The organism is Aquitalea sp. ASV11, assembly GCF_016429185.1.
In the GTDB taxonomy this organism is placed as follows: Bacteria; Pseudomonadota; Gammaproteobacteria; order Burkholderiales; family Chromobacteriaceae; genus Aquitalea; species Aquitalea pelogenes.
Genome location: NZ_JAELUD010000015.1, coordinates 1 through 53,777 on the forward strand (window position 1 = coordinate 1; position 53,777 = coordinate 53,777).

Consider the following 53,777-nt stretch of genomic DNA (forward strand, 5'->3'; position numbering starts at 1 on the left):
CCCCCCCCCCCCCCCCCCCCCCCCCCCCCCCCCCCCCCCCCCCCCCCCCCCCCCCCCCCCCCCCCCACCCCACTCTTTTACTGATACGGCCCCCACCGACAACTACACATCTTACTGTTCGTCGGCAGCGTCAGATGTGTATAAGAGACAGATACTAACGAGTCATGGCCTTCATCCAGAATAGATGTTGACGGATTTGTGTACGAAACTCTTGACGGAGAAGCAAAGGCAGTTGCCTCGGAGCGTATTTTGTGGTTAAAGAAGCAGAGAGATGTTGATGATATTACTAAATTTAAACCGGGGCCATGGGTCGTGCTAATTAATGCACTAAAGGAAATGGGTCATTATGAGTCAGCCAAAGAGGTTGGAGTTGCATTTCAGGAGCAGAAGAGAATATGTGGTCAATTTGGAAAAATTACAAGTGCAAACTGGTGGGTGCATTTCATCTATGGAGCATTCTCTGGTTATGGCTATTTTCCACTTCGTGTAATAAAATATGTTGCCGCAATGTGGGTTTTGTCTGCTCTAATCTATGCTAAGGCTGCAAGTGATGGCATTTTTGCCCCATCAAATCCGCTGATATTTAACAACCCAAAATATGAGCACTGTAGCCCTGGTTATAAAATAAAGAATGCAGATGTAGGTAAATATTCAAGTTTTAATAATTGGTATCTGTGCAAGGAATTGCCAGGTGAATTTACAACATTTAGTCCAACAATGTATTCGCTAAATTTAATTTTACCCGTCGTTGACTTGCAGCAAGGTCATGATTGGGCGCCGTTTGTTGGCGAAATAAGTGACGACATTGTTTTGCATTTTTTTAGAAATGGTATGTATAATTATTTCATCCGAGGGTGGATTTGGGTTGAGATATTGTTTGGATGGATATCTAGCTCTATTTTAATAGTGGCACTATCTGGATTGGTTAAAAATGACGAGCATGATTAGTTGTTGAAATTTTTAAATAGTAATATTAATTAAAAAGCCGGCGTAAACAACAGCCACCACTCGGTGGCTGTTTCATTTGTACCATGTCTATCGGTCAGTTTCGCCTTGCTACTCAAGTACCTAGAGTGGTGGCAGGTGCTCAAAACACCTTTTGCTAGAAGCGGTTGCTGCCCACGTCAGGCTGGCAGCGTCTGTGCGCCCTGTGGTTTCGTATTGTCCGAGTATGCAGGATAATTCCCGCCTATGGCCGGGTGTGCGGCTAATACAAGACCCGTAAGGGGAATACGCCCGCCGACTTCTAGCGGTTTTGAGCACCCGGCCGCCCTCTCAAAAGGGGCAAACTCAAAAGCACTAGAAGGATGTAGCCATGACCGCTCAATCCCTTTCCATTTCTCCCGATCATCCCGCCATCCGTGACTTGCGCCACGCCGTCGAGGCGGACTGCCTGTCGCAGGAAGGCTTCGGCCAGATTGCCGCCATGGCGCGTTGCGCCGAGGTGTTTCTGCATCAGGCAACCGAGCCTTTGCACCGCGATATCGTCGGCACTGTGCTGCGCGCCATTCAGGGCCGGGCCGACGACATCCAGAACTGCATCAATGTGCAGGCAGAGGAGGTGGGCTGCGCCTGGCCTGTGCTGCCAGACGGATCAACCGTATCGGGGAGGGCGTGACCATGCAGGCCTTGATTCCGGTGGTGGATTTCCAGATTGGCGATGCGCCTTGCTGCCCGCAGTGAATGCACGTGAGTTGCATGCGTTTCTGCAAGTGGGGAAGGATTTCTCTAACTGGCTGAAGGATCGCGTCGCGCAATATAAATTCATTGAAAACAAGGACTTTGTTTGCTCGCCCGTTTCGGCGAGCAAAGTGCAGGGCGGTCATAACCGCAAGGATTACATGATCTCGCTGTCCATGGCCAAGGAGTTGGCGATGGTGGAGCGCAACGATAAGGGCAGGCAGGCGCGGTTGTACTTTATCGCTTGCGAGCAGCGCGCCTTGCAGCTGGCCGGGGCGGCGGCTTTGCCGGTGGCGGATGCGGTGCCGCCGGGTTGTGCCCGTTTCAATGGCGCGGTGGTGTTTACCAATCAGCAGCTGGAGCGGCTGCTGGCGGTGTGCAAGGACACGTTGTACAGCAATCGCCATTTGCGGCCGGGCCGCTTTCGGGTGGGGGTGGAGTATTTCAGTCTGAGCGGGGAGCCGCTGCGCAACTTCACTCTGGATAACATCAGCACCGGGGTGTTTACCCGGCGTGGTGGGCGCAAGCTGACCATCTGGACGCTGGAGGGCGTGGAGGCGCATCTGGCCATGCTGCCGCCGTCGATTGCCGACCCGGCGCGGCTGAAGCTGCGGCAGTGGCTGGAGGGTGGCGGGCCTGCGGCGCCTGCTGCCGTGCCTGCGCTGGCTGCGCCGCCATCAACCCAGTTGGCCGTGCCGTCGGATGAGGCTTACCTGGCGACGCTACGCTTTCCGTCCGCCGCTGCACTGGGCGCGGCCATGCCGGTGATCCTGGCCTTGATGCAGCAGCACGGGGCGGAGCTGGCGGGGGCGAGGGTGGGTTAGGGCTTGGCTTGGTGATGTAGGAATGACGCAGCCTGCGGGCTGCGTTTTTTGTTGCGTGCGGGGATGTTTTGCTGCATGCCTATGTGCTATCTTGCGCCCTTGTTTATTTGATTGGCGTAGAGCAATGCGTATCAATGGTGTGCAGCATAAGTTCAGGCTGGAATCGGCTTATCAGTTGATCAGCCTGCTGGGGACGTTCGGCTTTTGGGGGCGGAATCTGAGTTCGCCGGTTGGCTGGCAGTTTGGGCTGGCCTGTGTGGTTGTCGCGTTTCTGGCGATGTGCGTGGTGCAGCGCTTTGCCAAAGGCACGGACTATGAAGGGAATATGGGCTGGGGAGAGCTGTTTCAGAAAGTGGGCTCCAACGCCATGTTCGCCAATCTGGTGGTGTACATTGCGACGGGTGATCATGACGGCATGCACTTTCTGGAAGGCATGGTGTTTATGGTGCCGTTTTCGATGTTCGGCATTCATTTGATGGGAAGCAGCTTCAAGTATCGCTTGCCCAGCTTTTAAGCATGGGGGGCCGGGCGAAGGCTCCGACAAGGCATTTGCCGGTGGTGACACCCGCTGCTGCTGCCGCGCTACCGGCTGGGTAGGGTGAGGCTTACCTGGCGACCTTGCGCTTTCCCTCTGCCGCAGCCCTGGGCGCGGCCATGCCGGCGATTTTGTGCCTGATGCAGCAGCATGGGGCGGAGCTGGCCTGGGCTGTAACGGGCTAGGGCTTGTCTGATGGTGCTGGACTGACGCAGCCTGCGGGCTGCGTTTTGTTTGCGCTATCGCTTGTGTAGTGCAGCAGCCTTTCCATGTTTTGTGCCAAGTTGGCTGGGGCTGTTACCAATTATGGCTTTCTGGGTTTGTCTGCTTTTGCGGCCAAGGGCCTACATTTTCATCAATGAAGTCTGCCCACCATTGCAGCAGTTCCTGGCGTTGTGGCAGGTACTCTGCGCGGTTGTAGGCAGCTTTGACTTTGTTCTGCTCCACATGGGACAGCGCCAGTTCAATGACGTCAGTGTTGAACAGGCCGCTTTCATGCAGTGTGGTTGAGGCGAGCGCCCGGAGGCCATGTGCCGTTGTCGGGATGGCCAGTCGCTTCAGTGCGACATTGGGGGCGCTCTCGCTGGCGTGCTGATCCGGGTGGGGGCGATGCGGGAACAGGTATGATTGATGCCCGCTGATGGGGCGTAATGATGCCAGCAAAGCCATGCTTTGCCGGGCAAGCGGTATCAGATGGTCACGCCTGCGCTTCATTTTGTGACCTGGTATTGTCCATACCCCGTCGTTGATTTCATCCCAGCGGGCTGCGGCTGCTTCAATGGGGCGGCTGAGGTTGAGTAATTGCCATCGCATTTGCAGCTTGAGCTGGATGCCAATCTGGTCGCTGTTGAAGAAGGCTGCCAACTTGTTGATTTCTTCCGTGCGCAGGGCGCGGAAGTGGGCGCTTTTGGGGGCGCGGAATGCAGAGGTGATTCCTGCTGCCGGGTTGTTGTCTGTCAGGCCGCGTGCAAGGGCAAAGCCAAAGATCATGGCGATGTTTTGACGGGCGCGGCGCAGGTATTCCAGGGCGCCACGTGCTTCCATCGGTTCCAGCGCTTCCACAATCATTCTGGCGCTGATTTCCGTGACGGGTTTGTCACCCAGTGTATTCATTACGTTGGCTTCAAGGACACGCCACACCTGGTCTGCATAGCCTGGTGTCACGGTTTCACGCCAGCGATCCCACCACTGCCGGGCAACGTATTTGAATGTATTGTCCGGGGCGCTGCCAGGTGTGCGTTTTGGGTCTTGCCCTGCCAGCAGTATGCTGCGTACAGCGTCGCGTCGTTCTCTGGCTGCAATCAGGCTGGTTTGAGGGTACGGGCCAAAGGTGATGGTATCGAATTTGCCGTCGGCAGGGCGGCGGTACTGAATGCGCCAAACCTTTCGGCCATTGGGGTAGATCCACAGCGCTAGTCCTGCGCCATCGCTGAGTTTGTACATCTTGTCAGCAGGCTTTGCGTTGCGTATGCCGGTGTCGGTCAGGGGGCTGGAAGGCTTGGGCATGGTCGTACCATCACGCAGTGATTCGTACCATCAAAATTACCATCAAAATGAAATGATGGTCGATGCGTGGCGGTGCGCCAGAATGAAGAAACCGCCACATTCTGCAAGGGTTTCAGCCCTTTTGGTGACAGAAGGTGACGGTCTCTAAATATGGGGTGGCGGAGGCTGTGGGATTCGAACCCACGGACGGTTTCCCGTCGGCAGTTTTCAAGACTGCTGGTTTAAACCACTCACCCAAACCTCCGCAGTTTCTTGCCGAAGACCATGACGTCTGGCGAAGAGGACGCAATAATAACCCCACCAAGCCGTTTTGACTAGGGGGTGGCGCGGTTCATTTCCAGCATTTCTGCTGCGTGCTGGCGGGTGGTCTGGGTCAGCTCGGCACCGCCCAGCATGCGGGCGATTTCCAGCACGCGTTGCTCGGCGTCCAGCGGGGTGATACGGCTGACCACGCGTTTCTTTTCCTCGCGCTTGCTGACTTGCCAGTGCTGTTCGCCGCAGGAGGCCACCTGGGGCAGGTGGGTGATGCACAGCACCTGATAACGCTGGCCCAGTTGCTTGAGCATGTGGCCGATGACTTCGGCCACGCGCCCGCCAATGCCGACATCCACTTCGTCAAAAATCAGTGTTGGCACGCTGGCCACCTGGCTGATTACTACTTGCATGGCCAGGCTGATGCGGGACAGCTCGCCACCGGAGGCTACCTTGGCCAGCGGGCGCAGGCTGGTGCCGGCGTTGGCGGCTACCAGGTATTCGATGGATTCCAGGCCGTGCGCGCCGGGCTCGGCCAGGGCGGCCAGTTCGATGGCGAAACGGGCGCTGCTCATCGCCAGTTGCTGCATTTCCTTGCTGATGCGGGCGGACAGTTCGCTGGCGGCCTGGCGGCGTTTGCCGGACAGAGCTTCGGCCAGGGTGCGGTAGCGCGACAGGCTGGCGGTTTCGGCCAGCGCCAGGGCTTCGCTGTCGGTGGAGGCCTCCAGCGCGGCCAGCTGGGCTTGCCAGTCGGCCAGCTTGAGCGGCAGTTCCTGCGGTTGCACGCGGTATTTGCGCGCCATGCTCATCAGGCTGTCGATGCGGCTTTCCACTTGTTGCAGCTGGCCCGGGTCTTCGTCGATGTCGCTGGCGTAGTCGCGCAGGCTGTACACCACTTCGCGCAATTCGGCGTCCACTGAGTCCAGCAGGGACAGGGTGTCGGCCAGCCGTGGGTCGAGGTTGGCCAGCTTGCTCAGTCGGCTTTGTACCTGGGTGAGCACGGACAGGCAGTTGCCCTCCATCTCGGACAGGGTATCCACCGCGTACTGCGCGCTTTGTACCAGCTCGGCGGCATTGGCCAGGCGGGAGTGGCTCTGGTTGAGCCCGGCCCATTCGTCCTGTTGCAGGCCCAGTTCGGTCAGTTCGTTGATTTGCCAGGTGAGTCGTTCGCGTTCCACTTCGGATTCGCGCGACAGCTTGTCGGCATCACTGCGTGCCTTGCGGGCGGCTTGCCATTCCTGCCAGGCCTGATGCACTTCACGGGCCAGCGAACTGCAACCGGCGTAGGCATCCAGCAGTTCGCGCTGGGCTTCGGCTTTCACCAGCGATTGATGGGCGTGCTGGCCGTGGATGTCCACCAGAAACTCGCCCAGCAGCTTGAGCTGGGCCAGGGTGGCGGGCTGGCCGTTGATGAAGCTGCGCGAGCGGCCGGATTTGTCCAGTACGCGGCGGATCAGCACGATGTCGTCGTCGCCGGACAGGGCGTTTTCCTGTAACCAGGCCTTGATTTCCGGACGCTGGCGGCTGTCGAATTCGGCGCTGATTTCGGCGCGTTCGGCCCCTTCGCGTACCAGCGAGCCTTCGGCGCGGTCGCCCAGCAACAGGCCCAGGGCATCCAGCAGAATGGATTTGCCTGCCCCGGTTTCACCGGTCAGTACGGTAAACCCGGGGGAGAAGTCCAGCGCAATGCTGTCAACGATGACAAAGTCTTTGACCAGTAGGGATAGCAGCATGGTGTGTGCGTGTCAGAGCAGGCGCTCGCCCCAGTGGAGCTTGTGGCGCAGCATGTCGTAGTAGTTGTAGCCCACCGGGTGCAGGATGCGCAGCGGGTTGCGGTAACGGCGGATCAGCACGCGGTCCATTTCCATCAGGTCGCAATGCGACTGGCCGTCAAAGTGTACGCGCGCGTCCAGGCCGCGGGTCAGCATGAATTCCACTTCGCAGGAGTCATTCACCGCAATGGGGCGGTTGTTGAGCGACTGCGGGCAGATGGGCACCAGTGCAATCGCCTGCAGCGTGGGGTGCAGGATGGGGCCGCCAGCGGCCAGCGAGTAGGCAGTGGAGCCGGTGGGGGTGGAGACAATCAGGCCGTCCGAGCGCTGGCTGTAGACAAACTGGTTGTCGATGAAGACTTCGAATTCGATCATCGAGCCCACGGCACCACGGCTGAACACGATGTCGTTGAAGGCCAGCGCATTGGCCACTTCGGCGTCTTCGCGAATCACCGATGCTTGCAGCAGGATGCGGTTTTCCGGCACGAAATTGCCGCCCAGGATGGCGTCGATGGCTTCCAGCATTTCATGACGCGGAATGTCGGTCATGAAGCCCAGTCGGCCCTGGTTGATGCCGACCAGCGGCACGCGATAGGGTGCCAGCTGGCGGGCGATGGACAGCATGGTGCCGTCCCCGCCCAGCACGATGACGAGATCGGCCAGCTTGCCCATGTCGCTGCGTTCGATCAGCTGATGGGGCCCGGCTTCGGCCGGGGTGGCGCTTTCCTTGTCCACGAACACGGTGACGCCGGCAGCGGCCAGATGATCGGCCAGGGTGCGCAGCGATTCCACCACTTGCGGTTTGCTGTGTCTTGCCACCAGGCAGACATGTTTGAACAGTCGTTCCATGTGGGCGATTCTACTGCCTTGGGGCGGTTTCGTTCAAAAAAGACTCGTCGCTGCGTTTTTTGCCGGTGGCTTCCAGTGCCTTCAGGTAGAAGCGGATCAGGTCGGCCAGCGAATCCACCCCCAGCTTGCTGAACAGGTTGGCACGGTGTACTTCGATGGTGCGCGGCGACAGGTCCAGCTGGCGAGCGATTTCCTTGCTGGACAGGCCGTCGGCTACCAGTTCCAGCACTTCACGCTCACGGCCGCTGATGCGGGCCAGCTGGTTCATCACTTCCTGGGTTTCTTCATCCTGCTGCTGTTGCTGGATGCTCAGGCGTATGCCCTTGCGCAGGCTGTCGATCAGGCGGTTCTGGTCGATGGGCTTGGTCAGGAAGTCAATGGCACCGGACTGGAAGGCGCGGCGGCACTGTTCGATATCACCATGGCCGGTGACGAAGACAATGGGAATGGACAGGCCGCGTTCTACCAGTTTTTCCTGCAGGGCAAGGCCGGTGATCTGCGGCATGCGGATATCCAGCACCATGCAGCCGATTTCACCTTCGGTATAGGTTTCAAGGAATTCCATGGCGCTGGCGAAGGTCACCGTGCGCATGCCCTGGGCCATGATCAGCAAGGCCAGTGAGTCGCGTACGGCCGGGTCGTCATCCACAATGAAAACGGTGGGCATCATGTACTTCATTAACGGTCATCTCCTGCAACAGCGATTGCTGTTTATATGCCAGATACGGCAAGGCCAGGCCCGTTGCCTGTCTGGCTGTCAGCAACGGGAAGCATGGGTGGTCTTGCCGGGTTCGTGTGCTTGTGGCGGGGCATGGCGACCGGGTAAGGGCAGCTCCCGAAGTCAATGCGCTCCATGATACCCGTGACCGCCTTGTCCGGTCTGCCTTTTGCCGGCATGTGCTGCCGGTATTGCTTGCTTGTTGCAATGCCGCAAGCAGCGCCAGCCAGCGCGAATGTTATCAGCATAATGGCTGGCTGGCTGCACGGACTGCTGTCATGGCGATACTTTATCGGCGGTTTGATGTCGCCGGGCCAGTATCGTCATGGTTTCAGCCAGTCGGCAAACTGGCGTCGCAGCTTCAGCTGCTTGGGCTGAATGACAGCCTGGCAGTATGGTTGCCCGGTGTTACGGGCAAAGTATTGCTGATGGTAGTCCTCAGCCGGATAAAACTGGCTGGCCGGCTCCAGCGTGGTGACGATGGGGCTGGTGAAAATATGTTGTTGCTCCAGTTCGGCGATCACGCCCCTGGCTGTGTCCAGCTGTTCGGCATCATGATAAAAGACGGCGGAGCGGTACTGGCTGCCCACATCATGCCCCTGTCGGTTCAGGGTGGTGGGGTCGTGGGTGGCAAAAAATACCTGCAACAACTGACGATAACTGATGATGGCCGGGTCAAAGCGGATCTGCACTGCTTCGGCATGGCCGGTGTGGCCAGAGCAGACGCTGCGATAGTCAGGGTTGGGCGTCTGCCCGCCGATATAACCGGATTGCACCTGGCTTACCCCGTTGAGGGCGAGAAAAATACTCTCGGTACACCAGAAACATCCGCCTGCCAGGGTGGCTGTGTTCATTGCGCTCTCCATTTTATGGGGGTAGGTACGCTGTTTCGTCGGGGCTGGCGGGGGAATCTTACACGCCTGAGCCAAATAGCTGGTACGCGGCAGCGACGGTATTGGTCTGGATTTCCACCGTGTCGCTGATCGGGTTGGCATAGCCTCCGGCCATGGTGATGACCAGTGCGGCACCGCTGTCCCGTACTTGCTGCATGACCAGCTGGTCGCGTTGCAGCAAACCCGCCTTGCTCAGTGCCAGCTTGCCCAGCCGGTCACCGGCATAAGGGTCGGCACCGGCCAGGTAAAACACGATATCGGGCTGTTGTTGCAATAGCGCGGGCAGGTGCCGTTGCAGCAGGGCGAGGTAGCTGGCGTCATTGGTCTGGTCGGGAAGGTCGATATCCAGCGAACTGGCTTCCTTGCGGAAGGGGAAGTTCTTCTCGCCATGCATGGAGAAAGTGAACACGCGTGGTTCATCGCGGAAAATGGCGGCCGTGCCATTGCCCTGATGAACATCCAGATCCAGCACCAGAATGCGGCGTACCAGGCCTTCTTGCAACAGCAGGCGCGAGGCCACGGCAACATCATTGAACACGCAAAAACCGCTGCCCTTATCGTGATAGGCATGGTGGGTTCCCCCGGCCAGGTTCACCCCGCAACCTTGCAGCAAGGCGGTGCGGGCGGCGGCAACCGTGGCACCGACCGAGCGGCGCGAGCGCTCCACCAGTTGCGGCGACCATGGCAGGCCGATTTCACGCCAGGCGCGTGGCGGCAGGCTGCCATCCAGCACCTGGGCGACATAGTCTGCTGCATGTGCCTGTTGCAGTTCCCATGCGCTGACCGCCGGGGCTTCCTCCATCAGCGGGGCGGCAAATTGCGCCACGGCGGTGGCCAGCAACTGGTATTTTTCAGCCGGGAAACGGTGGCCTTCCGGCAGCGGCAGGGCAAACTGGTCGGTACGGTAAATACGCATGAATTGTGTGGCTAGAACAGTTTGACGGGTGAGAAGCGTGGCCGGCTCTCGCCTTCGTGAATGACGGTTTCCAGGAACATGCCGGCAGGGCGTGTCCACAGTTGATAATCGCCATAGAGCGCGCGATAGGCCACCATGGGTTCATGTGTTTCAGAATGCAGACCCAGCCCGAGCACTTCGTAAAGATTGCCCCGGTAATGGCGATAAATGCCGCGTGGAATGTCCATCTGTGTTCCTTGTCGGTTTCTGCTGGGCCGCCAGCATGGCGCTGCCGGGCAGTGTGGTCAAGTGTTCTTGCCATCCCAGTAATACACCCGGAATTCGGTATCCAGCACAAAGCCGTTACGCTCGTACAGTCGCTGTGCCCGGGTGTTGTCGTGGGCGGTTTGCAGCATGATGTCGCCACCACCCAGGCTGATGACATGGGCTTGACAGGTTTGTAGCAGCTGCTTGCTGACACCGCTGCCGCGGTAGTCCGGCGCGACATAAAGGTCGTGCAGCAGCCAGTTGGGTTTAAGCGTCAGCGAATTGAAGCCGGGATACATCAAGGCAAAGCCGACCGCAATACCAGCATCCTCCGCCAGCCACAGGCAGGCCTCGTGCTGGCGTATGCGGGCTTCGAGAAACTGCAGGCAATCTGCATCGCTTTGCTGCACATGATAAAAAGCCAGATAAGCCTGAAACAGCGGCAGGCAGCGTTCAAGCTGGTGTGGGGTGACAAGGCTGATCTTCAAGGTCATGCATTCGCTCCCGGGCAGTGATTCCGTTACAATAGCGCCCTTTTTTCAGCAGGTTAAGTCATGAATCTGATGCTGGCCCCGATGGAGGGTCTGGTTGACCCCATCATGCGGGATGTACTGACCCGTCTGGGCGGTATCGACTTGTGTGTAACCGAATTTGTCCGGGTCACCAATGTGCTGTTGCCCACCCGTACTTTTCACCGTCTGGCACCGGAATTGCTGAACGAAGGCAAAACCCGCGCCGGAACAACAGTGCGGGTGCAGTTGTTGGGTTCAGACCCGGTCTGTCTGGCGGAAAATGCCGCCAAGGTGGCCAGCCTGGGTGCGCCGGGGGTGGACCTGAACTTTGGCTGCCCGGCACCCACGGTCAATCGTCATCGTGGCGGGGCGGTACTGCTGACCGAGCCGGAACTGCTGCACGCCATTGTCAGGCAGGTGAGGGCGGCTGTTCCGGCCGAGATACCGGTAACCGCCAAGATGCGGCTGGGTTATGAGGACAAGAGCCTGGCGCTGGACTGCGCTGCTGCCTTGGCAAGTGCCGGGGCGGCCGAACTGGTGGTACATGCGCGTACCAAGGTGGAAGGGTACAAGCCACCTGCCCACTGGGACTGGATTGCCCGTATCCGGGAGCATGTCACGGTGCCGGTGATTGCCAATGGCGAGGTATGGACCGTGGCGGATTACCATGCCATCCGGGCGCAAAGCGGCTGTGAGCGGGTAATGATTGGCCGGGGGCTGATTGCCGCGCCCGACCTGGCACTGCGCATTGCGGGCGATCAATCCGACACGCCCATGGCCTGGCAGGCCCTGATGGGATGGTTGCTGGATTTCTACCAGCAGTGCTTTACCGAAGCCGGGGAGTCGCGCTACCCACCGGCACGGCTCAAGCAGTGGCTGGGGCAGTTGAAGAAAACCTACCCGGAGGCGGGTGACTTTTTCGAAGTGATTCGCCGTGAAACTTCTGCTGAGAATATTCTGAGAGTAATGCGAGATATGTCTGTTAAGTAAATCCACCCATAGCCAATGCCAGGTGCAAACGTTAGGATGAAAACGTGCTTGGTTCTTGGTATGGATCCAGGCGCTGTATGACCGGCTGCCCTCAGCTTCCGGTCGTTACACTTCCCCGATACCCTGTTAATCCCTCCCCTTGCGGGAGGGTTTTTTTTGCCTGCATGGCCATCAGGATGATCCAGTCAGCCCCATGACGCCAATCTGACCGATGAGAGCGGGGCTGTCGCTGGGAGTAAACCAAATGAAATCAGACCAGGCATGCTGGTCTGATGGTGTTGCCCTGTGAGGGGGCTGTAACTTGCCTGGGTGAGCAGGGCTAGACGAACTGCACCGGGACAAAGTAGCTGCGACCAGTGCGAGATACCAGCACCTGCGGTTGTCCGGCGCGGACTTCACGAAAAGCACGCGGCAGACGGCGCCAGTCCATGAACTTCATCTTGATCAGGCTTTCATCGATTTGCATCATGCGCTCCTTTACGAGACCGGGTGAATGACGTTGGTCACCACACCCCAGATAAACAATGCCGCTTCTTCCGGCACTTCGATTGGCGAGTAAGCCGGGTTCTCCGGCATCAGGAACAGGCCGCTTGCCGTTTTTTCCAGCCGCTTGACGGTAAGCTCGCCGTTGATGACCGCTACCACCACCTTGCCGCTGCGTGCTGGCAGGGCGCGGTCGACAATCAACAGGTCGCCATCGTGAATGCCGGCGTTGATCATCGAGTCGCCTTTCACCGTCACCATGAAGGTACTGGCAGGGTGGCTGACCAGATGGGCATTCAGGTCGATGTCGGCTTCTTTCAGGTCATCAGCGGCAACGGGCGAACCGGCAGGTACACGGCTGGCAAACAACGGTAGCGATAACTGGCTGAGGGTTTCCGACAGGGTGCGGATATCCTGTGTGTCGGCAGTGCGCACCGTACGCAACTGGCGATATTCAGCCAGCCAGTTTTCCAGCAGTGGCCGCAAGGGTTCCGGCACACGCATGGCTACGGTTTTGTCACCACCGAATGCCGATTTGCGTCCGGCACCATCTCGTTTGCCTCCTTGTGCCATCTTGGCCCTTCCTGTTTCGCTTGCGTTGAATTGATTGTGTACAAATTCAAATGACTTGGCAATGCCAATGTGAAAATGCCGGGTTTTAGTGTGGCATTCTTGCTGTTTTTTGATGCTTGAATTGATCAAGCAATTGAAAATAAAAGGGAATCTAATATTTTGGGGCGCGCGAGGTATTGGGTGTGCCATCCGGGGCGGCAAACAGCAGAAACAAGCCGGCCTGCTGACTGACGCCCAGCTTGGCGTACAGATTGCGCCGGTGCACTTTGGCGGTATCCAGTGAAATACCCAGTTCACGGGCAATGGCCTTGGTGGAGTGCCCGGCCAGAATCAGCAGGGCGACTTGCACCTCACGCTCGGTCAGTTGCGGATTGCCGCGCTGGCGCAAGGCATCTTCCAGCCTTGACTGGCGTTCCCCCGGGTTGTTGTGCTGCTGTTCGATCAGGCTGGTGTCAAATTGCCATGCCTTGCGTAGCAAAGTCAGCAGCCATGGGCTGAATAACTGGCAGCTGCCAATCTCGCTGGCACTGAAGCGCTGACGGCTGGCCAGCGACAGAGACAGCACGCCCTGGCCGGCAATGGGCAGCAGGAATTGCAGCTCGTCTTCCCCGACATTGCGGCTGAAATACTGGCGGTAGTATTCGGTGTCACGGAAGGAATCCGGTGCCACATCATCCAGACGATACAGGCCGGGCATCGGGTTTTGCTGGCTGAAGGCGTAGAAGGGGTCGATGCGGTACAGCCCGGCGCGGTAGTCGGCAAACAGGTCGTCCGCGGCCAGGTTGGCAGCATGGTCCGCCAGGATCAGCGGTGGCTGATTGGCCTGAAACAGCAGCACCACCCAGGTATCGAAGGTGGCAATCTCGCCCAGAAAGCTGGCCAGCACCGGCCAGAAGCGTGGCTCTCCCAGTTGTTCCAGCAATTTCCCCAGCCGGTGATGAAAGGCCAGGTCACTCACGGCGATCTGCATGTCTGTTCTTGCTCCTGTTTCGGTATTGGCCATGGTTTTGCATGATGCCGCAACTGTTCTGCCCCGGCGCTACCCCCAAGGGGTGAGTGTCCTCACCCATCAAGGCGATGGGCGGGGTGGGGCAGCCTGCCTAGACTGTGGCCATTGCATGCCAGTCGGTTTTTGTTCTGCGACTGGCCAAACCCGACAGGAGAGTAGCATGTTGTCATCGAAAGATCTGTCATTCTGGACGGCTTGCGCCAGCGCGCTGCAGCCTGCTGCACAGGCCTATATGGATGGCCGGCTGCAAGATGCAGTAGATGGCCGCCGGTTTGCCAGCATCTGTCCGCATACCGGCCAGACCATCGCCATGGTGGCGCGTTGCGCACAGGCGGATGTTGACCTGGCAGTGAGCGCCGCACGACGCAGCTTTGAGGCCGGGGACTGGTCGCGCTGTCATCCGCGAGCGCGCAAACCGGTGCTGCAAAAACTGGCGCAACTGCTGCGTGACAATGCCGACGAGCTGGCTTTGCTGGATTGCCTGGACATGGGCAAGCCCATCTCGGATGCACTGAATATCGACGTGCCAGCCACGGCGGCCTTGTTCGACTGGTATGCCGAGGCCTGCGACAAGCTGTATGACGAAGTGGCCCCCAGCGGTCCGGAAGCGCTGGCGCTGGTGACGCGCGAGCCGGTGGGCGTGGTGGCGGCGGTGATTCCGTGGAATTTCCCGCTGGACATGGCCGCCTGGAAAGTGGCCGCGGCGCTGGCGGCAGGCAATAGCGTGCTGCTGAAACCGGCCGAGCAATCACCGTTGTCTGCCATCCGTCTGGCGCAGTTGGCCAGCGAGGCCGGTCTGCCCGCCGGTGTGCTGAACGTGCTGCCCGGCTATGGCGAGGAGGCCGGGCAGGCGCTGGGCCTGCATCCGGACATCGACTGCCTGTCGTTTACCGGCAGTACCGAAATCGGCAAGCGCTTTCTGGCGTATTCCGCCGCTTCCAACATGAAAATGGTGTGGCTGGAATGCGGTGGCAAAAGCCCGAATCTGGTGTTTGCCGACTGTGCCGATCTGGACGCGGCGGCACGCAAGGCGGCCTTCGGCATCTGCTTCAATCAGGGCCAGGTGTGTTCTGCCAGCTCGCGTCTGCTGGTGGAAAGCAGCATTCATGACCGGTTTGTCGAAAAGGTATTGGCCGAAATGGCGCATTACCAGCCGGGCAATCCGCTGGACCCGGCCACACGGCTGGGCACATTGGTGGATGCCGGGCATACCGGCCGGGTGCACGGTTTTATCGAGGACGGCGTGCGGCAGGGCGCGCGCTTGCTGGCTGGTGGCGAGCGGCTGCGGCTGGGTGAAAGTGACTGCTATTTGCAGCCCGCCCTGTTTACCGGGGTGACGCCGCAGATGCGCATCGCCCGCGAAGAGATTTTCGGCCCGGTGCTGTCGGTGCTGCGTTTTGACAGCGAGGCCGAAGCCATTGCCATGGCCAATGACAGCATCTACGGCCTGGCGGCTGCGGTATGGACCGACCAGCTGCAGCGGGCCCACCGCGTGGCGCGTGCCTTGCGCGCCGGTACTGTCTCGGTCAACACCGTGGACGCACTGGACCCCGGCGTACCGTTTGGCGGCTGCAAGCAGTCTGGCTTTGGCCGCGACCTGTCCCTGCATGCGCTGGACAAGTTCAGCCAGCTTAAAACTACCTGGATCAGCCTGTAAGCCGGTGCCCCGGCATGGAGACCACAATGCACACAAATCACAAGCAACGCAGTACCGCCGACTATCAGGCCATGGATGCCGCTCACCATATTCATGCCTTTCTGGACCAGAAAGCCCTGAACGAAGAGGGGCCGCGCGTCATCACCCGTGGCGAAGGGCTGTATGTGTGGGACAGCGAAGGCAAGCAGTATCTGGACGGCATGTCCGGCCTGTGGTGCACCAATGTCGGCTATGGCCGGCAGGAGCTGATTGATGCCGCCACCCGGCAGCTCAAGGAATTGAGTTACTACAATATGTTTTTCCATACCACCCACCCGGCGGTGGTGGAGTTGTCGGAGCGGCTGTTTTCCCTGCTGCCCGGCAGTTACAGCCATGTGATCTATACCAACTCCGGCTCCGAAGCCAATGAGGTGCTGATTCGTACCGTGCGCCGCTTCTGGGATGTGATGGGCCAGCCGGACAAGAAAATCTTCATCGGCCGCCACAATGGCTATCACGGCTCCACCGTGGGCAGCGCCTCGCTGGGAGGCATGGCCTTCATGCACGAAATGGGCAATCTGCCGATTCCGGGGGTTGAACACATTGACGAGCCAGACTGGTATCGCCATGGCGGCAACCTCAGCCCGGCGGAATTCGGCCTGCAGTGCGCCCGCGCGCTGGAGCAGAAAATCCTGCAACTGGGCGCGGACAAGGTGGCGGCTTTTGTGGCCGAGCCGTTCCAGGGTGCCGGTGGCATGATTTTTCCGCCGGAAAGCTACTGGCCGGAGATCCAGCGCATTTGCCGTCAGTACGATGTGCTGTTGTGTGCCGACGAGGTGATTGGCGGTTTTGGCCGTACCGGCGAATGGTTTGCCCATCAGCATTTCGACTTCCAGCCCGACACGCTGAGCATTGCCAAAGGGCTGACCTCCGGCTACATCCCGATGGGTGGGCTGGTGCTGTCGCGGCGCATGGCCGAAGCATTAATCGACAAGGGCGGAGTGTTTGCCCACGGCCTGACCTATTCCGGTCACCCGGTGGCTGCCGCCGTGGCGCTGGCCAATCTGGATGTGTTGCAGGGCGAAGGCATGGTGGATGCCGTCAAGCAGGATACCGGCCCTTATCTGCAGCGCTGCCTGCGTGAAGTGTTTGCCGGCCACCCGCTGGTGGGCGACATCCAGGGCACGGGCATGGTGGCGGCCTTGCAGCTGTGTGAAGACAAGGCCAGCCGCAAGCTGTTTGCCAATGAAGACGACATCGGCTGGCGTTGCCGCAGCCATGGCTTTGACGAGGGGTTGATCATCCGCTCCACCCATGGCCGCATGATCATGGCGCCTGCATTGGCCATCACCCGCAGCCAGATTGACGAGCTGCTGAGCAAAACCCTGCGGGCAGTCGACCGCACCGCCCGCGAGCTGGGCATGTTGTAAGCCCCGCCACCGGCATCCTTACAGAGCCGTTCAGCGGCCAGACCTTGCCGGGACCACTCCTTCAGCACAGCGCCAAAGTTCCCGCCACCGGTCAGCCTGGCCGGTGGACGGGTGTTGCCAGTCCGCACTACAGGAGTTTCACCATCATGCGCTTCACACCCACCCTGCGCCGTCTTGCCTCCGCCACGCTCTGTTGTCTTGGCCTCACCGCCCAGGCGGCCGAGCTTCATGTCTACAACTGGTCGGACTATATCGGCGAGCAAACCATTGCCGGCTTCGAAAAACAGACCGGCATCAAGGTGAAATACGATGTCTACGACAGTGACGACACCCTGCAGGCCAAAATGCTTACCGGCCGCGCCGGTTACGACGTGGTGGTGCCCACCTCCAACTACATGGCGCGTCAGGCTGCCGCTGGCATCTATCAGCCGCTGAACAAGGTGTTGCTGCCCAATCTGGCCAATCTGGACCCGCAGCTGATGAAAATGGTGGCCAGTGCCGACCCTGGCAACAAATACGGCGTGCCCTATGCCTGGTTTACCGACGGGCTGGGGCTGAACCTGAACAAGGTGAAGGCGGCGCTGGGCAACGATGCGCCACTGGATAGCTGGGACCTGCTGTTTGACCCGGCCCGGCTGGGCAAGCTGAAGAGTTGCGGGGTATCGATGCTGGATCAGGCCAGCGATGTGTTTGCCATCACCCTGCATTACCTGCACAAAGACCCGAACAGCAAGAACCCGGCTGATTATCAGGCGGCGTTTGAAACGCTTAAGAAAATCCGCCCCTACATCACCCAGTTCAACTCCTCCGGCTATATCAATGACCTGGCCAATGGCGATGTCTGTCTGGCGGTAGGCTGGTCGGGTGATATCGGCATTGCCCGGCGCCGCGCGGCGGATGCCGGCAAGCATTACCAGATTGCCTATGTCATTCCGAAAAGCGGGGCACCGTTTTCGGTGGACATGATGACTATCCCGAAAGATGCGCCCAATCCGGCCGCGGCACACCAGTGGATCAACCACATCTTGCAGCCGGATGTGGCAGCCGGCATTACCAACAAGGTGTTCTATCCCACGCCGAATATTCCGGCGCGCAAATTGGTACAGCCGGCCATTGCCAGCGATGCCGGCATCTACCCGCCGCCAGCGGTGATGCAGACGCTGTTCCTGCTGCAACCCTTGCCGACGGATATCCTGCGTTTGCAGAACCGGCTGTGGACACAACTGAAAACAGGGCGTTGAAAATTAAAAAAACATATAAATCAACTGGGAAAATCGACAGTTTTAACGGATAAATAAAACATACGTCATAAATTTCCCAACTAATCATTATGTTTGACAGGTTTTTAGCCGCTTGCCTGCTGTGTTGCACGATCAGTCTGGCTCAGGCGAGCGAAATAACCGTAGATGCCGGCCCCATTCCTCCCTTCAGTTACGAAGAGCAGGGACGTCCGGTTGGCATCGCGGTGGATTTGCTCAATGCAGCAGGCAAGCTGTACGGGCTGAGCTTCAATTACCGCTTTTTGCCCTGGCTGCGGGCCCAGAGCGAAGCCCGCAGCAGTACCGATCGCATCATCATTCCGCTGACCCGCACGCCAGAGCGGGAAGAGCAGTACAACTGGATTGCCGAGTTATTCCAATACCAGTTTGTTTTTATCAGTGCGGGTGGCCCATTGCCACGCAGCCTGGAGGAGGCGCGCGCCATGCGGATTGCCGTATTGCGCGGCAATCCGGCTGAAAAAATATTGCGCGACCAGGGTTTTACGCTGCTTGATGTCGGTTTTTCTGAAGAAATCAACGCCCGCAAGCTGGCTGCCCGGCGTGTGGACCTGTGGGTGGCGGCGGATCTGGCTGCCAAGTCCATATACCGCCAATCCGGCGGCGACCCGTCCCAGCTGCGCTTTGGTTTGAAGCTGGGCGAGGCGATGCATGTATTCCTGGCTTAATCGCCCGGTTTCAATAATGCTGCCACCCGCGATATTGCCGATGGTGTGGCCAGAATCCGTGTCAGTGGCGAAGCCGAGCGGATTATCAATCGTTACCGTTGAATATCCTGGCGTGGCGGGGTAGTCTCTGCACCCGCCCCGTTACTGCCGTGCAGAGGGCTGCAGGCAAGGGATGAACAGGAGACAGCAATGCGAGTACAGGCAAATCCGGCTGATATTGGTCGTTGTGGCTGTGGCCGGCGCGACTATTGTGATGGTAGCCACGGCCTGACTGAAGAGCAGTGGCAGGCCCGCTTGGCCGAAGAGCAAAAGCAGGCCGACGAGCAAGCCGCCGCTGCGGATTTCGGCGACGATTGAATGCCAGTCTGACTGGCCTTGCACAGTCAAGCACAAACAGCCCGCACATCCGGCAGGATGGCGGGCTGTTTGCTTTGGTGAAAGCTTATTTCTTTTTGTCGCCAGTGTTGGCCGGGGGTTGCAGGTAGCTGGCCATGCCTTGCAAGGAGTTTTGCATGCTGGAGAGATGTTCCAGGGCCAGGCCTTGCAAGTCTTCCTGCGCCTTGGACAGGATGCCGCAAAATTCGCCAGAGCACTCCATGGCGCGGTTGGCATTGGCTTTGGCCAGGTCGCTGATCTGACTGATGGCTTCTTGCGGCGTGCTGGCCTGACTCAGCGCGTGCAGTGACTTGGCGTAAGTATCCAGATGCTCGCGGCTGGTGCTGATCTGGAAATTGACCAGTTGTTCGACGTTGTTCATCGAGACTTGCAGGAACTTCAGCGTGATGTCCACGCCGGCAGTCTGATTTGGCTGGGTAGACTTGTCGTTGGATGACATGGTGCTTCTCCTTGGGGGGCTGGACGGTAGCGGGGAAGGGCAGTTGTTGCGTGTGCAACAGCTGCTTGGAGTCATCTTCCCACTAATCGTTCAGCATTTTCCCTGTCCAAGAGGAGTGGCCGACCGGGGGGGGGCGGCACGAGCACGGTCAATGCTGTTTCAGCCCAGGGCGCGGGCAATGAAATTGCGCGGCACGCGTGGCTTGGGTACCCGGCCACTAAACCAGTTGCGTACATCCTGATCCAGCCCTATGCCGTGCATGAAGTTGTACAAGGCCTTGTTGAGCGCCTTGCCCATGGCCTCGTGGTCGGTGCCGGTGGGGTCTATGAAGCCGACATCGTTCTTGGCGAAGCTGACGGGCGGCAGCGGACGCAGGGTGACGCCGTATTCTTCCGGGTTCTGGCCCACCGGCGAATGCACGGTGCAGGCAAAGCGGTGGAAGAAGCCGGACTGGATGCAGCCGGTATCAAACAGCTGGCGTACGTATTCCAGCGCATCCACCGTATCCTGCACCGTCTGGGTGGGGAAGCCGTACATCAGGTAGGCATGCACCAGCACGCCTGCTTCGGTAAAGCTTTGCGTCACCCGCGCCACCTGTTCCACCGACACGCCTTTTTTCATCAGCTTGAGCAGGCGGTCCGAGGCCACTTCCAGTCCGCCGGAAATGGCGATGCAGCCACTTTCCGCCAGCAACTGGCACAGATCCGGCGTGAAGGATTTCTCGAAGCGGATATTGCCCCACCAGGAAATGGACACATTGCGGCGCAGCAGCTCTTCGGCCAGCGCGCGCAGCATTTTGGGTGGTGCGGCCTCGTCGACAAAATGAAAACCGGTCTGGCCGGTTTCGGCAATGATGGCTTCGATACGGTCCACCAGCGTGCTGGCGGAGGCGGTTTCGTAGCGCGAGATGTAGTCCAGTGTCACGTCACAGAAGCTGCATTTCTTCCAGTAGCAGCCATGTGCCACGGTCAGCTTGTTCCAGCGCCCGTCGCTCCACAGCCGGTGCATGGGGTTGAGCATGTCGAGCAAGGACAGGTAGCGGTCGATGGGCAGGCCGTCCCAGGTTGGGGTGCCGACTTCCTCGAAGGGGATGTCGGCTTCCATCATGTTGATGTAGCGGACCTCGCCGTTTTCGCGCACGAAGGTGCGCACCAGGCGCGATACCGAACGCTTGCCTTGCAGGTGTTCCAGCAGGGCCAGCAGCGGTTTTTCGCCATCGTCCAGCGTGATGAAGTCGAAGTAGTCGAATACCCGTGGCTCTTTCAGTTCGCGCAGCTCGGTATTGACGAAGCCGCCGCCCAGCATTGTGCGGATGGCCGGCCAGCGCGCCTTGATGGTCTGGGCAATGCGGAAGGCTGCATACACCGAGCCGGGGAAGGGCACCGACAGCAGTACGATGTCCGGCTGATGCCGGGCAATGGCTTCTTCCACCAGCTGTTGCAGGTTGTCGTCCACCAGCGTGGGTTTGCCGGCCAGCGCCCGTGCCAGCGGGTCGAAGGTGGGCTGGCTCATGGCCAGCGATTCGGCATAGCGCACGAACTCAAATCGCTCATCCACCGCCTCGCGCAGCACGTCGGCAATATCATTCAGGTAGAGCGTGGCCAGATGGCGGGCGCGGTCCTGCTGACCCAGTGCGCCAAAAGCCCAGGCCAGCGGGTCGCCGCCATAGGGGTCGTCCGGGTCCACATACACTTCCAGCGCGGCAAAACGCTCGCCTTCGGGCAAAAAATTGCGGCCACAGATGCGGTGCGCCACGGTGGAGTCGCGCCCTTGCAAAAAGGCAATCACCGGGCCGATGGTGGCCAGATAGCGCTCGAACTGGCCGACAAAGCTGTGCAGCTGTGCACTGCGTTTTTTCGGTGGAATGGCGTCAACCTGCTTGCGCACGGCTTGCAGGCCACTTGCTGAAAACAGTCGCAATACCAGCTGCAAGGCCAGGTCTTCCTGAAAGGCGGTGACCTGGCGCGAACGCAAAAAGCCGGTGATATAGGCGGTGGACGGATAGGGCGTGTTCAGCTGCGTCATCGGCGGGATGAGCGACAACACGCGTGGCGACGCATTGGCTGTGGACGTCTGCATGGGGGTGGTATTCAACTGCATGGCTTTCATTGATTGCTGCGGCCCGCCGCAGATGGGGCTTGGCGGCAACGGGCGGTATTCAGGATGTGCGCGGTGCGGCGGGCAGGCTGGCCAGTAATTGCTGGATCGCCTGCAGGCTGTCGGGCCGTACCAGTCGGACAATTTCCTGTCCGTCTTGCAACAGCACCAGCGTGGGCCACAGCTTGACCCTGAAGCTGCGGCCGAGGCGACGGCCTTTGCCGTCTTCTATCTTGAGGTGGGGCAAGTCCGGGTGCTGCTGCATGGCGCTGGCCAGGAATGGTTGTGCCGCCTGACAGTACTGACACCAGGGCGCACCGAATTCCAGCAGCAGCGGACCGGGCTGCGTCGCCAGCTGTTCGGCGCCGGGTTCTTGATCCTGTGGGCTGAAGCTGCTGCAAAAGGCCATGGCGGGCTCCTGTCGGCAAAGGCAGCAGAGGATAACACTGTTAGGCAAAAACGGCCCGGCTTCCTTGTGCGGAAAGACGGGCCGGTTGCTGTCATGCGACAGGCTCAGCGGCTGGCGAGCTGGCTGCCCAGTCGTGATAAAAACGCATCGCAAGCGGCCAGTTGCTCCAGCGCCAGCCATTCGTCCGGCTGGTGCGCCTGGGCGATATCGCCGGGGCCGCACACCACGGTGGGAATGCCGCAGCGTTCGGCAAACAGCCCGCCTTCGGTGCCAAAGGCAATCTTGCGTGGCGGGGTGTGGTCGTTCAGCAGGTCCTGCACAAAGCGAACGACGTGGGCGTCCGGCGGCGTGAGCAAGCCCGGATAGCTGGTTTTTTCCGTGAAGCCAAAACCGCAGTCGGGGTCCACCGCCTGCATTTCCGGCTGTAGCACCTGCAGGGCATGATTGCGGATGGCGTCCAGCAGGCTTTGCGGCGGGTCTTCCGGCAAATGGCGGATTTCAAAGTCGAACTGGCAGTGCGCGGGAATGATGTTCAGCGCGGTGCCGCCTTGCATGGTGCCAACGTGCAGGGTGCTGTAAGGCACTTCGTATAGCGGATCGAACGGGCCGTGCTGGCGTCGCTGCCGGGCCAGGCTGCGGATGAAGCTGACCAGCTCGGCGGCATACTCCACCGCATTCACCCCGGCAGTCGGATTGCTGGAGTGACCTTCGTGACCGCGCGCCGTTACCCGCCAGGCGGTTTTGCCCTTGTGGGCGGCTACCAGCTTCATTTGGGTCGGTTCACCGATGATGCCCATGGCCGGCAGTACCGGCAGCCCGCCCAGCACTTCCAGCAGACGGCGCACGCCGATGCAGCCGATTTCCTCGTCGTAAGTGAAGGCCAGGTGCAGCGGCGTGTGCAGCTGGCTTTGCGCCAGTTGCGGCACCTGGGCCAGCACACTTGCAAGAAAGCCTTTCATGTCAGCCGTGCCGCGGCCATACGCCCGCTCGTCGCGGATATCCAGCTGGAACGGGTCGCTATGCCATGTCTGGCCATCTACCGGTACCACGTCGGTGTGGCCGGCCAGCATCACGCCGGGGCGGTCGGTGGGGCCGATGGTGGCGTACAGATTGGCCTTGCTGCCGTCTTCGTTTTCCACGATGTGGCTGCTGATGCCGTAGCCAGCCAGGTAGTTTTTGACAAAGCGGATCAAATGCAGGTTGCTCAGTCGGCTGGTGGTGTCAAAGCCGACCAGGGTGTTGAGCAGGGTAAGGGATTCCATCAAGCGTCTTTCCATGAAACCGCAGCGGGCGGTGTGGCGGCCAGGCAAGGGCCGTGCGTCAGTTTACACCCCGGCCATGCCGATTGCGGCGACCGGGCATTGTTTTTGCGTTACGCCTTGGGCAAGGCAGCTTGGGTGGTGTGTCGGTTGACAAGCCGAATCTAGCTTGCGACATTGAATACCGAAAATATTATTATTTTTTCTGCTGGATAGATAAATATTATGCAATATACCCTGCGGCAGCTGGCTTATCTGGTGGCGGTGGCTGACCACGGCAGTGTCACTGCGGCAGCCAATGCCTTGTATACCTCGCAGCCGGGGATCTCCAGCGCCATCGCCCAGCTGGAGGAGCAGTTTGGCCTGCAGTTTTTCATTCGCCACCATGCCAAGGGTGTGTCGCTGACGCCCGCCGGACAAAGCTTTGTCGCGGCGGCGCGCAACCTGCTGGCGCATGCGGACGACCTAAGTCTGCATGCCAGCGCATTGAGCCAGTCCTTGCAGGGTGAGTTGCAGCTGGGCTGCTTCACCACCATCGCGCCCTTGTTTCTGCCGGGTTTGCTGGCGGCCATGCGTGAGTCTTACCCTGATATCACGGTACAGCTGCACGAGGGCGATACCGGCCAGTTGCAGCAAGCGCTGCTCAGTGGTCAGACTGAGCTGGCCTTGCTGTACGACCTGGATCTGGCCCCCAGCCTGTACCGGCAGACGCTGCAAACCGTCTTGCCTTACGCCGTGCTGCCGGCCAATCACCCGCTGGCCACGCAAACGGCGGTGTCACTGCATGATCTGGCCGATTTGCCCATGGTGTTGCTGGATTTGCCACACAGTCGCGAGTATTTCCTGTCGGTATTTCGTCTGCACAATCTGGAGGCACGGGTGCGCCACAAGACAGTGAGTTTTGAACTGGTGCGTGGCCTGGTGGCGGCAGGCAACGGCTATGCGCTGCTGAATCTGCGCCCGCAAACCCGGCAGTCCTATGCTGGCGATGCCCTGGTGTACCTGCCGATTGTGGAGGATGTGCCTGCGCTGAATATCGTGCTGGCGTGGCCGCAAGAGCTGCGCCTGACACGCCGCGCCGAGGCCTTTGTCTCGCTGTGCGAGCAGAGCATCAGCCGTTTGGGTTGAGCGCGGTTTTGGTGCATCGCAAAAACCGATGCAGTTGACAAGGTAAAGCTATTTTACCAATGCCCAGGGCTGTCCCTACAGTGTGCTTGCAGCCGCCCACCTGGCTGAGTCTCCTGTAAGGATTTGCCATGCCCACATTCAAGCATTGTCGTGTTGCAGCCGTACTGGGCTGCGTATTGCTGAGCGCTGCCGTCCAGGCTACCGAACTGACCGTGGTGTCGTTTGGTGGTGCCAACAAGGAAGCCCAGCAAAAAGCCTACTACCAGCCCTTTGCCGCCAGCAGCGGCATCAAGGTTGTGAGTGGCGATTACAACGGTGAAATGGCACGGGTGCGTGCCATGGTAGACAGCAAGCGGGTGAGCTGGGACGTGCTGGATGTCGAATCGCCAGACCTGCTGCGCGGCTGTGACGAAGGCATGTTCGAAAAGCTGGACTACCGCCGCATCATCAAGCCTGCAGAACTGCTGCCCGGTGCCGCCCAGGCCTGTGGCATGGCAGCCTACGCCTGGAGTACGGTGCTGGCCTATAACAGCGACAAGCTGAAGGCTGCCCCGCGTTCCTGGGCGGATTTCTGGGACGTGAAGAAATACCCCGGCAAGCGCGCCTTGCGCAAAGGGGCCAAGTACACGCTGGAAATTGCCCTGATGGCAGACGGGGTGGCACCGCATGATGTGTACAAGGTGCTCAATACCCCGGCGGGTTTGAATCGTGCCTTTGCCAAGCTGGACCAGCTCAAGCCTTATATCCAGTGGTGGGAAGCCGGTGCCCAGCCCGCGCAATATCTGGCCGCTGGCGATGTAGTGATGAGTTCGGCCTATAACGGCCGCATCAGCGCCGCGCAGAAGGAAGGCGGCAAACAGCTGCAAATGGTGTGGAACGGCAATATCTACGATTACGACTACTGGACCATTCCCAAGGGTAGCCCCAATCTGGATGCCGCCTACAAGTTCCTGGCCTTTGTCAGCCAGCCGGGGGCGCAGGCCGAATACGTGAAGGGCATCAGCTACGGGGTGAGTCACCGCAAGGCGGCAGCGCTGATCGACAAGGGCCTGCTGGGTAATCTGCCCACCGCACCGCAAAACCTGAAGCAGGGCGTGGCGATTGATAGCAGCTTCTGGGTGGATCACGGTGAAAACCTGGAGCAGCGTTTCAACGCCTGGGCTGCACGCTAAACCCTGCGGCCATGGCCGGGCAGCTGTATGGCCCGGCGCATGGCGAAAATCCGGACAAGGGTCTTGCCAAATGGCATGACTCGTTTACAATGCCCCCCGTCATCAGGGAGTAGCCGCCCTCCGAATGCGAGAGGGACGTGTGTCAACAGACTTGCCGGTTCCGGCATGGCACACGTGGTCCGAGACTTGGCGAGACTTTTGACCGTAATGCTCTGCATGGCCGGGACGCATTGCGGTCACTCGTATTCGCGTCCCGGCCATGGAGAACACTTGATGCAGTCTTTTCTGGTATCCACCGGTGTAGTAGCCCTGGCCGAAATCGGCGACAAGACCCAACTGCTTTCCCTGATTCTGGCGGCGCGTTACCGCAAGCCTGTTCCCATCATTCTTGGCATTTTGCTGGCCACGCTGGTCAACCATGCCGGTGCCGGTGGTGTGGGGGCCTGGCTGTCCACCGCGCTCAGCCCCAATATCCTCAACTGGACGGTAGTGGCTTCCTTTGCCCTGATGGCAGGCTGGATTTTGATTCCCGACAAGCTGGATGAGGGTGAAATCGTCATGCCCAAGCGCCAGATGGGGGTGTTTGCCACTACCGTGTTCGCCTTTTTCCTGGCGGAAATGGGCGACAAGACCCAGGTGGTGACCATTGCGCTGGCGGCGCGTTTTCATGACTTCCTGCCGGTGGTGGCTGGCACCACATTGGGCATGATGCTGGCCAACGTGCCGGTCATCTACCTGGGTAGCCGCTTCGCCGACCGCCTGCCTACCAAGGCAGTGCATATTGTTGCATCGCTGATTTTTGTGGTGCTGGGTGCGCTTGCCTTGATGAATGCCATCAACGGCAAGCAGTTGCTGGGTTGATTCACCTGTTTCTCTGACAAAAAACGCCACCCGGCCTGGCCGAGGTGGCGTTTTTTATGGCGGGCCCCAAGCTGCTTCAGGCCAGTAAGCCGGCCAGATTGCTGGTGGATTGCTGCATTTGCGCCAGCGTGGCATTCAGCGTGGTGTATTGCTGCAGATACGAGGCTTGCAATGCAGTCAGATTGGTCTGGATTTCGGTCTGGTGGCTGGTTTCGTCGGTAATGCTCTGGTTCAGGTCGTTCTGTTTGGTCACCACAATGCCGGTCGGCCCCAGCAGATTATTGATGGTGCTGTTGAACCGGTCGGCAAAGCCGGTACTGCTGCTGTTGCCAAACAGATTGGCCACTGCGCTGGGGTTGCTGGTGAGCGCCTTGTTGAAGGCAGTCTGGTCCAGCGCCAGCGTGCCGTCCTTTTGCAGGCTGATACCCACTTGTGACAGGTAGGCGAATGAAGTGGTGGCATCCACACCGGCTACCTGGGTTTGCAGTACCGAGGTGAGTTGGTCCTGAATGGACAGCAGTGAGTCATCCCCTTTCATGTCGCCGTTGAAGGCGCTGTTCACCGTGCTTTGTACCTTGTTGTAGGCATCGACGAAGCCTTGCAGGGTGGTGGCAATGCCGGATGTGTCCTGGCTCATGCCGATGGTGACTTGTCCGGCTTTTTCCAGATTGACCGAAGCGCCATTGATGACGCCGGTCAGCGTATTGCTGCTGGATGAGACATTGACGCCATTGACCGTGAGCAGGGCATCGCTGGCGGCAAACGACTCGGTGGCCGCCGTGTTGCTTTGCTGCAGGCCGGCCAGGGTGTTGCCACTGGTATTGCCGCTGTCAGTACCGCCGGATGTTACGCTGAAAGCATTGGCCGAGCCGGAATTGGCAGAAGCGATCACCAGCGAATAATTGCCGTTGTACTGCACGATGGAGGCATTGACCCCGGCATTGGCAGAATTGATGGCGTCCGAGATGTTCTGCAGGCTTTCGCCACCACTGCCGCCGTTGTTCAGCTGCACCGTGGTGCTGGTGCCCGCCACGCTGAATGTCAGCGAGGACGGCACCCCGCTAATGGCGGTGGTGGCGCTGGTAATGGGCTGACCGCTGCTGTTTTCATCGAAAACCAGTTGGCGGGACTGCGCCAGTTTGCTCACATTCAGCTGGTAACTGCCGGCAATGCCGCCAGTACTGGTGCTGACCGAGGCAATGGTGCTGTCGGAACTTGTTGCCTTGAAGGTTTGCAGGAAGGCACCGGACGACAGGCTGCTGACCGAGGTTTGCAGCGCGGACAAGGCGGAGCTGATCTGGCCCATGTCACTCAGCTCGGTCTTGTAGGTGGAAACCTTGTTCTGGCTTTCAGTCAGTGGCTGCTGTTCCACGCTCATCAGCTGGCTGACGATGGACTGTACGTCGAGTGGACCGGCGGTGGTGGTGATGGATGCTGAACTCATGATGTTCTCCTTGCTGTCCGCCATCGGGCAGACAGGCTTTGGCTGGCTCTGTCTGCATTATCGGGCGGAAGCAGGGAGGTCTTGATGGCAAATCCCGGTTAAAAGATGTTGCTAACTGTTAAGCCTGTCACACATTGTCAAACAACTGGCTGACGCGTGAGCGCGGCCTGGATCAACTGCCGCCCGAGCCGGAAGATGAACCGGCGGCGCTGACCCCAGCCATCAGGCCGGACAGATTGCTGGTGGATTGCTGCATCTTGGCCAGCGTGGCATTGAGCGTGGTGTACTGGTGCAGGTAGTTGGCCTGCTTGTCGCTCAGCTTGGTTTGCAGCTGTGTCTGGTGCGTGGTTTCGTCGGTGACATTCTGGTTCAGGTCATGCTGCTTGGTCATGATGATTCCGGCAGGTCCCAGCAGATTATTGATGGTGGTGCTGAAGCGGTCGGCAAAGCCGCTGTTGCTGCTGTTGCCGAACAGATTGGCCACGGCGGCAGGCTTGCTGCTCAGCGCTTTGGTGAAAGCGGTCTGGTCCAGCGACAAGGTGCCGTCCTTCTGGATGGCAATGCCCACCTGGGACAGATAGGCATAGGAGCTGACCGGGTCGGCCCCGCTGACCGGCGTTTGCAGCACGCCGGAGAGCTGGTTGCGAATGGACGTCAGTGCTGCGTCGCCCTTCATGCTGCCGCCGGCGGCGCTGTCCAGCGTGCTTTGTACCTTGTTGTAGGCATCGACGAAGCCTTGCAGCTTGCTGGCAATGCTGCTGTTGTCCTGCGCCATGCTGATGCTGGCTTCACCGGTTTTTTGCAGGCTGAGGGTGGTACCGCCAATGACATCGCTGACGGTATTGCTGCTGGACGATACGTAAACGCCGTTGACGGTGAGCGAGGCATCGGTGGCGTCGTTGGATTCGCTGATGGCGGTATCGCTTTGCTGCAACCCGGCCAGCGTGTTGCTGCTGTTTTCGCTCAGGCTGCTGTCGCTGCCACCGGCAGTAATGCTGAATGCCTTGTCCGAGCCCGGTTCCGCCGCAGCAATCACCAGCGAGTAATTACCCTTGTATTGCACGATGGAGGCATTGACTCCGGCATTGGCGGCATTGATCTTGTCGGCGATGTCCTGCAGGGTGACGCTGGCTGGCGTGGTGCTCGTGGTGGTGCCGTCACTGTTGGTGACAGTGCTGACCGGGTCGCGCAACTGCACGGTGGTGCTGTTGCCGCCTACCTCGAATGTCAGGGCGTCAGGTACATTGCTAAGGGCTGTGCTGGTGCTGCTGAGGGCTTGCCCGTCCGGGCCGGTGTCAAATACCAGCTGGCGCGGCTTGGCCAGCTCCTCCACATTCAACTGGTAATTACCGGGAACGCCCGTGCCATTGGTGTCTACCGTGGCGACGGTTGGGTCCGAGCTGCTGGCCTTCAGTGTATGCAGGAAGCTGGTGGAAGACAGGCCGCTGACGGCAGTTTGCAAGCCCGACAGGGCCGAGCTGACCTGGCCGATGTCGCTGAGTTTGCTGTTGAAGGTTTTCAGCTTGCTCTGGCTGGTGGTGAGTGGCTGCTTTTCCACCGTCATCAATTGCGTGACGATGTTTTGCACATCGAGCGGGCCCGCTGTGGTGGTGATGGATGCGCTGCTCATCTGTTCTTGCTCTGCCTTCCCTGTCTTGATGAGTGAGAATGACGGAATCATGCCCGTAGCGCGTATTATCCCCGAGGCGGGCGGCGGTTTGCGCGGCAAGACAGGTCAAACAATGTTTGCTTTTGCAAACAAGGTTAAGAACAGTAAATATCAAGCAAGGAAAAAGGGCTGCCGTGGCAGCCCTTGAGCGGTGCAAGAACAAACTGCTTAAATACCCAGCTTGTCGCGCAGCGAGTAGTACCAGGCGCCCATGGCGGTAAACGGAACCCGGAACAGGGTGCCGCCGGGGAAGGGGTAGTGCGGCAGGGTGGCAAAAGCATCAAACCGTTCGGCCTGGCCGCGCAGTGCCTCGGCCAGAATCTTGCCGGCCAGATGGGTATAGGTGACGCCGTGACCGCTGCAGCCTTGCGAGTAGTAAATATTGTCACCAATGCGGCCAACTTGCGGCAGGCGCGACAGCGTCAGCAGGAAGTTGCCGGTCCATGCGTAGTCAATCTTCACATTGGCCAGCTGCGGGAACACTTTCAGCATCTTCGGCCGGATGATGGCTTCGATATTGGCCGGATCACGTGCGCCGTAGACCACGCCGCCGCCAAAAATCAGCCGCTTGTCTTCGCTCAGGCGGTAGTAGTCCAGCAGGTAGTTGCAGTCTTCCACGCAGTAGTCCTGCGGCAGCAGGCTGGCAGCCAGTTCGTCGCCCAGGGGTTCGGTGGTGATGACCTGCGTGCCGCAAGGCATGGATTTGGCGGACAGTTCCGGTAGCAGATTGCCCATATACGCATTGCCGGCCACGATCAGGAACCTGGCCTTGACCCGGCCTTGCGGGGTGGTTACCACCGGCTGCTGACCGCGTTCGATGCTGAGGGCCGGCGATTGTTCGTAGATGACGCCGCCCAGTTTTTCTACTGCCGCCGCTTCACCCAGTGCCAGGTTCAGCGGGTGGATGTGGCCGCCACTCATGTCCAGCATGCCGCCGATGTATTGGTCGGTTGCCACGATGCCACGCATGTCGTCCTTGCCCAGCAGTTGCAGCTGCTTGTGGCCGTAACGTTCCCACAATGCCTTTTGTGATCGCAAATGTCCCATCTGCTTTTCACTCAGCGCAGCAAACACGCCACCATCTTTCAGTGCGCAGTCGATATCGTATTTGGCGATGCGTTCGCGAATGATGCGGCCGCCTTCAAAGGCCATGTCGCCCAGCAGCCTGGCCTGCTTGCTGCCGACGCTGCGTTCGATCACATCAATGTCGCGGCTGTAGCTGTTGACGATCTGGCCACCATTGCGGCCGGATGCGCCAAAGCCAACCTTGGCGGCCTCCAGCACGGTAACCTTGAAGCCGTTTTCCAGCAGGGAAATGGCAGTGGAAAGGCCGGTATAGCCTGCACCGATGATGCAGATGTCGGTTTCGATATCGCCTTGCAGTGCCGGACGGGACGGGGCCGGTTTGGCAGAGGCGGCATAGTAGGATTCTGGGTAGCTGGTTTGTGGCATTTCGTTAAACTTTTTCGTTTAATATTTTGCACATGCCAGACGATTCTAGCCCAGACCTTCCGTACTTGCCAAATGATTTGATCAAATTATGTGTTGAACTGTTGCCGATGGTGCTGACTGCACTGTGACTGGACGTGATGCCGGGGGATAACGGAAGAGGGGTACTTGCCGGAAATGCCAGGGTGCTTGCGTTGGCAAGCACCCCGTGTGGCTTACTTGCTGGTGTCTTCGCGGCGGCCGATGTCTTTCTTGGATTCCGTGCTTGCAGCAGCGCTGGCCTTCTTGAGTTTTTTCTGCTTCTTCTTCTTGGCTTCCTGTTTCTTGATCTTGGCCTGATCGGCTTCCCAGGCTTTTACCTCGCTGGCGGTCGGTTGTTCCTGGTGCAGCTTGTTGGCCAGTGCCGGGGTGGCAATCAGGGTGGCGATGATGGCAAGGGCGGAGAATTTCATGTGATGATCCTCGACTGGTCAGCTCTGGGTGTTGATGTTCAGGATTGAACGTGTGCCAGTCTAAGAATTATCCAGAGGGCCATTAACCGGCCTATTCCTGATTGAGTTGGTTATTTATCCTGTTGAGGAATAAGAATTTTCACGCCCTGTCGAGCGGTTAAGGCCGTGGAGAACCAAGCCGGCTGCGTGCATTGTCACGGGATTGTCGTCAAGCATGGCCAGGGCTGATGGTATGCTTGCCCGCGGTCCTGAGCCTTGCTGCGGGCCGGTGTGATGACCCCTATCCGGAGAGAGAAGTTAGCAATGAGCCTGTCGATTGCCAGTGCAAGTTATGGCGCTGATCAGGTTGGTCTGATCAGTGGATTCCGTTTTTTGCCAGATCAGGCCGGTGAGCCTATCGGTTCGGAGCAGGCGCTGGCCTTCTTGCAGGACACCTCGCCAGCCGCCGAGGGTTTTGTCTGGCTGCATTTCAATCTGGCGCACGTGGCTTGCGAGCGCTGGATCCGTGCCAATCTTGCCCTGCCGGAGGACTTTGCCGAAATGCTGCATGCCGGGGCAGGCTCCACGCGTATCGAGGCGGTGGATGGCATGCTGCTGGCCGTCATCAATGATGTGGCACTGGGTTTTGGCGTGATGACTTCCGATGTCGCCACCCTGTGGGTGGCGGCGGGCAGCCGCTTGCTGGTGACTGCACGGGTGAGGCCCTTGCGCTCGGTGGACCGCTTGCGTGCGGCAGTAAAGGCGGGCGAGGTGTTTCCTTCGGCCCGGTCATTGTTGTTTCATCTGATGCAGGATCAAGCCGATGTGATGGCGGCCATTGTGCGGGAGTACACCCACAAGGTGGACCATGTGGAAGATCGCTTGCTGGCCGAGCATCTGCAGGATCACCGTGCCGAATTGTCCAGCATGCGCCGTACCCTGGTGCGCATGCAGCGCTTGCTGGCCCCGGAACCGGGGGCGCTGTTTCGCCTGCTGAACCGGCCACCGGCCTGGCTGGCCGAGCCGGATGTGCAGGCCCTGCGTGAATCCACCGAAGAGTTTTCATTGGTGCTCAACGACCTGGCCACCCTGGTGGAACGCATCAAACTGTTGCAGGAAGAACTGGCCGCCAAGCTGAACGAGCAGACCAACCGCACTTTGTTCACCCTGACGCTGGTAACGGTGCTGGCCCTGCCCATCAATATCGTGGCCGGTTTTTTCGGCATGAACGTGGGTGGAGTGCCACTGGCCAATCACCCGCATGGCTTCTGGGTGCTGGTGATGCTGGTGGCCAGCTTTACCCTGCTGGCCGGGTGGTGGGCCTTTCGGCGACAGGCTCCGCGCTGAGTCAATGCCACCGCCTGGCGCATTGACCCTGTTGTCAACAGGTGAACTTGTTACCGTGCTGGCGTACAATAGCGGGCTTTTGTGCCATTTGCCGGTGGTGAGTGGTGTTGATCCAGTCTGATTTTTTAGCAAGGTACAGCATGAGCGGTTTGCCCAATTGTCCCCAGTGTGGTTCCCAGTTCACCTATGAAGACGGCGCCATGCTGGTGTGCCCGGAGTGCGCACACGAATGGTCTGCCCAGACCGAAGCTGCTGGCGAAGAACAGGGCCGTGAAGTGCGCGATGCCAATGGCAATCTGCTGCAGGATGGCGATACCGTCACTGTCATCAAGGACCTGAAAGTGAAGGGTTCCTCACTGGTGGTGAAGGTAGGTACCAAGGTCAAGAACATCCGTCTGGTAGATGGTGATCACGATATCGACTGCAAGATCGACGGCATTGGCGCCATGGGTTTGAAATCCGAGTTCGTCAAAAAAGCCTGAGTCCTTTGTTTGGCTGATCCTCAAAGCACCCAGTAACGGGTGCTTTTTTCATTTCATGGCCAGCACATGGCAGCTGCCACAGCAGGCTGCGCTTTGATACCATGCGCTTTTACCCGAGTTTCCCCTGATGCCTGTTGCCGAGCAGCCCTATCATTCCCCCTCCACCCGTCAACTGATTGCCTTTGCCATTCCGGTGATGCTGGCCGCGCTGGCTACCCCGCTGATGGGGCTGGTGGATAGCGCGGTGCTGGGGCGCATTGGCAGCCCGCTGGCGCTGGCAGCGGTGGCGGTGGGTGGCAGCATTTTCACCGTGCTGTACTGGTGCTTCAGTTTCCTGCGTTTTACCACTACCGGTCTGGTGGCGCAGGCTACCGGCCAGCAAAGCCCGGAAGCGGTGGTGCTGGCCGGCTTGAGGCCGATGCTGGCGGCCTTGCTGGGTGGCATGGGCCTGTTGCTGCTGCAGCAGCCCTTGCTGTGGCTGGCATTGCATTTTCTGGCCCCTCCGCCGGATGTGGCGCTGCTTACCCGCGACTACTATGCGGCCCGTATCTGGTCGGCACCGTTTACCTTGCTGTCTTATGCGCAGTTTGCCTGGCTGCTGGGCCTGGGGCAGTCGCGTCAGGTGATGGTGTTGCAAGTGCTGATGAATGTGCTCAATGCGGTACTGGCTGTGCTGCTGGTCAGCGTGCTGGGCTGGGGCGTGGCCGGTGCCGGTTGGGCCACGGCCATTGCCGAGGCAGTGGGCAGCATGCTGGCGGCCCGCATCATGTTGCGCCATGTGGCATGGCCGCGCTGGCGCAAGGCACTGGCACAGGCCGGTGGCGCTGCGGCATGGAAGCAATTGTTTGCTGCCAATCTGGACATCATGCTGCGCACCTTGCTGCTGACGCTGGCCTTTGCCCTGATGACACGCAGTGCCGGTCAGCTGGGCAGCCTGACCCTGGCTGCCAACCAGTTGCTGCTGCAGGCCTTCATGGTGTGTGTCAGCTTGCTTGATGGTTTTGCCGTGGCGGCCGAAGTGCATGGCGCGCATGCCATCGGTGCGCAAAACCGGGGTGGATTACGCCTGGTGGTGCGACGCTGTGCCTGGCTGTCGCTGGGCTGGAGCAGCCTGCTGGCACTGGGCATGGCTTTGCTGGGTATGGTTTATCTGCCCTGGATGACGCCGGACCGGCAATTGCAGCAACTGGCGGCACAGTACTGGCCGTGGCTGGTGCTGCTGCCACCGGTATGCATCTGGGCTTTTTTCTGGGATGGGGTGTTCATGGGTGCCATGCGTACCGCTGTGCTGCGCAATGGCATGCTGCTGAGTTTTGCTGCCTATGTGCCCACCCTGTGGCTGTTGCAGCCACGATTGGGTAATCACGGAATCTGGGCGGCGCTGCTGGTGTTGATGGCCATGCGCGGTGTGCTGCTGACCCTGGCCTGGCCGCGCTTGCGCGATAGTGTGCCACAGCGGCAGGCTGATCCTGCCACAGCCTGATTTTGCAAAACCCTGCCCGGCATGTGCCGGACAGGGAGCCTGGCTTCAGGCCGTGGTATTGATGCGATTGCCGATGGTGGCGCTGATGGCGCGCGGTGCAGCCGCTTCGACAGCAGACGTGCTGCCATCATTGTCACCATCCTTGTCACGGGCTGCGCTGGGCTGCGGCGCGGCAGTGCTGTGGGTGACAGGGTAGGTGGCGCTGCTGAGCGCCGGATTGAACGACAGTGACATGTGAACTCTCCATAGTGGGGACCATTCCCCATTCTCATGTTGGCAGGAGAGGCTTAAGCAAATCTTAAGTTTCAGCGACAGCCCAGCATGGCTTGCAACTGGTTTACCGTTTCAGCGCGCAGCCCATGCGGTTGCAGGCTGGCGATCAGTTCGCACAACTGGTTGAACACGGCGCGACCGGGCGCACTCAGTCGGTGCAGGTCGGCCAGACCAAGCTCGCCGCACTGGTAGGCCGAACCCAGCAGCAGGGCAAGTTCGGCCAGCATGGCGCGGTCCGGGGCGTGCTCAAGGGAATTGATCAGCGGAATGATTTCTGCTTCTGTCATATTGAAACAATCGTTTGAATGCCATGAACAACAGTGTAATCCCGGGGCAAAGTACTGGCATGTGACAAGCGCATACTGGATGATCATGATCAAACGGGAAGCATTTCGCGCCGGCATCCGCTGGCGGCGGGTCAGAAAAGAGGGCAGGCATGCAGTTGGGTGAACAGGAGCAGGCGGCACTGAAAGCCTCCGTTGTCCAGGTAGGCCAGCGGGTGGCGCGGGAGCTGGGCGAACGCCCGGAACTGGCACAAGCGCTGCACGTGGTGGGCTTTTTGCATGCAGCCGTCGACAAGATAGTCGCACAGGCCGCCTTGCGTGGGGAGAAACCCGCATGTCAGCCGGGCTGTGCCAGTTGCTGTCATGTACGGGTGGAAGTAAGCCCGGCGGAAGCCTTGCGCCTGGCCGCCTGCCTGCAAGACTGGCCTGCGGCGCGACGTCAGGACTTGCTGCAAGGCCTGCAGCAGCGCTTGGCCCGGCTGGAAAATGCCGGGGAGCCTTCCCCGCGCTTGCCTTGCGTATTCCTGCAAGACAGCATGTGCAGCATCTATCCATGGCGACCGGCCAATTGTCGCAAGGCGCATTCCTTTTCGGCAGAGGCTTGTCAGCAGGGCGCTGAGCACATTCCGCAGGATCTGGCCATCACGCTTGCTGCCGAAGCCCTGCAGGCTGGTACGGCACAGGGCTATCGTCAGGCAGGTCTTTCAATGGCACCGCTGGAATTGACCCGTGCCATGCTGTGGGCGCTGGAGCAGCCAGCGGCTGGTGCCGCCTGGCTGGCAGGCGAAAAGATTGCCGCACCTTAACGCATGCGCAGGATATTCTTGATCAGTCTTGGCTGCAGCGGATTGAGCGACTTGCTTTCCTGATGATGGCCTGCTTGCAAGGCAAGCAGCAGCAGGACAAGCAGGCTGACGGATTTTGCCGATGTCATGGCGGGTGAGTCGTTGAAATGATGAACCGGGCGTCAGTGTACGCCTTCAATCCTTTACCGGCCAGTCCGGTTTGCACATCAAACCCAGGGAGGAACGTGATGGATGGCTGGTTGCCATGGGCCTTGTTGTCCGCCGTATTTGCTGCGCTGACAGCCATTCTGGCCAAGGCCGGCTTGCGCCATGTCGATGCGGATCTGGCCACGCTGATTCGTACCGGCATCATTGCACTGGTGCTGTCAGCCTTTGTCTGGCTGACCGGCAAGTGGCGCAATCCATTGCAGCTGCCGGGCCAGACCTGGCTGTTTCTGGGCCTGTCAGGGCTGGCAACGGGGGCGTCCTGGGTATGTTATTTCCGCGCCTTGCAGTTGGGCGAAGCCAGCAAGGTGGCACCGGTGGACAAGCTCAGTCTGGTACTGGTTGCCGTGTTTGCCGTGCTGTTTCTGGGTGAGCGCCCCGGCCTGCGGGAATGGCTGGGTATTGGCCTGGTGGCGCTGGGAGTATTGGTACTGGCCATCCGTCGTTGAGGATGCCAATGCCGCTCAGGCGGGTTGCAGTTCCTGAGCCTGCTGTTCCAGCAGCCATTCGTAAAATGCCTGATCGAGCAACCAGGCATCTTCACCCTGACGCAGAATCCACATCGGGCCGCCACAGGGGCCGATGCAGCGGCCGACAATATCGTACGCGCCGGTCGGAATGCGTCTGACGGATTCGAAGTCGGGCAAGGACAGGCCGGGCAGGCTGTTGCTGGTGTTGATAACAAGTACTGGCATGGCGGACAAAGAAATCCCACGCCTGGCGTGGGAAAAGAGTCGTCTACAAAGGAGGAATGGCAACCATACCTTGTTTGGCGGACGGGTGTCATCGGTGCTTCTACGTATCACACAGCCAGTAAACGTGCGGAGTGATTGTTCTTGCAGGGCCTGACTGCCTAGTCCAGCGGCAAACCCAGTTGCTGTTGCACGTCTGGCCGACGTCGGTTTGTGCGCTTGCCCGGCGGGCGCTGGCGTGAACCATGGCGCGCGACGATGGCCGCTTTTTCGGCCTTTACTTCCGGCTGCTTGCGCCAGGCATGCAGGCGCTGCTTGGCCTGCCGGGTGGCGCTTTCCAGTTCGCATGGCGGTGTGCTCAGCGCCTGCTCACCGATCAGGCCGTATTGCTGGCGCAGGCTGTCCGGCATTTTCCACGGCTCGAACAGCCAGCCATCCGGCACTTGTTGCATCAGCGGCAGCCAGCGGCGCACAAAGCGGCCTTGCGGGTCGTGGTCCATCGCTTGTTTTACCGGGTTGTACACCCTGGTGGTATTGATGCCGGTGGTGCCGGATTGCATTTGCAACTGGCTCCAGTGAATGCCGGGTTCGTAATCCAGAAACGCCCGCGCCAGCCACAGGCCCACTGGCCGCCAGTGCAGCCACAGCGGGTAGGCCGCCACCGAAACCAGCATGGCGCGCATGCGGAAGTTCAGCCAGCCGGTGTGATTGAGCATGGCCACGCAGGCATCCACCAGCGGCCAGCCGGTGCGGCCCTGCATCAGCGCCTGCAAGCGGGCTTCGTCATGTTCCGTCTCACGCAGGCCGTCGTAGCCACGGTGCATGTTGCGCCATTCGATTTCCGGTTCCGATTCCAGCTTCTGCATGAAATGACAATGCCAGTGCAGGCGGCTGATGAAAGCCTGCAAACCCTTGCGCTGGCGTGTGCTGTCCTCTGGCAGGCGTTGCAGCTGGCGGTGCGTGGCTTGCACGATTTCGCGCAGGCTGAGGCAACCCAGGGCCAGATATGGAGAGAGGCGCGAGCAGGCAGTGGGAGCGGACAGCGGCGAGGAAATACCGCCGCGATATTGCGCGCTGCGCTGTTGCAGGAAGTCCTGTAATACGGCAATGGCACGGCGACGGCCACCACGCTGGCGCTGTGGCGGGTCAAACGGAAAAATGCCCAGGCTGTCAGCACCGGGTGCGGTCATGATGGGTAGCGGGCAGGGCGCGGCCTGCAGGGCTGGCACCGGCAGGCAGGGCTGGCTGACAAACTGCGTCCAGCGTGCGGCCCAGCCATCGCGCGAGCGCAAACGGCGGATAACCCCAGTCTGGGCGAATTCCTGCCATTGCACCCGTTGTTGCAGGCACCAGCGGCCTACGGCCAGATCACGTGCATAAGTAAAACCGTTGCCGGTTTCCTCGTGCGCATACAGCGCAGCAAACGGCATGGCGGCATGGAGCCGTGCCAGCACCTCGACGGCCTCGCCCACCTGGATCAGCAGCGGCAAACCACGGGCGGCCAGCGAGGCTGCCAGGTCTTGCACGCACTCCAGCGCAAAGTGGTAGTGCTGGCTGGAGGCATCCGGCTGTTGCCACATGGTCGGCTCGATGATGTACAGGCACAGCACCGGCCCGGCCAGGCTGGCAGCCGTCAGGGCGGCGTGATCGTGCAGGCGCAAGTCACGCTTGAACCAGACCACCCCGACGCTCACGGCTGCCAGGCACCCAGTACGCTGGCAGCCAGATGACGGCCGCTGAGCCAGGCACCTTCCACCTTGCCGCCGTGTAACCAGTCGCCACACAGGCCGATGCCGCTGACGGCATCCCACACGCTGCCGTGCTGGCTGGCGTGGCAATCGGCATAGCGCCAGCGATGGCTGCTCAGTACCGTGCAGGCCGGGGCACCCAGCGCGCGGAATGCGTCCAGCAACTGCTCGCCCACCTCGCTGGCTGGCTGCTCCAGATGTGCAGCACTCCAGGCGGCATTGGCTTGCAACACCCAGCACGGCGCTCCGCTGCGGCCGGGTTTGCTGTCGTTGCGGGCAATCCAGCGCAGTGGGCCTGCATTGACAAAGGCGGCGGCAAAGCCGGGCGCGAAGTCAGCCTCGGGCTGCACCATCACCGTCCAGCAAGGCAACATGGGCTGCGCTGCTGCCACGGCGGCCAGTGCGGGCTGGCTATCGGCCAGCAGGGTTGCTGCCTGTGGCGCGGGCACAGCCACCAGTACCTGGCTGAACAGTTCGGGCAGCAGGCCGTGTTCGACGGTTTCCAGCTGCCAGCCCGCTACGCTGTGATGCAGGCGGCAGACGGTGTGCTGACTGCGTACGCTCAGCCCGTCGGCCAGTGCCTTGCATGGGGCCGACATGCCGGGCAGGCCGACATAACGTGCCGGGGCTACGTGCTGATCGTGCTGCGTGCTGCTGCCTGGCTGGCCCAGTACTGCCGGGGTGATCGGCCATTCCGCCACTACAGCGGCGTCTAGCCAGTGCGCCACTTGCTGGCGGAAGGCCGGGTCGCGGGCGGTAAAGTATTGTGCGCCGTGGTCGGCCTGCCAGTTGTCGCCGCGCCGGGTGCACAGGCGGCCACCCAGGCCGCGGCTTTTGTCAAAAACGGTGATGCTGAGGCCAGCTTCATGCAACTGGCGTGCGCAGGAGAGGCCGGCGAGGCCTGCTCCGATGATGGCAATCGAGGGGGAAGTCATGTTTTGCGTCTGCATGATGGTGTGAGTTGAATGCGGTGCTCATAGCCAGCCCTGTCGCCAGCAACTGCTGTCGGTGAGGGTTTGCCAGGCAATGATGCGGCTGCGCCGGGTGTAGACCGCTTCCAGCTCCACTTCGGTAATCGGCTGACTGGGGTCGTCCGGCAGCAGCACGCGGGTCACCAGGAAATGCTTTTCCTTGTGCTGCGGCTGCACGGCCGTCCATTTGCTCAGCAGCAGCTTGCGCGGGTTCAGGCGGACGGGCATGGCTTAGTTGTCGCTACGGGTTTGCGGCACGTAAATCAGCTGCTCGGTGGCAAAGCCCAGCGCTCTGGCTTGCTGCAGCAGTGGGTCCAGCACGGCCTGTGGCAGTTGTTTGTCGCGTGCCAGTATCCACAAGTAAGAGCGGTCGTTACCGGCAATCATCGCCCAGCGGTAGTCCGGGTCCAGCGCTACCACGTGGTAGCCACCATAGAAGGGGCCGAAGAACGACACCTTGAGCGAAGCAACGGTGCTGTTGCCATTAAATAGCGCGCGGCCTTCTGCCTGTTTCCAGCTGCCTTGCGCGGTGGCATAGCCACGGTTGATGACTTGCACGCTGCCGTCCGCTTGCGGAGTGTAACGGGCGCTGACATCGCTCATGCCGCGCTCGAAGCTGTGGTCGAGGCGGGCAATTTCATACCATTTGCCGCTGTAGCGTTGCAGGTCGAAACCGCTCACCGGCGTGATGCCGGGCGGCGGCAGGGTGGAGCAGGCGGCCAGCAGCAGGCTGCCTGCCAGCAACAGCAGAGTGCGTAAATGTGTGCGTCGCATGGTGGATTCCTTGTGTGGGTTCATAACTGGTTCAGGCCTTGCAGGATGGCCTCCGCACTGTGGCGGATGGCCTCTTGTTCTGTGGCTGGCATCTTGTCCAGCTGACGATAGACCAGCGCCAGTCGCGGGTTGTTGCCCAGCCGGGGGCGCTGGCGCTGGAAGAAGTCCCAGTACAGCGCATTGAAGGGGCAGGCATCGGCACCGTGCCGTGCATCACGGCGGTAGCGGCAGTCGCCACAGTAATTGCCCATACGGTGCAGGTAGGCATTGCCGGATACATAAGGCTTGCTGGCCAAGAGGCCACCATCGGCAAACTGGCTCATGCCCACGGTATTGGGTAGTTCCACCCATTCGAAGGCGTCGATATACACCCCCAGATACCATTCATGCAGCGCCTGCGGCGACAGCCCGGCCAGCAGCGAAAAATTGCCGATCACCATCAGCCGCTGGATGTGGTGGGCATAAGCCAGTTCCAGCGACTGGCCGATGGCGTGGGCCAGGCAGCGCATGCCGGTTTTGCCATGCCAGAACCATTCCGGCAGCGGGCGCTGGTGGTCGAAGGCATTGCTGTCGGCATAGCCGGGCATGCGCGCCCAGTACACGCCGCGCACGTATTCGCGCCAGCCCAGAATCTGGCGGATGAAACCTTCCACCGCCGGCAGCGGGGCGAGGCCGTCCTGCCAGGCTTGCTCCGCCGCGGTCACCACTTCCCGTGGTGACAGCATCTTGGTATTGAGGGCAAAGGACAGCAGCGAGTGAAACAGATAGGGCGTTTCGCTGTGCATGGCGTCCTGGTAATCACCAAACTGCGGCAGGCCGTGGCGGATGAAGTGATGCAGCTGCTGCAAGGCCTCGGCGCGGTTCAGCGGCCAGCGTACGGCATCGGCAGCGGGATCGCCGAACGATTGCACCCCGGCGGCTTGCAGCGTGTGCCACAAGGCCTGATGGTCGTGGCTGGGGCGGGTGTCCTGCGGCGGTGGCGGGCTGCCACGCCAGGGTTTGCGGTTATCGTGGTCGTAGTTCCACTCGCCGCCCACCGGCTTGCCGTCCGGCTGTAGCAGTACGCGGTGGCGCTTGCGCATCTGGCGGTAAAACACTTCCATGCGCCATTGCGCCTTGCCGGCAAACAGCTGGCCTGCTTCATGGCGCGTGGTGTAAAAGTGCTCGCTGTCCACCATCCGGCACGGGAGGGTTTGCCGGCTGGCCCACTGCTGCAATTGCTGGTCCAGCCGCCATTCGTCCGGTGCCTGCCAGGCAAATTCCGTGGCCTGGTAGTGCTGGCACAGCGCGTCCAGATTGTCCTCCAGCGTGCCGCGATTGCTGGGGTCGTCAATGGCGACATAGCGCACGCGGTGGCCAGCGGCTTTCAGCTGGCGGGCAAAGTCACGCATCCCGGCCAGTACTGCCAGCAGCTTTTGCGCGTGGTGCAGCACATAGCCGGTTTCCTGCCGCAGCTCCAGCAGCAGGTAGACCACATCGGCCTCGTGGCGGGCAAACCAGCTGTGCTGCGGATTGAGCTGGTCGCCCAGTATCAGCCGCAGGGTGGTCATGGCTGGCTCCACAGCTGGCGGTAGTGGCCGTCGGCATCGTATTCAGCCGCTTGCTTGTCCGGGTTGAAACGGCGACCGCCGCGCGGGTCGGTCCCCAGTCCGGCCAGATACAGCCAGTTGCCCTGGTTCTGGCTGCAGTCGTAGTCAAGCAGGCAGGCTTCAAACCAGGCCGCACCGGCGCGCCAGTCGCATTGCAGTTCGTGAATCAGGTAGCTGGCCACAATCTGGCGCATGCGATTGCCCAGATAGCCGGTGGCGGCCAGTTCACGCATGCCGGCATCTATCAGTGCATGGCCGGTTTGTCCGGCCATCCAGCCTTGGAAAGCTGCCGCGTTGTGCGGCGGGCTGGCGCGTTGTGGCAGGCCGCCGGGGTGATACAGGCGGCGGCCATGCTGGCGTTGCAGCAGCTTGAAGTAATCGCGCCACAGCAGTTCAAACCATAGCCAGTAGCTGCTGTCGCTATGGCCGTGTTCGGCTTCAAAGGCATGCAGCTGTTGCAGCACCAGTCGTGCTGACAGACTGCCGCAGGCCAGCCAGGGTGAGAACTTGCTGGAGTAGTCGATGCCATGCAGGCCGTTGCGGGTGGCCTTGTAGCTGTGCGGCAGGCCGCGTTGCAGGTACTGCGCCAGATGTGCCAGTGCGGCGGCTTCGCTGCCGGCAAAAGCGGCGTCCGGAAACGGAAAGCTGGAGCGTGGGTCGGCGGCGGGGTAGTCCATGGCCGCCAGCGGCTGGATCAGCTGGCGCGCCACGGGCGGCAATGGAGGCAGCGACGGTGACGGCAAGGGCGCGGCGGGCTGGATGGCGGCGGCTTCCACTTGCTGACGGAAGCGGGTGAACTGGTCTGGCAGTTGCGCATCAGACCAGGGCAGGCTGTCCGGCGCCAGCAGGGTGGATTGCCAGAAGCTGTGCACGGCAAGGCCGCAGGCGCGCAGGGCAGCCAGCTCATCCTGTTCTTCCGAAGTGGCGATGTCCTCGCAGTAAATGGCAGTGGCACCTATTTGACTGGCCAGTGCGGGCAGTATGCTGGCCAGGCTGCCACTGGCATGCAGCAGGCCGCTACCCTGTTGTTGCAATGCGGTGGCCAGCCCCTGCAGCGCACTGTGGCGGAAGGCACTGCGCCGGGCACTCACCCGCTCGAAGCCCCAGCGCGAGGTTTGCGGCTGCGGGCTGACATGAACCGGCAACAGGTAATCCGCCTGCTGGCAGGCCGCAGTCAGCGCCGGGTTGTCATGCATGCGCAGGTCGTCACGAAAAAAATAAATCAGCGTGGTCATGGCTTCAGTGCTGCTGGCGGCAGCGTTCGGAACAGTATTTCACCTCATCCCAGCAGCGCGCCCATTTGCGCCGCCAGCTCATCGGCTTGCCACAGGCCGCGCAGGGCTTGCTGGGCAGGCTGCTTTTGTTGCCGCTAAATGGCGCTTTCATGCCGGCCAGCCCTGGTCATGCACCGACAGCAGGCGACGCAGCAGACGCAGCGGCGCACCAATCAGCGGCAGCTTGTGCAGCAGCTCTTCGGCCGAGTCCCAGTAGTCGCGGTGCAGGCATACCTTGCCGTCAGCAGCAAAACGCAGGTGGCTGCCGCCGTGCAGCTGGTAGTGCTTGCCCGCGCGGCGGAAGCTGAAATCCCAGGTGATGAAGGCCTGCTGACCATCCAGCAATTGCTCGCGCACGCTGAATACCGGCTCTTCCAGCACGGCAAACATGTGGCGGAAGATGTCGGCAATGCCATCACGCCCGTGTACCTGGTTGAAGGGGTCACGAAAGCGGGCATCGGCGGTGTAAAAGTCGTCGATGTGCAGCAGGCTGGCCGGGCTGAGCGTGGCATACCAGTCGGCCAGTGCCGCCAGCCTTGTCCTCAGTTGCGCGCCAGATGGCGCAGCAGTGGCAGTCTCAGCCGGTAAGGCAGTAGTGCGAGCAGCTTGATCCATAGCGTAAACCTGCGTGGAAAGTGAATTTCGAAGCGGCCCTGTTCCAGGCCGCGCACAATTTCCCGGGCAGCATCCGCCGGTTGCAATAGCGCCGGCATGGCGAAGTCGTTCTTGGCGGTGAGCCGGGTGGCGACAAAGCCGGGGTTGATCAGGTACACCTGCATGTCGTGCTGGTGCAGTTCGGCATGCAGCAGCTCGGCCAGATTGATCAGCGCCGCCTTGCTGGGCCCATACACACAGGCACCGGGCAGACCGACATAACCGGCCACACTGGCGACCAGTGCGATGCCGCCCTGACGGCGCGCCATCATGGCCGGCAGCATGGTTTCCAGCCCGTAATACACCCCGGCCAGATTGGTTTGCAGGGTGTCGCTGACCTGTTGCTGGCGGATGTCCCAGCAGCGCTCCGGCCGGTAGGCTGCCGCGCAGAACACCACCAGGTCCGGCAGGGCATCCTGCTGTTGCAAGCTGTCCCAGGCCTGTTGCCAGGCGGCGGGCTGGCTGACATCCAGCGGCAGCACGATGGCACGAGGCTGCCGTGCGGCCACCGCGTGCAGGCTGTCGACACCACGGGCCGACAGGATCACCCGTGCGCCCAGTGCCAGCAGCTGGCTGGCCAGGGCGGCACCAATGCCGCTGGAGGCACCGACAATCCATACCGTCTGTTGCGGCCAGTTGCGCAGCGGACGGTTAAGGGCGGGCAGCAACATGGCCTTACTCCTTGCGGAAAAACAGGCTGACTTCACCCAGCGCAATGCCGAACTTGCTCATGCGCGCGCTATTGAGCAGGGTGTGCTCGTCCTGCAGGAACATCCAGTCGTCAAATTGCACGTCCCAGTTGCGGCCATCCACCGGCAGACGCAGGGTGTAGCGCCAGTGCAGGGCATTGCCCGCCACTTCACCATCGGCTACGCCTACTGCATCGCCTGCGGTGCCTTGCCATTTGCCATTACCCAGCGGCACCAGTCGCCACTGGCGCTGCTGGCGGCTGCCATCGCTGTAGACAAAGCGTTCATCCAGCAGCAGGGCATCGCCCTGGCGCTGACCGGTGATATCTACAGTAAATTGCTTGACCAGCACCCCGTTGCGGTCACGGAACATACCCCAGGCGCGGGTATGGCCCTCAAAAAATCGCGGCAAGTCCAGCTGGGGTTTGTTGTTGCGGTATTGCTCCACCTGCGGTGTGCTGCAGGCGCTGGTGAGCAACAGGGCGAACAGGGGCAACAGGCGGCGCAGGGTTTTCATGACTGGGCTTCCTGCAGCAGGAACTGCGAAACGCCGATGCTGGCTTCGTCAAAACCGGCCTCGCAATAGCACAGGTACAAGCGCCACAGGCGGATGAAGGCTTCGTCAAAGCCTTGCTGGCGCACATTGTCCAGTGTGTGTTCAAACGCCAGACGCCAGCGGCGCAGGGTTTCAGCGTAGTCCCGGCCAAAGTCCAGCCGGTTGCGCGTCATCAGCCCGGCTTGTTCGGCCGTATCCTGAAAGACTTGCCTGCTGGGCAGCATGCCACCGGGGAAAATGAACTCCTGGATGAAATCACTGCTGCGGCGATAGCGCTCGAAACGGCTTTCGGCAATGGTGATGCTCTGCACCAACGCCTTGCCGCCCGGTTTCAGCAGTTGCCGCAGCTTGGCAAAGAAGCCCGGCCAGTAGGCTTCGCCCACCGCTTCGAACATTTCAATGGAGACAATGGCATCGTACTGGCCTTGCAGGTCGCGATAGTCCTGCCACTCCAGTTGCACCAGTTGGTTGCCAGCCAGCCGTTCGCGGGCAAAGTCCAGCTGGGCATGGGAAATGGTGATGCCATGCACCGCAATGCCCTGGCTGCTGGCGTGTTCGGCAAAGCCGCCCCAGCCGCAGCCGATTTCCAGCACCCTCATGCCCGGTTGCAGGCCCAGCACATCGCAGATGCGCTGGTATTTGGCTGATTGGGCGGTGGCCAGCGGCAGGTCGTAGTGGCCGTCAAACCAGGCGCTGGAGTAGGTCCAGCTGGGGTCCAGCCACAATTCGTAAAAGGCATTGCCCAGGTCGTAATGCGCGTGGATATTGCGCTGGCTGCCCTGGCGGCTGTTGCGGCGCAGGCAGTGTTTCAGCCAGTACCAGCCACGGGCCGGCCAGCTGCCGGCGAGCGCGCTGCCCAGCACCTGTTCGTTGCGCAAGGCCAGCCGCAGCAGGGCGGTGATGTCCGGTGTGAACAAGAGGCCATCGCGATAGGCTTCGGCAAAACCGATATCGCCGGAAAGCAGCAATTTGCGGCAGGCGGTCCAGCTGTAAATGTGCAGTTCTGCCTCCGGGAATTCGCCCGGGCGGCCAAACCACAGGCTTTGTCCATCCGGTGTGTGCAGCAGCAGGCTGCCATATTGCAGCTGGTTCAAGCGCTGCAGCAGTAAGCGTGCCAGCCAGGGCAGGTTGTTGCAGGGCAGGGCAAGGGTACGGGTGAGGCTCATGGGCGCAACTCCTGTCCGTGACTCAATGGATGTTCCGGGGCGGCGGGCTTGCTGAAAAACGGCACTTTTTTCAGCCACAGCTGCAAGGCCTGCCAATGAATGCGGGTGATGATGCCCAGGGTCAGCATGGGCTGGCGCAGCAGCGCCCGGCGGGCATTGCCGCTGGTGAGCGGCTGCAGCACACCGGAGATGCTGGTATTGAGCAGCAGGCCGTCGGCATCGTGGTAATCGATGCGCATCAGCATGCGGTCAGTCTTCTCTGCCAGACGGAAGCGGTAATGCCCGGCCACCTGGCAAAACGGCGATACATGCAGCTGCTTGCTACAGGTGAGGGTGTTGCCGTTGGCGATGGGGCTGCCGTCCGGGTTGGCCAGCAAGTAGGCATGGTGCTCGCCAAAGGTGTTGTTGACGTCGGCCAGCACGGCAATCAAGCGGCCATGGCTATCGTGGCAATACCAGAAGCTGACCGGATTAAAGGCGTAACCGAACAGCCGCGGGAAGGTTTGCAGCCATACTTCACCGTCGGCAGGCAAGCCGGCGTCACGCAATTGCTGGCGTATCCAGGGCAATAGCGGGCTGCCGTCACGCGGGCCGTAATCCCTGGTGCGTATCATTAAGGGTCGCCAGCGATCCACAGCAAACCAGCGGTGGCCAATCTGTTCCAGCTCCGACAGCTTCAACCTGATGGCAAATACCGGATAAATGAAGCGATGACGGGCAGGCCGCAGCCGCTGGTGCATCACGCTGCCCGATACCAGATAGGCATTGCTGCTGACAGGGCTCATATGCGGGCCCATTCCGGCAGGGTGACAAAATCCTGCGCTACACGCAGGGCAGATTTCAACCCATCTTCATGAAAGCCGTAACCGGTCCAGGCACCGGCAAACCAGCTGTTGCGCTTGCCCTGCAGCATGGGCAGGCGGGCCTGGGCGGCAATGGCGGCATTGTCGAACAGCGGGTGTTCATACACGAAGCGGGCGTATTCCAGATTGCGATCCGGGTCGCGCAGCGGGTTGAGGGTGACGATGACCGGCTGGCTGACCGGCAGCGGTTGCAAGGCATTGAGCAGGTAGCTGACACACACCGCACGCTGGCTGGGCTGGCCGGTTTCGGCCAGGAAGTTCCAGGCGGCCCAGGTCTTGTGGCGCTTGGGCAGCAAGCTGGCATCGCCATGCAGTACCGCCGTATTGGGCTGGTAGCGTACGGCAGAGAGGATGTCGCGTTCTTCCTGGCTGGCATCGGCCAGCATGGCCAGGGTTTGCGGGGCATGGGTGGCAAAAATCACGCTGTCAAAGCGCTCTTCGCCATGCGGGCTGTTGATCAGCACGCCTTGCTCGGTGCGCCGCACATTGCTGACCGGACTGCACAGGCGCACATGCTGGATGCGCTGGCACAGCTTTTCCACATACTGGCGTGCCCCACCCGGCACGGTAAACCAGCGTGGCCGCTGGCTGATTTGCAGCAGGCCGTGGTTCAGGCAGAAGCGCAGGAAGGTGGCAGCGGGGAAATCCAGAATCTCCTTGCTGGGGCTGGACCAGATTGCCGCGGCCATCGGCACCAGGTAGTGGTCACGAAAACGGCTGCCATACCCTTCCACCTCCAGCAGCTCGCCCAGCGTCAGTGGCGCGGCCAGGACTTGCTGCAGCAGACTGGGTGCGGCACGGTTGAAACGCAGGATGTCATACAGCATGTGGTAGAACGGCAGCGACAACAGTTTGCTGCGCTGGGCAAACACGGTGCCAAGCGAGCTGCCCGCCCATTCGTCCCGGCCCCGGTCCAGAGATACGCTGAAGGACATGTCGGTGCTGCAGGACGGCACACCAAGCTGCTGGAACAAGGCAATCAGATTGGGGTAGGTGCGTTCGTTGAACACCAGAAAGCCGGTATCCACGGCAAAAGACTGGCCTTCCAGTTGCACGTCAACCGTATTGGTATGGCCACCTGCGTAGTCGGCAGCCTCAAACAGGGTGACTTCGTGTTTTTCTGCCAGCAGCCATGCGCTGGCGAGACCGGCAATACCGCCGCCAATCACTGCCACGCGCTGGCGTTTGTCTGGATGTGCTTTCACCTGAACTCCCAAGCCGGAATTTCTGAATGAATGCCTGCGGGTGACGAAACTGCTTGGCACCTGTGAGGCATCGTGCTTATATTCAGCATATAACCGCTTTGGAAAAAAAGCTACTGATTAGTAAAAGGTCGTACTCATGAGTATTTTAGCCAAGCTCAGCTTCAAGGATCAGGCATTCAAGCTGCGCGAACAGACGGTGCTGGACGCCACCACCCGCTTGCTGGCCAGCAAGGGTTTCGACCTGATGACCATGGACGATGTGGCCGGGGAGGCGGGTATTTCCAAGCCCAGCCTGTACAAGCATTTCAAGTCCAAGGAAGACCTGGCCACCGAGGTGATGATCCGCCTGCTGGACGGTGCGCTGGAGTACCTGGCGGCACTGGATGCCGCTCTTAGCAGCAAGGACAGGCTGGGTAGTCTGCTGGAATGGGCATTGCGGGTGCGCCTGCAGGGTGGCCTGCCTTTCCTGCCTTCGGCCAGCCCTCAGGTCAAGGAAATGCTGACCCGCAGCATCCGTTACGTGACACGGGTGTACAAGCTGCACAAGCAGATGGAAGCGCTGGTGGAACAGGCCAAGAAGGCCGGTGATATCCGGGCGGATTTGCCCACCGATGTCATCCTGTATGCCTACTATTCGCGCACTTGCGACCCGGCGGTGGATTACATGAAGGACTATGGCCGCTACAGCGACGACCAGATTGTCGACTTCATGCACGCCATCATTTTTGCGGGTATCGGTGCTGCGGAAGCAGGCTGAGACCGACACAAGCGGCAAATGAAAACAGCCCGCCGTGATGGCGGGCTGTCTGTGTGAAGAAAACAATCAGCGGCGGCCGGAAACGGACAGCCTGCTTTCCAGCCGGTGCTGGAACAGCTCCAGCACGATGGACAGCAGCCAGTACAGAATGGCTGCCGTCAGCAGCATTTCCATGTAGCGGTAAGCCGAACGACCGTAGCTTTGCGCCAGGAACATCAGCTCCCACAAGCCCATCACCGACACCAGCGAGGAGTCTTTCAGCATGGAAATGAACATGCTGAAAGTGGGCGGCACCGCCACTTTCATGGCCTGTGGCAGGATGATGAAGCGCATGATGGCATGCGGTTTCAGCCCCAGTGCCTTGCCGGCATCCCACTGACCACGGTGGATGGACAGGATGGCCGAACGGAACACTTCGCTCAGGTAGGCGCCATAGCACAGCGCTAGCGCTGCCACGCCGGATGGAATGGCGGTGGGCACAATACCAAGCTGTGGCAGACCGAGATAAATCAGCAGAATCTGCACCAAGAGCGGCGTGCCCTTGAAGAAGGAATTGTAAAAAGTGGCCAGGCCATACAACAGCGGGTTGCTGGACAAACGCCCCAGTGCCGACAGCATGCCAATCACCACAGCAAGGATGGTGGACAGCAGGCACAGCAGCAAGGTCAGCGGTATGCCCTGGATGAAGCCTTCCGGGCTCAGTTCCAGACCGGCCAGCAAGGGCAGCTTGCTCAGGGCAAAGCGGTAGTCCAGTTCGAAGGCATCGACAAACCAGACAAAGCCCAGCAGCAGGCACAGCATGACCAGGCCGACTTGCAGCCTGAATCGGTTTTCCTGTTTCATGTTACGGACAGACAAAAGCAGAAAGCCCCGCACGGCAGCATGCCGCCACGGGGCTGATTCTTAGTTGGTGATATCGCTGCCAATCCACTTCTTGGAAATGGCGCTGAGGGTGCCGTCTTTCTTCAGCTCGGTAATGACTTGCTTGACGCGGGCATTCCACTGCGCATCACCCTTGTCCACGGCCACCCAGTTGGGTTCCTGGTAGAGAGGGCTGCCGACAATGCGGAACTTGCCGGTCTTGCTGATGCGTTCGTTTGCTGTCACCAGGTTGGAAATCACCGCATCCACCCGCTTGCCAGCGCCCAGCGCCAGGTCCTGGAACGCCAGTTCTTCATTGTCGTACGGGGCAATCACCACCTTGTTGAAGGGGTAGGCAGGCTGTACGGCGTTGGGGGCTTCAATGGTCAGCTTCTTCTGCAGATAGCTTTCATAGGACGAGCCTTGCTGCACGGCAATCTTCTTGCCTTCCAGGTTCTTGATGCTGCTGGTTTTCTTGTCCGCCACATTGGCAATCAGCACTGCCGGGGAGTTGTAGTAAAACACCGGGAAGTCCAGCACCTGTGCGCGTTCCTTGTTAGGCGTCATCGAGCAGATGCAGATATCCCAGCGGCTGCCCCATTTGCCGGCGGCAATCACTTCCCACGAAGGAGTGTCCAGCTTCAGCTTGACGCCCAGCTTTTTCGCCACGGCCTTGGCCACGTCCACATCAAAGCCATCCAGCTGGTTCTTGCTGTTGAGGAAGGAGAAGGGCGGGTAGCTTTCCAGCAGCACGCCGCGCAGCACGCCGCTTTTTTGAACGTGGTCCAGTGTGGCACCGGCATGGCTCTGGCTGGCAGCCAGCAGGGCGATGAGGGCGACGGTCTTGGTGATCTTGGATTGTCGTTGGAACATTTTTATGGTCTGAATGCTGTTTGGGTGTTAATCTATATATCAAACTATTATAATAATTACCAGCTTGATTAAATATAAGCATATAACATTTCCCCCTTTGTCATGGGTGAGCATCACCCTGATGCAGTGATTGCATGGATAAGCATATGAGCCAAACTCTTGTTCTTGATGGCGGCATGGGCCGCGAACTGAAACGTATCGGTGCGCCGTTCCAGCAGCCGGAATGGTCTGCACTAGCGCTGCTGGAGGGCCCGCACTTTGTCGAGCAGGCCCATGATGCCTTCGTGAATGCCGGTGCCCAGGTGATTACCACCAACAGCTATGCCGTGGTGCCTTTTCATATTGGTCAACAACGTTTTGATCAACATGGCAAGCGTCTGGCTGCCCTGGCTGGCGAACTGGCACGCCGCAGCGCGGACAAGGCAGCACGCAAGGTGACCGTGGCCGGCTCCTTGCCGCCTGCACTGGGTTCCTACCGTCCCGACCTGTTCAATGAAGCCGACTCGCTGGCCATTCACCGTGTGCTGATCGAGGGCCTGGCACCGTATGTGGATGTCTGGCTGGCCGAAACGCAAAGCTCGTTGGCCGAGGTGCGCGCAGTGCGCCTGGCGCTGGGCGAACAGGACAAGCCGCTGTGGCTGTCGTTTACCCTGCAGGACGAAGATGTCGACAACGTGGCGCGCCTGCGTTCCGGTGAAACCGTCAGCGAGGCGGTGGCCGAGGCCATCCGTCTGGGCGCAGCGGCCGTACTGTTCAACTGCAGCCAGCCGGAAGTGATGGAAGCCGCGCTGGATGCCGCCAATGACGTGCTGCAAGCGCAAGGCAAGGCACTGCAACTGGGCGTATATGCCAATGCCTTCCCGCCCACGCCGAAAGACGCCAAGGCCAATGCCACACTGGATGAAATCCGTGCCGACCTGACCCCGCAAAACTATCTGGGCTGGGCCGAACGCTGGGTAGGAAAGGGCGCCGGCATTGTTGGCGGTTGCTGCGGCATCACGCCGGAACATATCGCTGCGCTGGCAGCGCGGCTGGGCTGATTCATTGTCCTGCCAGCAAGTGCTGTAACACCTGCTCGGCCACGTCCTGCCATTTCCTGCTGGAAATCACAGCGTGGCCGGCGTCCTCTATCATCACCGGACTGGTGTCGTAAGAGCGGGCGGTAGCTGCCACCACTTCGGGTGGAATCAGCCGGTCGCGGCTGCCGCCTATCACCTGTACCCGGGCGCTGATGTTGTCCGGGTTGACATATGCCGGTTTGCCTTCCGCCGCCTGAATGGCAATGGCCTTGCCCAGCGGGTCGCCCATGAATTCGACCACATTGTCCAGTGTGCCCGGCAGCAAGCCCCATGGCGGCACCGAGCAGATCAGGCTGGCGCTTTGCCATTGCTCATTGCCTTCCAGTACGCGCTGGGTGAGGAAACCACCCATGGAATGGCCCACAATCAGGCTGGGCTGGACGGGCAGGCGGGCCAATACCTGCTGCACATCCTGCTCGTAGTCACGCAAGGTCTGGTTGTCACGCGGCTTGCTGCCGCCGTGGCCACGCAGCGACAGGGCCGAGCTGCTCAGGCCATGCGCCGCAAACCAGGGCTGCATGTTTTCCCGCCATTGCCAGCCATCACCGGCCACGCCATGGATGAACAGGATATGACCACGCGGTGCTGGTGCATCGGCATGAAACACTTCTATGCCATCTTCCATTTCACGACGACAGGCGTTGGCCGGGTCATCTTCGGCCAGGGTGATCAGGCAGGCGGTTTCTTCGCCATCCTGGGCAAAACGGGTGCTCAGGCCACGGCACAAGGACGCCATGCGGCCATTGCGTCGCAGATACTGGATGCGCAGCCGGTTTACCTTGCGGCCCAGCGCATGGTGCAGTGCCTGGTCGAACAACTGTCGGCCAATGCCCTTGCCCTGGCAGAAGCTGTCCACGCTGATACCCAGTTCGCCATGGGGAAAGGCATCGTGTTGCAGTACCGCAATGTGTACCACACCTATCAGCAAGCCACGGTAGTGGGCACCAATGACGATATCGCGATTGAAATTGATGCTGTCCACGTAGCTGACCAGACTGGCCGGGCCAAGGGTGAGGCCGAAGCGGGTGAAGAGATCGTCCGGGCTCAGTCCGGACAGATGTTCCAGAATGGCCGGTCGTGCGCTGGCCTGGAGGCGGTCTAGGGTAAGATGCATGATGTTCACTTTATGTTGCAGTGCAACATAAATCAGTTTAGGCCATTCACGGGTGAATGCAAGACATTCTGTGCAGGCAGGGCGGCATCTGGTGAAATCAGCAGCATGACGCATAAATATCAACTATCACTAAAGCAAACTGCGAGTCCGCGGGCTGTAAAGCAGGCCTGCAAACCGCATCAAACAGAATAATCATGATTTGTCGGTACGGGAGCTCCGTGTTCAACCTCTCTTCATTGTTACGTAACGGCTTGGCATTGCGCTGGCGCAGCCTGCTGTGCGTGGCACTGCTGTGTTGTAGTCCGTTGTTGCAGGCACGCGAGTGCCTCTCCTTCATTTACGCCAGTGGCGGACGCGCGTTCTGGGCCAATCTGCAGGAAAACATTGCGCAGGAGGGGGCCAGGCTTGGCTATTTCATTTATGACCGTGGTTCGGTGGATAGCGAACACCTGATTGATGATGCCCAGATTGAGCTATTGAATGTGGCCATCGCGCGCAAATGCCGGGCAA

61 protein-coding genes, 1 tRNA gene and 1 riboswitch (1 of these 63 running past the window's edge) are annotated in these 53,777 nt (G+C 60.3%); of the genes, 22 read left to right on the forward strand and 40 right to left on the reverse strand.

Translation table 11 applies throughout. The annotated features are described in order from the left end of the window. Positions 1 to 198: 198 nt before the first annotated feature. The 4 genes from JHD62_RS07135 to JHD62_RS07150 all read left to right on the forward strand — a co-directional run bounded on the left by JHD62_RS07135 (position 199) and on the right by JHD62_RS07150 (position 3,018). Positions 199 to 948: a hypothetical protein gene (locus JHD62_RS07135; protein ID WP_199102317.1), complete on the forward strand. Its 750-nt coding sequence runs from the start codon at positions 199 to 201 to the stop codon at positions 946 to 948. 367 nt (positions 949 to 1,315) lie between these two features. Beyond that, a complete protein-coding gene (locus tag JHD62_RS07140) occupies positions 1,316 to 1,618 on the forward strand; it encodes a hypothetical protein (protein ID WP_199102318.1) in 303 nt (100 codons plus the stop codon). Further along, complete coding sequence (locus tag JHD62_RS07145; protein WP_233160722.1) at positions 1,545 to 2,504, forward strand: antA/AntB antirepressor family protein; 960 nt, start codon at positions 1,545 to 1,547, stop codon at positions 2,502 to 2,504. The genes JHD62_RS07140 and JHD62_RS07145 overlap by 74 nt, the downstream gene beginning before the upstream one ends. Before the next feature lie 124 nt (positions 2,505 to 2,628). After that, positions 2,629 to 3,018, forward strand: a complete 390-nt coding sequence (locus tag JHD62_RS07150; protein ID WP_199102320.1) for a hypothetical protein — start codon at positions 2,629 to 2,631, stop codon at positions 3,016 to 3,018. A 318-nt stretch (positions 3,019 to 3,336) separates the two neighbouring features. On the opposite strand, the gene JHD62_RS07155 is transcribed toward JHD62_RS07150, so the two are convergent. From JHD62_RS07155 to JHD62_RS07195, 9 genes are all read right to left on the reverse strand, one after another. Next, complete coding sequence (locus tag JHD62_RS07155; protein ID WP_199102321.1) at positions 3,337 to 4,545, reverse strand: integrase arm-type DNA-binding domain-containing protein; 1,209 nt, start codon at positions 4,543 to 4,545, stop codon at positions 3,337 to 3,339. Between the two features lie 156 nt (positions 4,546 to 4,701). After that, positions 4,702 to 4,789, reverse strand: a tRNA-Ser gene (locus JHD62_RS07160). A gap of 70 nt (positions 4,790 to 4,859) precedes the next feature. Beyond that, positions 4,860 to 6,530 (reverse strand): DNA repair protein RecN, encoded by a 1,671-nt coding sequence (recN, locus tag JHD62_RS07165; protein ID WP_199102322.1) that lies wholly within the window; start codon positions 6,528 to 6,530, stop codon positions 4,860 to 4,862. Between the two features lie 12 nt (positions 6,531 to 6,542). After that, positions 6,543 to 7,418, reverse strand: a complete 876-nt coding sequence (locus tag JHD62_RS07170) for an NAD kinase (protein ID WP_045847387.1) — start codon at positions 7,416 to 7,418, stop codon at positions 6,543 to 6,545. 10 nt (positions 7,419 to 7,428) lie between these two features. Then, the gene (locus tag JHD62_RS07175) at positions 7,429 to 8,097 is read right to left on the reverse strand and encodes a response regulator transcription factor (protein WP_199102323.1); all 669 of its coding nucleotides are present in this window, start codon (positions 8,095 to 8,097) and stop codon (positions 7,429 to 7,431) included. A 362-nt stretch (positions 8,098 to 8,459) separates the two neighbouring features. Next, complete coding sequence (gene msrA, locus JHD62_RS07180; protein WP_199102324.1) at positions 8,460 to 8,990, reverse strand: peptide-methionine (S)-S-oxide reductase MsrA; 531 nt, start codon at positions 8,988 to 8,990, stop codon at positions 8,460 to 8,462. Between the two features lie 58 nt (positions 8,991 to 9,048). Further along, positions 9,049 to 9,945 carry a histone deacetylase gene (locus tag JHD62_RS07185; RefSeq protein WP_199102325.1) on the reverse strand — a complete coding sequence of 299 codons (897 nt, stop codon included), beginning with the start codon at positions 9,943 to 9,945 and terminating at the stop codon, positions 9,049 to 9,051. Between the two features lie 11 nt (positions 9,946 to 9,956). Further along, complete coding sequence (locus tag JHD62_RS07190) at positions 9,957 to 10,172, reverse strand: DUF1653 domain-containing protein (protein ID WP_199102326.1); 216 nt, start codon at positions 10,170 to 10,172, stop codon at positions 9,957 to 9,959. A 57-nt stretch (positions 10,173 to 10,229) separates the two neighbouring features. Beyond that, complete coding sequence (locus tag JHD62_RS07195) at positions 10,230 to 10,685, reverse strand: N-acetyltransferase (protein WP_199102327.1); 456 nt, start codon at positions 10,683 to 10,685, stop codon at positions 10,230 to 10,232. Between the two features lie 60 nt (positions 10,686 to 10,745). On the opposite strand from JHD62_RS07195, the gene JHD62_RS07200 reads away from it, so the two are divergent. Beyond that, positions 10,746 to 11,693 (forward strand): tRNA-dihydrouridine synthase, encoded by a 948-nt coding sequence (locus JHD62_RS07200; protein ID WP_199102328.1) that lies wholly within the window; start codon positions 10,746 to 10,748, stop codon positions 11,691 to 11,693. Between the two features lie 319 nt (positions 11,694 to 12,012). Here JHD62_RS07200 and JHD62_RS07205 read toward each other — a convergent pair whose 3' ends face one another. The 3 genes from JHD62_RS07205 to JHD62_RS07215 form a co-directional block, all read right to left on the reverse strand. Continuing rightward, positions 12,013 to 12,159, reverse strand: a complete 147-nt coding sequence (locus tag JHD62_RS07205) for a hypothetical protein (protein WP_170124147.1) — start codon at positions 12,157 to 12,159, stop codon at positions 12,013 to 12,015. 11 nt (positions 12,160 to 12,170) lie between these two features. Further along, on the reverse strand, positions 12,171 to 12,611 hold the full coding sequence (locus JHD62_RS07210; protein ID WP_370459791.1) for a LexA family protein: 441 nt from the start codon (positions 12,609 to 12,611) through the stop codon (positions 12,171 to 12,173). Positions 12,612 to 12,900: 289 nt separating this feature from the next. Further along, entirely contained in the window at positions 12,901 to 13,719 is an 819-nt protein-coding gene (locus JHD62_RS07215; RefSeq protein ID WP_199102329.1) for a LuxR C-terminal-related transcriptional regulator, read from the reverse strand. 199 nt (positions 13,720 to 13,918) lie between these two features. Between JHD62_RS07215 and JHD62_RS07220 the strand changes: the two genes are divergently transcribed. The 5 genes from JHD62_RS07220 to JHD62_RS07240 all read left to right on the forward strand — a co-directional run bounded on the left by JHD62_RS07220 (position 13,919) and on the right by JHD62_RS07240 (position 19,126). Then, a complete protein-coding gene (locus JHD62_RS07220) occupies positions 13,919 to 15,415 on the forward strand; it encodes an aldehyde dehydrogenase (protein WP_199102330.1) in 1,497 nt (498 codons plus the stop codon). 26 nt (positions 15,416 to 15,441) lie between these two features. Further along, complete coding sequence (locus tag JHD62_RS07225) at positions 15,442 to 16,824, forward strand: aspartate aminotransferase family protein (RefSeq protein WP_199102331.1); 1,383 nt, start codon at positions 15,442 to 15,444, stop codon at positions 16,822 to 16,824. Between the two features lie 146 nt (positions 16,825 to 16,970). Continuing rightward, entirely contained in the window at positions 16,971 to 18,065 is a 1,095-nt protein-coding gene (locus tag JHD62_RS07230; protein ID WP_199102332.1) for a polyamine ABC transporter substrate-binding protein, read from the forward strand. Between the two features lie 89 nt (positions 18,066 to 18,154). Then, positions 18,155 to 18,769 (forward strand): ABC transporter substrate-binding protein, encoded by a 615-nt coding sequence (locus JHD62_RS07235; protein ID WP_199102333.1) that lies wholly within the window; start codon positions 18,155 to 18,157, stop codon positions 18,767 to 18,769. Positions 18,770 to 18,958: 189 nt separating this feature from the next. After that, positions 18,959 to 19,126, forward strand: a complete 168-nt coding sequence (locus tag JHD62_RS07240) for a hypothetical protein (RefSeq protein WP_156156973.1) — start codon at positions 18,959 to 18,961, stop codon at positions 19,124 to 19,126. Between the two features lie 85 nt (positions 19,127 to 19,211). On the opposite strand, the gene JHD62_RS07245 is transcribed toward JHD62_RS07240, so the two are convergent. The 4 genes from JHD62_RS07245 to argE form a co-directional block, all read right to left on the reverse strand. Continuing rightward, positions 19,212 to 19,604 (reverse strand): phasin family protein, encoded by a 393-nt coding sequence (locus JHD62_RS07245; protein WP_062787882.1) that lies wholly within the window; start codon positions 19,602 to 19,604, stop codon positions 19,212 to 19,214. Positions 19,605 to 19,763: 159 nt separating this feature from the next. After that, complete coding sequence (locus tag JHD62_RS07250) at positions 19,764 to 21,683, reverse strand: radical SAM protein (RefSeq protein WP_233160723.1); 1,920 nt, start codon at positions 21,681 to 21,683, stop codon at positions 19,764 to 19,766. Positions 21,684 to 21,762: 79 nt separating this feature from the next. After that, positions 21,763 to 22,110: a thioredoxin family protein gene (locus tag JHD62_RS07255; RefSeq protein ID WP_199102334.1), complete on the reverse strand. Its 348-nt coding sequence runs from the start codon at positions 22,108 to 22,110 to the stop codon at positions 21,763 to 21,765. Between the two features lie 104 nt (positions 22,111 to 22,214). Then, entirely contained in the window at positions 22,215 to 23,372 is a 1,158-nt protein-coding gene (gene argE / locus JHD62_RS07260; protein ID WP_199102335.1) for an acetylornithine deacetylase, read from the reverse strand. Positions 23,373 to 23,594: 222 nt separating this feature from the next. On the opposite strand from argE, the gene JHD62_RS07265 reads away from it, so the two are divergent. The 3 genes from JHD62_RS07265 to JHD62_RS07275 all read left to right on the forward strand — a co-directional run bounded on the left by JHD62_RS07265 (position 23,595) and on the right by JHD62_RS07275 (position 26,530). After that, positions 23,595 to 24,497 carry a LysR family transcriptional regulator gene (locus tag JHD62_RS07265; protein WP_199102336.1) on the forward strand — a complete coding sequence of 301 codons (903 nt, stop codon included), beginning with the start codon at positions 23,595 to 23,597 and terminating at the stop codon, positions 24,495 to 24,497. Positions 24,498 to 24,625: 128 nt separating this feature from the next. After that, on the forward strand, positions 24,626 to 25,669 hold the full coding sequence (locus JHD62_RS07270; protein ID WP_199102337.1) for an ABC transporter substrate-binding protein: 1,044 nt from the start codon (positions 24,626 to 24,628) through the stop codon (positions 25,667 to 25,669). 92 nt (positions 25,670 to 25,761) lie between these two features. Continuing rightward, positions 25,762 to 25,916, forward strand: a riboswitch (yybP-ykoY riboswitch). A 23-nt stretch (positions 25,917 to 25,939) separates the two neighbouring features. Beyond that, positions 25,940 to 26,530, forward strand: a complete 591-nt coding sequence (locus JHD62_RS07275; RefSeq protein WP_233160725.1) for a TMEM165/GDT1 family protein — start codon at positions 25,940 to 25,942, stop codon at positions 26,528 to 26,530. Positions 26,531 to 26,606: 76 nt separating this feature from the next. On the opposite strand, the gene fliD (JHD62_RS07280) is transcribed toward JHD62_RS07275, so the two are convergent. Together fliD (JHD62_RS07280) and fliD (JHD62_RS07285) are read right to left on the reverse strand one after the other, a co-directional pair. Next, on the reverse strand, positions 26,607 to 27,974 hold the full coding sequence (gene fliD, locus JHD62_RS07280; RefSeq protein ID WP_199102339.1) for a flagellar filament capping protein FliD: 1,368 nt from the start codon (positions 27,972 to 27,974) through the stop codon (positions 26,607 to 26,609). A gap of 172 nt (positions 27,975 to 28,146) precedes the next feature. Continuing rightward, positions 28,147 to 29,604, reverse strand: a complete 1,458-nt coding sequence (fliD, locus tag JHD62_RS07285; RefSeq protein WP_199102340.1) for a flagellar filament capping protein FliD — start codon at positions 29,602 to 29,604, stop codon at positions 28,147 to 28,149. Between fliD (JHD62_RS07285) and JHD62_RS07290 the strand changes: the two genes are divergently transcribed. Next, positions 29,588 to 29,791, forward strand: a complete 204-nt coding sequence (locus JHD62_RS07290; RefSeq protein ID WP_199102341.1) for a hypothetical protein — start codon at positions 29,588 to 29,590, stop codon at positions 29,789 to 29,791. The two genes, fliD (JHD62_RS07285) and JHD62_RS07290, sit on opposite strands and share 17 nt — an antisense overlap. Positions 29,792 to 29,811: 20 nt before the next feature. Here JHD62_RS07290 and JHD62_RS07295 read toward each other — a convergent pair whose 3' ends face one another. Both JHD62_RS07295 and JHD62_RS07300 read right to left on the reverse strand, forming a co-directional pair. Continuing rightward, complete coding sequence (locus tag JHD62_RS07295) at positions 29,812 to 31,095, reverse strand: FAD-binding oxidoreductase (protein WP_199102342.1); 1,284 nt, start codon at positions 31,093 to 31,095, stop codon at positions 29,812 to 29,814. Between the two features lie 212 nt (positions 31,096 to 31,307). Then, a complete protein-coding gene (locus JHD62_RS07300) occupies positions 31,308 to 31,544 on the reverse strand; it encodes a hypothetical protein (RefSeq protein ID WP_199102343.1) in 237 nt (78 codons plus the stop codon). A gap of 303 nt (positions 31,545 to 31,847) precedes the next feature. Here JHD62_RS07300 and JHD62_RS07305 point away from each other — a divergent pair, with 303 nt between their 5' ends. The 3 genes from JHD62_RS07305 (at position 31,848) to JHD62_RS07315 (ending at position 34,835) form a co-directional block, all read left to right on the forward strand. Further along, complete coding sequence (locus tag JHD62_RS07305) at positions 31,848 to 32,870, forward strand: transporter (protein ID WP_199102344.1); 1,023 nt, start codon at positions 31,848 to 31,850, stop codon at positions 32,868 to 32,870. Positions 32,871 to 33,010: 140 nt separating this feature from the next. After that, on the forward strand, positions 33,011 to 33,352 hold the full coding sequence (locus JHD62_RS07310; protein ID WP_199102345.1) for a zinc ribbon domain-containing protein YjdM: 342 nt from the start codon (positions 33,011 to 33,013) through the stop codon (positions 33,350 to 33,352). Positions 33,353 to 33,479: 127 nt separating this feature from the next. Next, a complete protein-coding gene (locus JHD62_RS07315) occupies positions 33,480 to 34,835 on the forward strand; it encodes an MATE family efflux transporter (protein WP_199102346.1) in 1,356 nt (451 codons plus the stop codon). 45 nt (positions 34,836 to 34,880) lie between these two features. Here JHD62_RS07315 and JHD62_RS07320 read toward each other — a convergent pair whose 3' ends face one another. Continuing rightward, positions 34,881 to 35,069 carry a hypothetical protein gene (locus JHD62_RS07320; RefSeq protein ID WP_199102347.1) on the reverse strand — a complete coding sequence of 63 codons (189 nt, stop codon included), beginning with the start codon at positions 35,067 to 35,069 and terminating at the stop codon, positions 34,881 to 34,883. Positions 35,070 to 35,140: 71 nt separating this feature from the next. Then, complete coding sequence (locus JHD62_RS07325; protein WP_199102348.1) at positions 35,141 to 35,395, reverse strand: hypothetical protein; 255 nt, start codon at positions 35,393 to 35,395, stop codon at positions 35,141 to 35,143. Between the two features lie 149 nt (positions 35,396 to 35,544). On the opposite strand from JHD62_RS07325, the gene JHD62_RS07330 reads away from it, so the two are divergent. After that, positions 35,545 to 36,198, forward strand: a complete 654-nt coding sequence (locus JHD62_RS07330) for a YkgJ family cysteine cluster protein (protein WP_199102349.1) — start codon at positions 35,545 to 35,547, stop codon at positions 36,196 to 36,198. Here JHD62_RS07330 and JHD62_RS22850 read toward each other — a convergent pair. Further along, positions 36,195 to 36,326 (reverse strand): hypothetical protein, encoded by a 132-nt coding sequence (locus tag JHD62_RS22850; RefSeq protein ID WP_255434165.1) that lies wholly within the window; start codon positions 36,324 to 36,326, stop codon positions 36,195 to 36,197. The two genes, JHD62_RS07330 and JHD62_RS22850, sit on opposite strands and share 4 nt — an antisense overlap. A gap of 99 nt (positions 36,327 to 36,425) precedes the next feature. Between JHD62_RS22850 and JHD62_RS07335 the strand changes: the two genes are divergently transcribed. Continuing rightward, positions 36,426 to 36,851 (forward strand): EamA family transporter, encoded by a 426-nt coding sequence (locus tag JHD62_RS07335; protein WP_062787907.1) that lies wholly within the window; start codon positions 36,426 to 36,428, stop codon positions 36,849 to 36,851. 15 nt (positions 36,852 to 36,866) lie between these two features. Here JHD62_RS07335 and JHD62_RS07340 read toward each other — a convergent pair whose 3' ends face one another. The 14 genes from JHD62_RS07340 to JHD62_RS07405 form a co-directional block, all read right to left on the reverse strand. Further along, positions 36,867 to 37,097, reverse strand: a complete 231-nt coding sequence (locus JHD62_RS07340) for a hypothetical protein (RefSeq protein ID WP_199102350.1) — start codon at positions 37,095 to 37,097, stop codon at positions 36,867 to 36,869. A 158-nt stretch (positions 37,098 to 37,255) separates the two neighbouring features. Beyond that, positions 37,256 to 38,788, reverse strand: coding sequence for an FAD-binding domain-containing protein (locus JHD62_RS07345; protein ID WP_199102351.1), 1,533 nt, complete (start codon positions 38,786 to 38,788; stop codon positions 37,256 to 37,258). Beyond that, positions 38,785 to 39,777, reverse strand: coding sequence for an NAD(P)/FAD-dependent oxidoreductase (locus tag JHD62_RS07350; RefSeq protein ID WP_199102352.1), 993 nt, complete (start codon positions 39,775 to 39,777; stop codon positions 38,785 to 38,787). The genes JHD62_RS07345 and JHD62_RS07350 overlap by 4 nt, the downstream gene beginning before the upstream one ends. 39 nt (positions 39,778 to 39,816) lie before the next feature. Next, the gene (locus JHD62_RS07355) at positions 39,817 to 40,041 is read right to left on the reverse strand and encodes a TIGR02450 family Trp-rich protein (protein WP_045847354.1); all 225 of its coding nucleotides are present in this window, start codon (positions 40,039 to 40,041) and stop codon (positions 39,817 to 39,819) included. A 3-nt stretch (positions 40,042 to 40,044) separates the two neighbouring features. After that, positions 40,045 to 40,587 (reverse strand): lipocalin family protein, encoded by a 543-nt coding sequence (locus JHD62_RS07360; protein ID WP_199102353.1) that lies wholly within the window; start codon positions 40,585 to 40,587, stop codon positions 40,045 to 40,047. Positions 40,588 to 40,607: 20 nt separating this feature from the next. Beyond that, positions 40,608 to 42,137, reverse strand: a complete 1,530-nt coding sequence (locus JHD62_RS07365) for a cryptochrome/photolyase family protein (RefSeq protein WP_199102354.1) — start codon at positions 42,135 to 42,137, stop codon at positions 40,608 to 40,610. After that, entirely contained in the window at positions 42,134 to 43,411 is a 1,278-nt protein-coding gene (locus tag JHD62_RS07370; protein ID WP_199102355.1) for a DASH family cryptochrome, read from the reverse strand. Before JHD62_RS07370 ends, JHD62_RS07365 begins: the two co-directional genes overlap by 4 nt. 4 nt (positions 43,412 to 43,415) lie before the next feature. Next, entirely contained in the window at positions 43,416 to 43,562 is a 147-nt protein-coding gene (locus tag JHD62_RS07375; protein ID WP_199102356.1) for a DUF2256 domain-containing protein, read from the reverse strand. Continuing rightward, positions 43,559 to 44,065, reverse strand: coding sequence for a nuclear transport factor 2 family protein (locus JHD62_RS07380; protein ID WP_199102357.1), 507 nt, complete (start codon positions 44,063 to 44,065; stop codon positions 43,559 to 43,561). The genes JHD62_RS07375 and JHD62_RS07380 overlap by 4 nt, the downstream gene beginning before the upstream one ends. Then, a complete protein-coding gene (locus JHD62_RS07385) occupies positions 43,993 to 44,775 on the reverse strand; it encodes an SDR family NAD(P)-dependent oxidoreductase (RefSeq protein ID WP_062787921.1) in 783 nt (260 codons plus the stop codon). Before JHD62_RS07385 ends, JHD62_RS07380 begins: the two co-directional genes overlap by 73 nt. A 4-nt stretch (positions 44,776 to 44,779) precedes the next feature. Further along, positions 44,780 to 45,310, reverse strand: coding sequence for a DUF3833 domain-containing protein (locus JHD62_RS07390; protein ID WP_199102358.1), 531 nt, complete (start codon positions 45,308 to 45,310; stop codon positions 44,780 to 44,782). Next, a complete protein-coding gene (locus JHD62_RS07395; RefSeq protein WP_199102359.1) occupies positions 45,307 to 46,515 on the reverse strand; it encodes a cyclopropane-fatty-acyl-phospholipid synthase family protein in 1,209 nt (402 codons plus the stop codon). Before JHD62_RS07395 ends, JHD62_RS07390 begins: the two co-directional genes overlap by 4 nt. Continuing rightward, on the reverse strand, positions 46,512 to 47,300 hold the full coding sequence (locus JHD62_RS07400) for a DUF1365 domain-containing protein (RefSeq protein ID WP_233160727.1): 789 nt from the start codon (positions 47,298 to 47,300) through the stop codon (positions 46,512 to 46,514). Before JHD62_RS07400 ends, JHD62_RS07395 begins: the two co-directional genes overlap by 4 nt. Beyond that, positions 47,297 to 48,583, reverse strand: coding sequence for an FAD-dependent oxidoreductase (locus tag JHD62_RS07405; RefSeq protein WP_199102360.1), 1,287 nt, complete (start codon positions 48,581 to 48,583; stop codon positions 47,297 to 47,299). The genes JHD62_RS07400 and JHD62_RS07405 overlap by 4 nt, the downstream gene beginning before the upstream one ends. Positions 48,584 to 48,719: 136 nt before the next feature. On the opposite strand from JHD62_RS07405, the gene JHD62_RS07410 reads away from it, so the two are divergent. Next, positions 48,720 to 49,340, forward strand: a complete 621-nt coding sequence (locus tag JHD62_RS07410; RefSeq protein WP_199102361.1) for a TetR/AcrR family transcriptional regulator — start codon at positions 48,720 to 48,722, stop codon at positions 49,338 to 49,340. A gap of 66 nt (positions 49,341 to 49,406) precedes the next feature. Here the strand turns inward: JHD62_RS07410 and JHD62_RS07415 are convergent, their stop codons facing one another. Together JHD62_RS07415 and JHD62_RS07420 are read right to left on the reverse strand one after the other, a co-directional pair. Further along, positions 49,407 to 50,183 carry an amino acid ABC transporter permease gene (locus tag JHD62_RS07415; protein WP_045847345.1) on the reverse strand — a complete coding sequence of 259 codons (777 nt, stop codon included), beginning with the start codon at positions 50,181 to 50,183 and terminating at the stop codon, positions 49,407 to 49,409. Between the two features lie 60 nt (positions 50,184 to 50,243). After that, positions 50,244 to 51,074: a transporter substrate-binding domain-containing protein gene (locus tag JHD62_RS07420; protein ID WP_199102362.1), complete on the reverse strand. Its 831-nt coding sequence runs from the start codon at positions 51,072 to 51,074 to the stop codon at positions 50,244 to 50,246. A gap of 146 nt (positions 51,075 to 51,220) precedes the next feature. On the opposite strand from JHD62_RS07420, the gene JHD62_RS07425 reads away from it, so the two are divergent. Then, positions 51,221 to 52,114 carry a homocysteine S-methyltransferase family protein gene (locus tag JHD62_RS07425; protein WP_199102363.1) on the forward strand — a complete coding sequence of 298 codons (894 nt, stop codon included), beginning with the start codon at positions 51,221 to 51,223 and terminating at the stop codon, positions 52,112 to 52,114. Between the two features lies 1 nt (position 52,115). Here JHD62_RS07425 and JHD62_RS07430 read toward each other — a convergent pair whose 3' ends face one another. Further along, positions 52,116 to 53,267 (reverse strand): alpha/beta fold hydrolase, encoded by a 1,152-nt coding sequence (locus JHD62_RS07430; protein ID WP_199102364.1) that lies wholly within the window; start codon positions 53,265 to 53,267, stop codon positions 52,116 to 52,118. 218 nt (positions 53,268 to 53,485) lie between these two features. Here JHD62_RS07430 and JHD62_RS07435 point away from each other — a divergent pair, with 218 nt between their 5' ends. Next, positions 53,486 to 53,777, forward strand: partial view of a substrate-binding domain-containing protein gene (locus tag JHD62_RS07435; protein WP_199102365.1) — the start only. It continues 656 nt past the right edge of the window; the window shows 292 of its 948 coding nt (coding positions 1–292); the start codon lies at positions 53,486 to 53,488; its stop codon lies beyond the right edge, outside the window.

Bases quoted from the DNA above. Each gene is read 5' to 3' on its own strand.
- JHD62_RS07150 (WP_199102320.1), top strand. From the start codon at position 2,629: ATGCGTATCAATGGTGTGCAGCATAAGTTCAGGCTGGAATCGGCTTAT.
- JHD62_RS07220 (WP_199102330.1), top strand. From the start codon at position 13,919: ATGTTGTCATCGAAAGATCTGTCATTCTGGACGGCTTGCGCCAGCGCG.
- JHD62_RS07270 (WP_199102337.1), top strand. From the start codon at position 24,626: ATGCCCACATTCAAGCATTGTCGTGTTGCAGCCGTACTGGGCTGCGTA.
- JHD62_RS07145 (WP_233160722.1), top strand. From the start codon at position 1,545: ATGTGCAGGCAGAGGAGGTGGGCTGCGCCTGGCCTGTGCTGCCAGACG.
- JHD62_RS07335 (WP_062787907.1), top strand. From the start codon at position 36,426: ATGGATGGCTGGTTGCCATGGGCCTTGTTGTCCGCCGTATTTGCTGCG.
- JHD62_RS07255 (WP_199102334.1), bottom strand. From the start codon at position 22,110: ATGGCCTTTTGCAGCAGCTTCAGCCCACAGGATCAAGAACCCGGCGCC.
- JHD62_RS07390 (WP_199102358.1), bottom strand. From the start codon at position 45,310: ATGAAAACCCTGCGCCGCCTGTTGCCCCTGTTCGCCCTGTTGCTCACC.
- JHD62_RS07370 (WP_199102355.1), bottom strand. From the start codon at position 43,411: ATGACCACGCTGATTTATTTTTTTCGTGACGACCTGCGCATGCATGAC.
- JHD62_RS07185 (WP_199102325.1), bottom strand. From the start codon at position 9,945: ATGCGTATTTACCGTACCGACCAGTTTGCCCTGCCGCTGCCGGAAGGC.
- JHD62_RS07330 (WP_199102349.1), top strand. From the start codon at position 35,545: ATGCAGTTGGGTGAACAGGAGCAGGCGGCACTGAAAGCCTCCGTTGTC.
- fliD (WP_199102340.1), bottom strand. From the start codon at position 29,604: ATGAGCAGCGCATCCATCACCACCACAGCGGGCCCGCTCGATGTGCAA.
- JHD62_RS07215 (WP_199102329.1), bottom strand. From the start codon at position 13,719: ATGCAGATCGCCGTGAGTGACCTGGCCTTTCATCACCGGCTGGGGAAA.
- JHD62_RS07200 (WP_199102328.1), top strand. From the start codon at position 10,746: ATGAATCTGATGCTGGCCCCGATGGAGGGTCTGGTTGACCCCATCATG.
- JHD62_RS07380 (WP_199102357.1), bottom strand. From the start codon at position 44,065: ATGGATCAAGCTGCTCGCACTACTGCCTTACCGGCTGAGACTGCCACT.
- JHD62_RS07240 (WP_156156973.1), top strand. From the start codon at position 18,959: ATGCGAGTACAGGCAAATCCGGCTGATATTGGTCGTTGTGGCTGTGGC.
- JHD62_RS07190 (WP_199102326.1), bottom strand. From the start codon at position 10,172: ATGGACATTCCACGCGGCATTTATCGCCATTACCGGGGCAATCTTTAC.
- JHD62_RS07395 (WP_199102359.1), bottom strand. From the start codon at position 46,515: ATGAGCCTCACCCGTACCCTTGCCCTGCCCTGCAACAACCTGCCCTGG.
- argE (WP_199102335.1), bottom strand. From the start codon at position 23,372: ATGGAATCCCTTACCCTGCTCAACACCCTGGTCGGCTTTGACACCACC.
- JHD62_RS07355 (WP_045847354.1), bottom strand. From the start codon at position 40,041: ATGCCCGTCCGCCTGAACCCGCGCAAGCTGCTGCTGAGCAAATGGACG.
- JHD62_RS07310 (WP_199102345.1), top strand. From the start codon at position 33,011: ATGAGCGGTTTGCCCAATTGTCCCCAGTGTGGTTCCCAGTTCACCTAT.
- JHD62_RS07140 (WP_199102318.1), top strand. From the start codon at position 1,316: ATGACCGCTCAATCCCTTTCCATTTCTCCCGATCATCCCGCCATCCGT.
- JHD62_RS07295 (WP_199102342.1), bottom strand. From the start codon at position 31,095: ATGCCACAAACCAGCTACCCAGAATCCTACTATGCCGCCTCTGCCAAA.
- JHD62_RS07375 (WP_199102356.1), bottom strand. From the start codon at position 43,562: ATGAAAGCGCCATTTAGCGGCAACAAAAGCAGCCTGCCCAGCAAGCCC.
- JHD62_RS07360 (WP_199102353.1), bottom strand. From the start codon at position 40,587: ATGCGACGCACACATTTACGCACTCTGCTGTTGCTGGCAGGCAGCCTG.
- JHD62_RS07320 (WP_199102347.1), bottom strand. From the start codon at position 35,069: ATGTCACTGTCGTTCAATCCGGCGCTCAGCAGCGCCACCTACCCTGTC.
- JHD62_RS07305 (WP_199102344.1), top strand. From the start codon at position 31,848: ATGAGCCTGTCGATTGCCAGTGCAAGTTATGGCGCTGATCAGGTTGGT.
- JHD62_RS07430 (WP_199102364.1), bottom strand. From the start codon at position 53,267: ATGCATCTTACCCTAGACCGCCTCCAGGCCAGCGCACGACCGGCCATT.
- JHD62_RS07410 (WP_199102361.1), top strand. From the start codon at position 48,720: ATGAGTATTTTAGCCAAGCTCAGCTTCAAGGATCAGGCATTCAAGCTG.
- msrA (WP_199102324.1), bottom strand. From the start codon at position 8,990: ATGAACACAGCCACCCTGGCAGGCGGATGTTTCTGGTGTACCGAGAGT.
- JHD62_RS07195 (WP_199102327.1), bottom strand. From the start codon at position 10,685: ATGACCTTGAAGATCAGCCTTGTCACCCCACACCAGCTTGAACGCTGC.
- JHD62_RS07415 (WP_045847345.1), bottom strand. From the start codon at position 50,183: ATGAAACAGGAAAACCGATTCAGGCTGCAAGTCGGCCTGGTCATGCTG.
- JHD62_RS07340 (WP_199102350.1), bottom strand. From the start codon at position 37,097: ATGCCAGTACTTGTTATCAACACCAGCAACAGCCTGCCCGGCCTGTCC.
- JHD62_RS07400 (WP_233160727.1), bottom strand. From the start codon at position 47,300: ATGAGCCCTGTCAGCAGCAATGCCTATCTGGTATCGGGCAGCGTGATG.
- JHD62_RS07420 (WP_199102362.1), bottom strand. From the start codon at position 51,074: ATGTTCCAACGACAATCCAAGATCACCAAGACCGTCGCCCTCATCGCC.
- JHD62_RS07290 (WP_199102341.1), top strand. From the start codon at position 29,588: ATGGATGCGCTGCTCATCTGTTCTTGCTCTGCCTTCCCTGTCTTGATG.
- recN (WP_199102322.1), bottom strand. From the start codon at position 6,530: ATGCTGCTATCCCTACTGGTCAAAGACTTTGTCATCGTTGACAGCATT.
- JHD62_RS07385 (WP_062787921.1), bottom strand. From the start codon at position 44,775: ATGTTGCTGCCCGCCCTTAACCGTCCGCTGCGCAACTGGCCGCAACAG.
- JHD62_RS07365 (WP_199102354.1), bottom strand. From the start codon at position 42,137: ATGACCACCCTGCGGCTGATACTGGGCGACCAGCTCAATCCGCAGCAC.
- JHD62_RS22850 (WP_255434165.1), bottom strand. From the start codon at position 36,326: ATGACATCGGCAAAATCCGTCAGCCTGCTTGTCCTGCTGCTGCTTGCC.
- JHD62_RS07230 (WP_199102332.1), top strand. From the start codon at position 16,971: ATGCGCTTCACACCCACCCTGCGCCGTCTTGCCTCCGCCACGCTCTGT.
- JHD62_RS07265 (WP_199102336.1), top strand. From the start codon at position 23,595: ATGCAATATACCCTGCGGCAGCTGGCTTATCTGGTGGCGGTGGCTGAC.
- JHD62_RS07425 (WP_199102363.1), top strand. From the start codon at position 51,221: ATGAGCCAAACTCTTGTTCTTGATGGCGGCATGGGCCGCGAACTGAAA.
- JHD62_RS07175 (WP_199102323.1), bottom strand. From the start codon at position 8,097: ATGAAGTACATGATGCCCACCGTTTTCATTGTGGATGACGACCCGGCC.
- fliD (WP_199102339.1), bottom strand. From the start codon at position 27,974: ATGAGTTCAGCATCCATCACCACCACCGCCGGTCCACTCGACGTACAG.
- JHD62_RS07325 (WP_199102348.1), bottom strand. From the start codon at position 35,395: ATGACAGAAGCAGAAATCATTCCGCTGATCAATTCCCTTGAGCACGCC.
- JHD62_RS07205 (WP_170124147.1), bottom strand. From the start codon at position 12,159: ATGCAAATCGATGAAAGCCTGATCAAGATGAAGTTCATGGACTGGCGC.
- JHD62_RS07155 (WP_199102321.1), bottom strand. From the start codon at position 4,545: ATGCCCAAGCCTTCCAGCCCCCTGACCGACACCGGCATACGCAACGCA.
- JHD62_RS07245 (WP_062787882.1), bottom strand. From the start codon at position 19,604: ATGTCATCCAACGACAAGTCTACCCAGCCAAATCAGACTGCCGGCGTG.
- JHD62_RS07250 (WP_233160723.1), bottom strand. From the start codon at position 21,683: ATGCAGACGTCCACAGCCAATGCGTCGCCACGCGTGTTGTCGCTCATC.
- JHD62_RS07235 (WP_199102333.1), top strand. From the start codon at position 18,155: ATGTTTGACAGGTTTTTAGCCGCTTGCCTGCTGTGTTGCACGATCAGT.
- JHD62_RS07170 (WP_045847387.1), bottom strand. From the start codon at position 7,418: ATGGAACGACTGTTCAAACATGTCTGCCTGGTGGCAAGACACAGCAAA.
- JHD62_RS07300 (WP_199102343.1), bottom strand. From the start codon at position 31,544: ATGAAATTCTCCGCCCTTGCCATCATCGCCACCCTGATTGCCACCCCG.
- JHD62_RS07225 (WP_199102331.1), top strand. From the start codon at position 15,442: ATGCACACAAATCACAAGCAACGCAGTACCGCCGACTATCAGGCCATG.
- JHD62_RS07315 (WP_199102346.1), top strand. From the start codon at position 33,480: ATGCCTGTTGCCGAGCAGCCCTATCATTCCCCCTCCACCCGTCAACTG.
- JHD62_RS07350 (WP_199102352.1), bottom strand. From the start codon at position 39,777: ATGACTTCCCCCTCGATTGCCATCATCGGAGCAGGCCTCGCCGGCCTC.